This window comes from Planococcus sp. YIM B11945 (assembly GCF_050864155.1).
Lineage (GTDB): Bacteria > Bacillota > Bacilli > Bacillales_A > Planococcaceae > Planococcus.
The window spans coordinates 113,781-171,234 of the sequence record NZ_JBOZWR010000006.1 but is presented as its reverse complement, the minus strand read 5'-3'; the positions used below and the strand labels follow the sequence as shown (position 1 = coordinate 171,234).

The 57,454-nt window shown below is 46.1% G+C and carries 56 protein-coding genes, 1 pseudogene and 1 other annotated feature (2 of these 58 only partly in view); of the genes and pseudogenes, 15 read left to right on the top strand and 42 right to left on the bottom strand.

Annotated features, from left to right (window positions below; all coding sequences use genetic code 11):
* On the top strand, positions 1-766 hold the 3' portion of the coding sequence (locus ACRRQV_RS13365; RefSeq protein ID WP_432531670.1) for an FtsW/RodA/SpoVE family cell cycle protein. It extends 422 nt beyond the left edge of the window; only the last 766 of its 1,188 coding nucleotides appear in the window; the start codon falls outside the window, past its left edge; the stop codon is at positions 764-766.
* A gap of 76 nt (positions 767-842) precedes the next feature.
* Here ACRRQV_RS13365 and tnpB read toward each other — a convergent pair.
* A pseudogene (tnpB, locus tag ACRRQV_RS13360) lies at positions 843-1,993 on the bottom strand (IS200/IS605 family element RNA-guided endonuclease TnpB).
* Positions 1,994-2,167: 174 nt separating this feature from the next.
* Positions 2,168-2,308, bottom strand: coding sequence for an Lmo0850 family protein (locus ACRRQV_RS13355; RefSeq protein ID WP_432531668.1), 141 nt, complete (start codon positions 2,306-2,308; stop codon positions 2,168-2,170).
* Between the two features lie 686 nt (positions 2,309-2,994).
* Here ACRRQV_RS13355 and ACRRQV_RS13350 point away from each other — a divergent pair.
* Positions 2,995-4,179, top strand: a complete 1,185-nt coding sequence (locus tag ACRRQV_RS13350) for an MFS transporter (protein WP_432531726.1) — start codon at positions 2,995-2,997, stop codon at positions 4,177-4,179.
* 14 nt (positions 4,180-4,193) lie between these two features.
* On the opposite strand, the gene ACRRQV_RS13345 is transcribed toward ACRRQV_RS13350, so the two are convergent.
* Together ACRRQV_RS13345 and ACRRQV_RS13340 are read right to left on the bottom strand one after the other, a co-directional pair.
* Complete coding sequence (locus ACRRQV_RS13345; protein WP_432531666.1) at positions 4,194-5,051, bottom strand: SDR family oxidoreductase; 858 nt, start codon at positions 5,049-5,051, stop codon at positions 4,194-4,196.
* Between the two features lie 124 nt (positions 5,052-5,175).
* Complete coding sequence (locus ACRRQV_RS13340; protein ID WP_432531664.1) at positions 5,176-6,471, bottom strand: MFS transporter; 1,296 nt, start codon at positions 6,469-6,471, stop codon at positions 5,176-5,178.
* A gap of 215 nt (positions 6,472-6,686) precedes the next feature.
* On the opposite strand from ACRRQV_RS13340, the gene ACRRQV_RS13335 reads away from it, so the two are divergent.
* Complete coding sequence (locus ACRRQV_RS13335; protein ID WP_432531662.1) at positions 6,687-7,904, top strand: helix-turn-helix domain-containing protein; 1,218 nt, start codon at positions 6,687-6,689, stop codon at positions 7,902-7,904.
* A 178-nt stretch (positions 7,905-8,082) separates the two neighbouring features.
* On the opposite strand, the gene ACRRQV_RS13330 is transcribed toward ACRRQV_RS13335, so the two are convergent.
* Both ACRRQV_RS13330 and ACRRQV_RS13325 read right to left on the bottom strand, forming a co-directional pair.
* A complete protein-coding gene (locus ACRRQV_RS13330; protein WP_432531660.1) occupies positions 8,083-9,612 on the bottom strand; it encodes an aminotransferase class V-fold PLP-dependent enzyme in 1,530 nt (509 codons plus the stop codon).
* 12 nt (positions 9,613-9,624) lie between these two features.
* Positions 9,625-10,743: an NAD(P)/FAD-dependent oxidoreductase gene (locus tag ACRRQV_RS13325; RefSeq protein ID WP_432531658.1), complete on the bottom strand. Its 1,119-nt coding sequence runs from the start codon at positions 10,741-10,743 to the stop codon at positions 9,625-9,627.
* A 163-nt stretch (positions 10,744-10,906) separates the two neighbouring features.
* Here ACRRQV_RS13325 and ACRRQV_RS13320 point away from each other — a divergent pair, with 163 nt between their 5' ends.
* The 5 genes from ACRRQV_RS13320 (at position 10,907) to cls (ending at position 16,571) form a co-directional block, all read left to right on the top strand.
* A complete protein-coding gene (locus ACRRQV_RS13320) occupies positions 10,907-11,755 on the top strand; it encodes an MBL fold metallo-hydrolase (RefSeq protein WP_432531656.1) in 849 nt (282 codons plus the stop codon).
* A gap of 183 nt (positions 11,756-11,938) precedes the next feature.
* Positions 11,939-13,204 (top strand): glycosyltransferase, encoded by a 1,266-nt coding sequence (locus tag ACRRQV_RS13315; RefSeq protein ID WP_432531654.1) that lies wholly within the window; start codon positions 11,939-11,941, stop codon positions 13,202-13,204.
* Positions 13,146-13,871 carry an HAD-IIB family hydrolase gene (locus ACRRQV_RS13310; RefSeq protein WP_432531652.1) on the top strand — a complete coding sequence of 242 codons (726 nt, stop codon included), beginning with the start codon at positions 13,146-13,148 and terminating at the stop codon, positions 13,869-13,871. Before ACRRQV_RS13315 ends, ACRRQV_RS13310 begins: the two co-directional genes overlap by 59 nt.
* Positions 13,872-14,075: 204 nt before the next feature.
* Positions 14,076-14,909, top strand: coding sequence for a squalene/phytoene synthase family protein (locus ACRRQV_RS13305; RefSeq protein ID WP_432531650.1), 834 nt, complete (start codon positions 14,076-14,078; stop codon positions 14,907-14,909).
* Between the two features lie 207 nt (positions 14,910-15,116).
* Positions 15,117-16,571 carry a cardiolipin synthase gene (gene cls / locus ACRRQV_RS13300; RefSeq protein ID WP_432531648.1) on the top strand — a complete coding sequence of 485 codons (1,455 nt, stop codon included), beginning with the start codon at positions 15,117-15,119 and terminating at the stop codon, positions 16,569-16,571.
* A 33-nt stretch (positions 16,572-16,604) separates the two neighbouring features.
* Here the strand turns inward: cls and ACRRQV_RS13295 are convergent, their stop codons facing one another.
* The gene (locus ACRRQV_RS13295; protein ID WP_432531646.1) at positions 16,605-17,423 is read right to left on the bottom strand and encodes a M15 family metallopeptidase; all 819 of its coding nucleotides are present in this window, start codon (positions 17,421-17,423) and stop codon (positions 16,605-16,607) included.
* A 144-nt stretch (positions 17,424-17,567) separates the two neighbouring features.
* Here ACRRQV_RS13295 and ACRRQV_RS13290 point away from each other — a divergent pair, with 144 nt between their 5' ends.
* On the top strand, positions 17,568-18,719 hold the full coding sequence (locus tag ACRRQV_RS13290; RefSeq protein WP_432531644.1) for a 3-phenylpropionate MFS transporter: 1,152 nt from the start codon (positions 17,568-17,570) through the stop codon (positions 18,717-18,719).
* Between the two features lie 207 nt (positions 18,720-18,926).
* On the opposite strand, the gene ACRRQV_RS13285 is transcribed toward ACRRQV_RS13290, so the two are convergent.
* The 6 genes from ACRRQV_RS13285 to ACRRQV_RS13260 all read right to left on the bottom strand — a co-directional run bounded on the left by ACRRQV_RS13285 (position 18,927) and on the right by ACRRQV_RS13260 (position 23,103).
* On the bottom strand, positions 18,927-19,172 hold the full coding sequence (locus tag ACRRQV_RS13285) for a hypothetical protein (protein ID WP_432531642.1): 246 nt from the start codon (positions 19,170-19,172) through the stop codon (positions 18,927-18,929).
* A 52-nt stretch (positions 19,173-19,224) separates the two neighbouring features.
* A complete protein-coding gene (gene yidC / locus ACRRQV_RS13280; protein ID WP_432531724.1) occupies positions 19,225-20,007 on the bottom strand; it encodes a membrane protein insertase YidC in 783 nt (260 codons plus the stop codon).
* Between the two features lie 159 nt (positions 20,008-20,166).
* A complete protein-coding gene (locus tag ACRRQV_RS13275) occupies positions 20,167-20,952 on the bottom strand; it encodes an AraC family transcriptional regulator (protein ID WP_432531640.1) in 786 nt (261 codons plus the stop codon).
* A gap of 307 nt (positions 20,953-21,259) precedes the next feature.
* Positions 21,260-22,156 carry a diacylglycerol/lipid kinase family protein gene (locus ACRRQV_RS13270; protein ID WP_432531638.1) on the bottom strand — a complete coding sequence of 299 codons (897 nt, stop codon included), beginning with the start codon at positions 22,154-22,156 and terminating at the stop codon, positions 21,260-21,262.
* 183 nt (positions 22,157-22,339) lie between these two features.
* Positions 22,340-22,594: a hypothetical protein gene (locus tag ACRRQV_RS13265; protein ID WP_432531636.1), complete on the bottom strand. Its 255-nt coding sequence runs from the start codon at positions 22,592-22,594 to the stop codon at positions 22,340-22,342.
* Between the two features lie 56 nt (positions 22,595-22,650).
* Positions 22,651-23,103, bottom strand: a complete 453-nt coding sequence (locus ACRRQV_RS13260) for a GNAT family N-acetyltransferase (RefSeq protein WP_432531634.1) — start codon at positions 23,101-23,103, stop codon at positions 22,651-22,653.
* 96 nt (positions 23,104-23,199) lie between these two features.
* Here ACRRQV_RS13260 and ACRRQV_RS13255 point away from each other — a divergent pair, with 96 nt between their 5' ends.
* Positions 23,200-23,691 carry a GNAT family N-acetyltransferase gene (locus ACRRQV_RS13255; protein ID WP_432531632.1) on the top strand — a complete coding sequence of 164 codons (492 nt, stop codon included), beginning with the start codon at positions 23,200-23,202 and terminating at the stop codon, positions 23,689-23,691.
* 30 nt (positions 23,692-23,721) lie between these two features.
* Here ACRRQV_RS13255 and ACRRQV_RS13250 read toward each other — a convergent pair whose 3' ends face one another.
* The 6 genes from ACRRQV_RS13250 to mntR all read right to left on the bottom strand — a co-directional run bounded on the left by ACRRQV_RS13250 (position 23,722) and on the right by mntR (position 28,316).
* Positions 23,722-24,330, bottom strand: coding sequence for a DUF4064 domain-containing protein (locus ACRRQV_RS13250; RefSeq protein WP_432531630.1), 609 nt, complete (start codon positions 24,328-24,330; stop codon positions 23,722-23,724).
* 335 nt (positions 24,331-24,665) lie between these two features.
* The gene (locus ACRRQV_RS13245; RefSeq protein WP_432531628.1) at positions 24,666-24,947 is read right to left on the bottom strand and encodes a GNAT family N-acetyltransferase; all 282 of its coding nucleotides are present in this window, start codon (positions 24,945-24,947) and stop codon (positions 24,666-24,668) included.
* Between the two features lie 21 nt (positions 24,948-24,968).
* A complete protein-coding gene (locus ACRRQV_RS13240; RefSeq protein WP_432531626.1) occupies positions 24,969-25,937 on the bottom strand; it encodes a ring-cleaving dioxygenase in 969 nt (322 codons plus the stop codon).
* A 132-nt stretch (positions 25,938-26,069) separates the two neighbouring features.
* The gene (locus tag ACRRQV_RS13235; RefSeq protein ID WP_432531624.1) at positions 26,070-26,957 is read right to left on the bottom strand and encodes a DUF1002 domain-containing protein; all 888 of its coding nucleotides are present in this window, start codon (positions 26,955-26,957) and stop codon (positions 26,070-26,072) included.
* 53 nt (positions 26,958-27,010) lie between these two features.
* Positions 27,011-27,871: a CvfB family protein gene (locus tag ACRRQV_RS13230; protein ID WP_432531622.1), complete on the bottom strand. Its 861-nt coding sequence runs from the start codon at positions 27,869-27,871 to the stop codon at positions 27,011-27,013.
* Positions 27,872-27,893: 22 nt separating this feature from the next.
* Positions 27,894-28,316, bottom strand: coding sequence for a transcriptional regulator MntR (mntR, locus tag ACRRQV_RS13225; RefSeq protein WP_432531620.1), 423 nt, complete (start codon positions 28,314-28,316; stop codon positions 27,894-27,896).
* Positions 28,317-28,589: 273 nt separating this feature from the next.
* Here mntR and ACRRQV_RS13220 point away from each other — a divergent pair, with 273 nt between their 5' ends.
* A complete protein-coding gene (locus ACRRQV_RS13220; RefSeq protein WP_432531618.1) occupies positions 28,590-28,745 on the top strand; it encodes a lmo0937 family membrane protein in 156 nt (51 codons plus the stop codon).
* 45 nt (positions 28,746-28,790) lie between these two features.
* Here the strand turns inward: ACRRQV_RS13220 and ACRRQV_RS13215 are convergent, their stop codons facing one another.
* From ACRRQV_RS13215 to ACRRQV_RS13205, 3 genes are read right to left on the bottom strand one after another with little or no spacing between them, the layout of a single operon-like run.
* Entirely contained in the window at positions 28,791-29,909 is a 1,119-nt protein-coding gene (locus tag ACRRQV_RS13215; RefSeq protein ID WP_432531616.1) for a GNAT family N-acetyltransferase, read from the bottom strand.
* Positions 29,910-29,931: 22 nt separating this feature from the next.
* Positions 29,932-32,001, bottom strand: a complete 2,070-nt coding sequence (locus tag ACRRQV_RS13210; RefSeq protein WP_432531614.1) for a heavy metal translocating P-type ATPase — start codon at positions 31,999-32,001, stop codon at positions 29,932-29,934.
* Positions 31,979-32,350 (bottom strand): ArsR/SmtB family transcription factor, encoded by a 372-nt coding sequence (locus ACRRQV_RS13205; protein ID WP_432531612.1) that lies wholly within the window; start codon positions 32,348-32,350, stop codon positions 31,979-31,981. The genes ACRRQV_RS13210 and ACRRQV_RS13205 overlap by 23 nt, the downstream gene beginning before the upstream one ends.
* 203 nt (positions 32,351-32,553) lie before the next feature.
* Here ACRRQV_RS13205 and ACRRQV_RS13200 point away from each other — a divergent pair, with 203 nt between their 5' ends.
* Both ACRRQV_RS13200 and ACRRQV_RS13195 read left to right on the top strand, forming a co-directional pair.
* Positions 32,554-34,026 (top strand): SulP family inorganic anion transporter, encoded by a 1,473-nt coding sequence (locus ACRRQV_RS13200; protein WP_432531610.1) that lies wholly within the window; start codon positions 32,554-32,556, stop codon positions 34,024-34,026.
* A 12-nt stretch (positions 34,027-34,038) separates the two neighbouring features.
* The gene (locus tag ACRRQV_RS13195; RefSeq protein WP_432531608.1) at positions 34,039-34,458 is read left to right on the top strand and encodes a universal stress protein; all 420 of its coding nucleotides are present in this window, start codon (positions 34,039-34,041) and stop codon (positions 34,456-34,458) included.
* A gap of 302 nt (positions 34,459-34,760) precedes the next feature.
* Here the strand turns inward: ACRRQV_RS13195 and ACRRQV_RS13190 are convergent, their stop codons facing one another.
* The 5 genes from ACRRQV_RS13190 to murB form a co-directional block, all read right to left on the bottom strand.
* Positions 34,761-35,093 carry a fluoride efflux transporter FluC gene (locus ACRRQV_RS13190; protein WP_432531606.1) on the bottom strand — a complete coding sequence of 111 codons (333 nt, stop codon included), beginning with the start codon at positions 35,091-35,093 and terminating at the stop codon, positions 34,761-34,763.
* A complete protein-coding gene (locus ACRRQV_RS13185; RefSeq protein WP_432531604.1) occupies positions 35,090-35,443 on the bottom strand; it encodes a fluoride efflux transporter FluC in 354 nt (117 codons plus the stop codon). Before ACRRQV_RS13185 ends, ACRRQV_RS13190 begins: the two co-directional genes overlap by 4 nt.
* Before the next feature lie 35 nt (positions 35,444-35,478).
* Positions 35,479-37,782: a penicillin acylase family protein gene (locus tag ACRRQV_RS13180; protein ID WP_432531722.1), complete on the bottom strand. Its 2,304-nt coding sequence runs from the start codon at positions 37,780-37,782 to the stop codon at positions 35,479-35,481.
* A gap of 156 nt (positions 37,783-37,938) precedes the next feature.
* The gene (locus tag ACRRQV_RS13175; RefSeq protein WP_432531602.1) at positions 37,939-39,414 is read right to left on the bottom strand and encodes a potassium/proton antiporter; all 1,476 of its coding nucleotides are present in this window, start codon (positions 39,412-39,414) and stop codon (positions 37,939-37,941) included.
* A gap of 150 nt (positions 39,415-39,564) precedes the next feature.
* Positions 39,565-40,482: a UDP-N-acetylmuramate dehydrogenase gene (murB, locus tag ACRRQV_RS13170; protein WP_432531600.1), complete on the bottom strand. Its 918-nt coding sequence runs from the start codon at positions 40,480-40,482 to the stop codon at positions 39,565-39,567.
* 206 nt (positions 40,483-40,688) lie between these two features.
* Here murB and ACRRQV_RS13165 point away from each other — a divergent pair, with 206 nt between their 5' ends.
* A complete protein-coding gene (locus tag ACRRQV_RS13165) occupies positions 40,689-41,210 on the top strand; it encodes a YceI family protein (RefSeq protein WP_432531598.1) in 522 nt (173 codons plus the stop codon).
* 84 nt (positions 41,211-41,294) lie between these two features.
* On the opposite strand, the gene ACRRQV_RS13160 is transcribed toward ACRRQV_RS13165, so the two are convergent.
* The 4 genes from ACRRQV_RS13160 to ACRRQV_RS13145 form a co-directional block, all read right to left on the bottom strand.
* Complete coding sequence (locus tag ACRRQV_RS13160) at positions 41,295-42,839, bottom strand: FAD-dependent oxidoreductase (protein WP_432531596.1); 1,545 nt, start codon at positions 42,837-42,839, stop codon at positions 41,295-41,297.
* 444 nt (positions 42,840-43,283) lie between these two features.
* Positions 43,284-43,913: an FMN-dependent NADH-azoreductase gene (locus tag ACRRQV_RS13155; protein WP_432531594.1), complete on the bottom strand. Its 630-nt coding sequence runs from the start codon at positions 43,911-43,913 to the stop codon at positions 43,284-43,286.
* Positions 43,914-44,013: 100 nt separating this feature from the next.
* Positions 44,014-44,718: a DsbA family oxidoreductase gene (locus ACRRQV_RS13150; protein WP_432531592.1), complete on the bottom strand. Its 705-nt coding sequence runs from the start codon at positions 44,716-44,718 to the stop codon at positions 44,014-44,016.
* A gap of 424 nt (positions 44,719-45,142) precedes the next feature.
* Entirely contained in the window at positions 45,143-46,069 is a 927-nt protein-coding gene (locus ACRRQV_RS13145; protein WP_432531590.1) for a manganese-dependent inorganic pyrophosphatase, read from the bottom strand.
* Positions 46,070-46,282: 213 nt separating this feature from the next.
* Between ACRRQV_RS13145 and ACRRQV_RS13140 the strand changes: the two genes are divergently transcribed.
* Positions 46,283-47,086, top strand: a complete 804-nt coding sequence (locus tag ACRRQV_RS13140; protein WP_432531588.1) for a GNAT family N-acetyltransferase — start codon at positions 46,283-46,285, stop codon at positions 47,084-47,086.
* A 28-nt stretch (positions 47,087-47,114) separates the two neighbouring features.
* On the opposite strand, the gene arsC is transcribed toward ACRRQV_RS13140, so the two are convergent.
* The 11 genes from arsC to ACRRQV_RS13085 form a co-directional block, all read right to left on the bottom strand.
* Positions 47,115-47,531, bottom strand: coding sequence for an arsenate reductase (thioredoxin) (arsC, locus tag ACRRQV_RS13135; protein ID WP_432531586.1), 417 nt, complete (start codon positions 47,529-47,531; stop codon positions 47,115-47,117).
* An 18-nt stretch (positions 47,532-47,549) separates the two neighbouring features.
* Positions 47,550-48,845: an arsenic transporter gene (locus tag ACRRQV_RS13130; protein ID WP_432531584.1), complete on the bottom strand. Its 1,296-nt coding sequence runs from the start codon at positions 48,843-48,845 to the stop codon at positions 47,550-47,552.
* A gap of 15 nt (positions 48,846-48,860) precedes the next feature.
* Positions 48,861-49,190, bottom strand: a complete 330-nt coding sequence (locus tag ACRRQV_RS13125) for an ArsR/SmtB family transcription factor (protein WP_432531582.1) — start codon at positions 49,188-49,190, stop codon at positions 48,861-48,863.
* A gap of 188 nt (positions 49,191-49,378) precedes the next feature.
* Positions 49,379-49,900: a type 1 glutamine amidotransferase domain-containing protein gene (locus ACRRQV_RS13120; protein ID WP_432531580.1), complete on the bottom strand. Its 522-nt coding sequence runs from the start codon at positions 49,898-49,900 to the stop codon at positions 49,379-49,381.
* Positions 49,901-49,980: 80 nt separating this feature from the next.
* Positions 49,981-50,571, bottom strand: a complete 591-nt coding sequence (locus ACRRQV_RS13115) for a DNA-3-methyladenine glycosylase (RefSeq protein ID WP_432531578.1) — start codon at positions 50,569-50,571, stop codon at positions 49,981-49,983.
* A gap of 20 nt (positions 50,572-50,591) precedes the next feature.
* On the bottom strand, positions 50,592-51,362 hold the full coding sequence (gene trpA, locus ACRRQV_RS13110; RefSeq protein ID WP_432531576.1) for a tryptophan synthase subunit alpha: 771 nt from the start codon (positions 51,360-51,362) through the stop codon (positions 50,592-50,594).
* Positions 51,359-53,155: a tryptophan synthase subunit beta gene (gene trpB / locus ACRRQV_RS13105; RefSeq protein WP_432531574.1), complete on the bottom strand. Its 1,797-nt coding sequence runs from the start codon at positions 53,153-53,155 to the stop codon at positions 51,359-51,361. Before trpB ends, trpA begins: the two co-directional genes overlap by 4 nt.
* Entirely contained in the window at positions 53,152-53,925 is a 774-nt protein-coding gene (gene trpC / locus ACRRQV_RS13100) for an indole-3-glycerol phosphate synthase TrpC (RefSeq protein ID WP_432531572.1), read from the bottom strand. Before trpC ends, trpB begins: the two co-directional genes overlap by 4 nt.
* Complete coding sequence (trpD, locus tag ACRRQV_RS13095) at positions 53,922-54,914, bottom strand: anthranilate phosphoribosyltransferase (protein WP_432531570.1); 993 nt, start codon at positions 54,912-54,914, stop codon at positions 53,922-53,924. The genes trpC and trpD overlap by 4 nt, the downstream gene beginning before the upstream one ends.
* A 62-nt stretch (positions 54,915-54,976) precedes the next feature.
* Positions 54,977-55,205: a binding site (T-box leader), on the bottom strand.
* A gap of 368 nt (positions 55,206-55,573) precedes the next feature.
* On the bottom strand, positions 55,574-57,223 hold the full coding sequence (locus ACRRQV_RS13090) for a long-chain fatty acid--CoA ligase (RefSeq protein WP_432531568.1): 1,650 nt from the start codon (positions 57,221-57,223) through the stop codon (positions 55,574-55,576).
* Positions 57,220-57,454, bottom strand: partial view of a CaiB/BaiF CoA transferase family protein gene (locus ACRRQV_RS13085; protein ID WP_432531566.1) — the final stretch only. The gene runs 749 nt beyond the window's last position; only the last 235 of its 984 coding nucleotides appear in the window; its start codon lies off the right edge, out of view; its stop codon occupies positions 57,220-57,222. The genes ACRRQV_RS13090 and ACRRQV_RS13085 overlap by 4 nt, the downstream gene beginning before the upstream one ends.

Genomic DNA, 57,454 nt, shown 5'->3' with positions numbered 1-57,454 from the left:
AGTCAAAACCTTGAAGACGGATTTTTATTTATTAGGAAAAATTGCTGTGCTATTGCTCATCCCGCTTGCCTTTATCATCCAGCAGCCCGATTTAGGGACAGCACTGGTGTTTATGGCCATTACGCTTGCATTGATTGTGGTATCGGGGATTTCCTGGAAAATCATTTTGCCAAGCTTTGGCGGTGTAGCGGCCGTTGGCGGTCTCCTGCTTTGGATGGCTCTCAACATGCAAGAATTCCTGACAGACAAGTTAGGCCTTCAACCTTACGCGTTCGCCCGGATTTATACGTGGCTTGACCCTTACTCGTATGCAGACAACGAAGCGTACAACTTAATCGCTGCGATGAATGCCATCGGTTCAGGTGAAGTGTTTGGGAAAGGCTATCAAGGAAGGCAAGTGTATGTTCCGGAGAACCACACCGACTTTATCTTTACAGTCATCTCAGAGGATTTCGGTTTTGTAGGATCAAGTATCGTAGTTATTTTGTTCTTTATGCTTATTTACCATTTGACGAAAATCACCTTGCAATTAAAAGATACTTTTAGCACGTATGTATGCGCCGGCATCATTGCTATGATTACGTTTCACGTATTCCAAAACATCGGCATGACCATCCAGCTTTTGCCGATTACCGGAATCCCGCTTCCCTTCATCAGTTACGGAGGAAGTTCGTTGATCGGCAATATGCTCGCTCTTGGAATTGTCTTCAGCATGAAGTTCCATCACAAAACGTATATGTTCGGCAACCACAAAGAAGATGATTGAACTACCCCCACTTACTCGCTAACACTACTTGAAGTGGGGGATTCCTAAGTTATCCATCCTAACGGACGAAAATTTATTAGGCTAACCCCGTAGTCCCTACGTTAGAAGCCGAATAGCTTCATTTTTGAGATTGATTCCTGCGTTAATGTCTCGGTCATGATGACTGCCACATGACGGACAATCCCATTCACGCAAAGCGAGATTCTTAACGTCTTTATGTTTGTGTCCACAATTCGAACATAGTTGACTGGATGCGAATGTTTTGCTAACGACAACGACTTTCTTCCCGTACCACTCGGATTTGTATTCCAGCATGGTTCTGAATTGTGACCATGATACCTCACTAATCGCTTTCGCTAATTTGTGATTCTTCAACATATTCGAGACCTGCAAATCCTCAATGCCGATAATGTCGTGGTTTTTGACAATCTCAGTCGAGATTTTATGCAAGTAGTCGGTTCGAGAATTGACGATTCTTTCGTGGATTCTGGCAACCTTAATTCGTTGTTTCTGATAGTTTTTCGCATCGACCAATAAACAATTACGGCTCTTTGCCAGTTCTCTTCGTCTGGACAGCTTCTTTTGTTCTTTTGCCAGCTTCTTTTCCATCTTTCGGAAATACTTAGGGTTACTGAATACAGTACCATCGGATAGAATAGCGAAATCTTTCAACCCCACATCGATTCCGACAGAATATCCCGTTTTAAGCTTTGATTGAACTTCTGTTTCCACTAGAATCGAGACAAAATAGTTCCCACTTGTCTTTCGTGAAATCGTGGCATTAAGAATCCGTCCTTCTGCTTCACAGCTTTTGGCATATTGGACAAGCCCAAGTTTTGGCAATTTGATTTTATTGTCAACTACTGCGATATTACTGTTGGTGCATTTTGTTGTATACGATTGCAGATTATTTTTCTTTGATTTGAAACGCGGGGCTTTGTTCTGCTTTTTGAAAAATCTCTTGAATGAGTCGTCTAAGTTTTTCAGTGAAGATTGAAGTGAAATACTATCCACTTCTTTGAGCCAGTCAATTTCTTTTTTCAATTGCGTTAATTGGGATGAGCAAGTATTATATGTCAGCCCCTTACCAGTCACTTTATACACTTCATTCCATTTATCCAAAAAGTGATTAAAAACGAAACGACTACACCCGATGGTTTTAGCAATGAGAATTTCTTGTTCTTTCGTTGGATAGATGCGAAACTTGTAGGCTTTGTTTCTCAGCATTGATTCTCACCTCCTGCTTCCATTAAACAGTCGGACGATAAGGACGGCTAAAGCCATCCCAATCCGAAGCCGATTCATTCCCCACTTATTTATGGGCTACACCCTACACAAAATTGAAGTGGGGTCTTCTCGGCTAAAATGATAAAAAACTCCGACGCCAGACGTCGGAGTTTTTTATGCTTGTGATTGCGTTTGCGGTGATTGCGGCAAAGCAAGCGCTCTCAATAATTCTACGCGCGATTTTGTGATTTTTGCTTGGATTCCCAGTTTCGATAGGTTTGAAACGATTTTGCGAACTTCTACGTCTTTCGCCATCCATATCACCTCTTTATATTTATCTATACTTTTATTAACGAATTTAGCCGTTGTTGGTTTCGTTCGTAACATATAAATATTTGACTTTTCTGTGTCTACGTATATAATACCATCTTTTCGGAGCTTTAAACTTTTCAATTTGATGACAATGTAAATTTTTTTTGAACTTTCTTCTTTGTTTTTATTTCGCATTAGCAAAACTGCAAATGAGGAAGTCAGTTCAAAAACTTCTTATTCAAGACATTTCTGAAGAAAAAGTTCTCATCTATGTAACTTGAACTAAAGAAGGTGCTTTTTTAGAAGCCGCTTCGGTCGCTTTGGGAAGAGCAAAGAATTTTGTCTCTGTATTGCACCTGCATCGCTGCGCTTCTTCGGTGCAGAAAAAACCGCCGCTGCGCTAGCTTCGAGACAGAAAAGGGCCTTGCTCCTGCAGCGCCATGCGCTTCGGCGCGAAGATACGGACCAAATTCCATTTGGTCCGTATCTTCGCAGCTGTTTTGCGGAATATCGAAAAGTCGAATACTTAGTTCAACTTATATAGAATCTTCCGCATATAACTCCGCGAATGTGGTGATCGATCGATCCAAGTTAAGGCCTCAACAGAACTTTAGGAGAAGCCGTTGTTGTTCATTGGAAACAGGAGTAATATGGACAAGAGTCTTTTTAAGAAAGCAGGATACATAATGATGAAAAAAACGATTTTACTTTTAATGTCCGTCCAGTTTTTTGTGTACTTGGGCTTTGGCATTATCATACCTGTTCTGCCAGAAGTTATCGTGCAGCAAGGCTATGCGGACATCCACGTCGGCGGCTTGATCACGATTTATGCACTCGCTTCATTTTTCACTGCTCCTTTATGGGGTGCTTTATCTGACCGGACAGGCCGGAAGAAATTGATCTTGATTGGATTAGCCGGATTTGCTTTAAGCTTTTTCCTGTCTTCCTTATTCTTGGATCAGTTGGTCTTGCTCTATGCAGCGCGCATCATCGGCGGCTTCTTTTCTGGAGCCCTTTACACTGCGGTAACCGGATTTGTGGCAGATATCACGACGGATGACGAACGCAACAAGTACATGGGGCTTCTCGGCATGTCGATCGGGCTTGGGTTTATTTTCGGGCCAGCGCTCGGCGGTTTGCTCGGCAGCATTTCGTTATCGCTGCCTTTCATGGCCTCTGCTGGTTTGGTCTTGCTGCTTATGGCGTATGCCGCAATTTTCTTGAAAGAACCAAAGCGCCGCGGCATGGCCACCAAACGTGCATGGGTCCCTGAAGGCGGTCGAATGCTTTGGCAATACCGCATCCGTTATTTGTTCGTATTTTCGTTCATGGTGACGTTTTTATTAGCTGGCTTGGAATCGACGTTCCAGTTGTTTCAAATCGACCAAATCGAAATCACTCCACTACAGCTCGGGTATCTCTTTATCGCGAGCGGTTTGGTTGATGCAGCGATTCAAGGCGGCGTCGTTCGCAGGATCAAAGACGGACAGGAAACAAAATGGATCATTGGCGCTCAGGTAGTCACAGCGGTTGGTTTATGCATCTTGCCCTTCACCTCCAATTTATTTTTTGCAGGTGTGGCGCTTAGCGTATTCACTGCCGGAAATGCATTGGCCCGCACTTCGCTCGTGTCGCTGACATCGAAAGAATCTGGCGGGAAATACGGCACCGCCGCCGGCATGACGTATTCAATGGATAATATGGGCCGCATCATTGGACCGTTGTTTTTCACTTGGCTGTTGACGATGCAAGCCGGTTCGGTGTATTTCGTATCCGCCGCCTTAGCCATCGCTGCCATTCTTTTGATCCTGCTTTACCAAAGTTCTCCCAAAACGCTCCGCAGCAATAAAAAAGCAAGTGCCTCGTCGTTATGAGGCACTTGCTTTTTTTAGATTGGCGTTCCGCCGTTAATGTGAAGAATTTGGCCAGTTACATAAGAGGAATCATCTGACGCCAAGTAGACATAGCCCGGTGCCAGTTCATCCGGCTGCCCAGCGCGGCCGAGCGGCGTTTCCGATCCAAAGTCTTCTACACCTTCTGCTTCAAATGTAGCTGGAATGAGCGGTGTCCAAATCGGGCCGGGAGCGATAGCGTTGACGCGGATGCCTTCTTTAGCAAGCGATCCGGATAGCGCCCGAGTGAAAGCGACGATGGCTCCTTTTGTAGAAGAATAGTCGATTAAAGACGGTTCTCCTTGGAATGCCGTAATAGAAGTGGAATTGACGATGGACGCACCTGGTTTTAAATAGTCGAGCGCAGCTTTTGTTAAATGAAACATACTGAAAATATTGGTGCGGAACGTCTTCTCCAGTTGCTCAGCAGTAATATCCTTTAACGAGTTTTGAGGATGCTGTTCAGCTGCGTTGTTGACCAAAACATCCAGCTTGCCGAATTCATCAATGACTTTCTGAATGGTTTCTTGGCAAAACGCTTCGTCGCCAATATCTCCTGCAATCAACAGGCAGCGGCGCCCTTGCTGTTCAACAAATTTTTTCGTTTCTTCCGCGTCTTCGTGTTCGTTCAAGTAAGCAATCGCAACATCTGCTCCTTCTTTCGCGAATGCTACGGCAACGGCACGGCCGATTCCGCTGTCGCCTCCTGTGATTAAGGCAGTTTTTCCAGGAAGGCGCTGGGCTTTTCCGGCAAGGTTCTTGCTGAAGTCCGGGCGCGGATCCATTTCCGTTTCATGCCCTGGCTGGCTTTCCTGTTCTTGTGCTGGAATGTGTTCCGGTTTGTCTTTTCCCATGTGCTTTCATCCTTTCGTGATTGGCATTGTCTCTGTCGATTTCCCTTTTCATTGCTGCCATAAACCTCCAAACTCTCATAATAAAACCCGGAACTCCTTTAAAGTGGAAATCCAGGTTTCGGGTTTATTTCTGTAATTCAGCTTGAGGCGGCACGGTTAGATCCAGTTCGGGATAAGCTTCTTTAATCACGGTTGGGCGCATCATATAGAGAGTCAACAAGACGAGGCATACTCCGCTTCCCCACACGACATATTGGCCTGGCATTTTGTCGTACAAAAGCCCAAATATCAAATAGCCGAGCGGCATCATCGCCATGGCCATCGATTCCAGTATGCCGAAAACGCGGCCCCGGTATTCTTCGTCGATGTCTTTTTGCATCATCACCCCGATTGGCGTGTTGACAAAAACATTGGAGACGCCAAAGGCAAACATCAGTAGGATCAATAACGCGACGTTGAAAATATAAGACAAATTGAATACCAATGGCAAAGCGACTGCTGCCAAAATCACTGACATCGCCAATATGGCTCTTTTTGAAAACAAAAGCGGAAATTTCACTTCTTTTCTCATCGAGAAGTAAACGGACGCGACCAGCATGCCCACTGCAACCATCGCTTCGATGACACCAAAATGAGTGGCTTCGATTTTCAATTGCTGAACCGCTATGAATGGCAGGCCAATCATCAAGGCTGAAAAAAAGAAATTCAAGCCAATGGCTGTCGTGACAATGACCATAATGACGCGGTTGGTTTTTAAATAAGCAAACCCTTCTTTCATTCCTTTGACAACTGATTTTTTTGCTTCGCCTGCCACGGCCTTTGTTGCGTTTGTAAACAATTTGAAATTCATCGTAGCTTCAAGCAGCACCGCCAGCGAATACGCTGCAATTTGGATAAGCAAGAAAACGTTCATCGAAACAAAGCCGAAAAGCATTCCGCCGATGACCGGCCCTCCGATAGAAGCGAGCGACATCGCGGACTGGTTAAAGCCCATCGCTTTTTGGATGCGGTCCGGATCGATCAAGTTTGCAATTGATGAAGAAAATGTCACGCTCGAGAGCATCGAACTGATGGAAATGAGCGCCGTGGTGGCATAGACGGCAACGAGCGACATGCCGTTCAATAAACTATAGACGAGCAACCCCGAAACTGCGAGGGCGCTTGCCAGCTGAGAAACTACGACGAGCATCTTTTTGGAATAATTGTCTGCTGCATATCCTGCAAAAGGCGCAAGCAGGCTGCGCGGCAAGATGCTGCAAATCAAGTTGACGGCAAAATTGGCGGCTGAACCTGTGATGGATAAAACGTAAAGACTGATGCCGAATGCATAGACGCTGCTGCCGAATGTGGAAATCAATTTGCTGATGGTGAAGGTATAAAGATGATACGTCGCTTTTTTCAGTTTCGCTGCCTCGCTCATGTTTCTTCTCCCCTTACAAAAGTTTAATTTAATTAAACAAAATATAACATGCGAAAACTAGTAATGCAATAAAAAGTTTAATATAATTAAACCTATATAAATGGAACTAAAGAAGGGGCTTTTTTATAAGCCGCTTCGGTCGCTTTGGGCTGGCCCTTATTTTAATAAAGAATAAATAAACCAAGTCTTAAATACATGAATAAGCAGGTGATCGAGTGGAAACTTTGGGCGAACGCATTAAGAAGTTACGGAAAGAAAAAGGTCTGACGTTGCAGGCGCTCGCAGGCGAAGCGTTGACGAAAGGCATGCTCAGTTTGATTGAAAACAATAAGGCGAATCCTTCAATGGAGAGCTTGGCTTATATTGCGGAACGTTTAGGTGTTGATCGGAACGAGTTGTTGGAGGAAGTGCCAACTACGGAGCTCCGCCATTTGCTGCAGGACGTCGAATTGCTTTACCGAAAGGAAATGGACGATTTTGAAGATGCCTTTGACGTGATTGTTCAAAAAATCGAGCCTTATGCAGAAAAACTGCCCTACCGTTATGAATCTGCCCGGCTGCTCGAACTATACAGCCGCTGTCTTTATTATGCGAATCAACCAGGCTGGGAAACTTCGTTGTCTCAAGCAGAGGAAATGTATGAAGGGCTTCATTTGATGAACAATAGCGCGGACGTCCATATGTTCCGGGCAATGTTGAAATTCAACGAACACCAATACGCAGATTCCTTAGTGATGCTGCAAGGCTCTCGGAAAGCATTCGAAGAACGGGATGTCGTATTGGATTCGCTGAAAAAATTGGATTTTGATTTTCTAGAAGCGCTCCTCTATTTGGCGATCGGCGAAGATGCCAAGGCTATTGGCATCATGAAAAAAGCGGTGGAGTATTCGAAAGAGCATCAGATTTTCTATAAAATCAATGATCTATACCGCGTTATGAGCTTTCATTCAATATTGAATAATGATGCGGAAAGTAAAGATTACTATGTAGGCAAATTGCGGTTGTTTGCGGAGTTTTCCGAAGATAAAAAAATAGACATGACGCTCGATTTGCTTGAAGCCCATTACCAAAATTCCTTCACGCATGATTACGGGGCGGCGTACGAAATTGTGGAACGTTTCTTAGCATCGAATTCCGAAGATGACGCTCCTCAATTTTATTTGGAAAAAGGAAAAGCCTTGTACGGAATGGGACGTTTAGAAGAAGCGCTGCCTTGGCTTGAACGCCACAAGATCTCCAAGTTCTTGCACCATCCGTTCGATTTATCGATGAACTACGAGAAAGACGCTTATCTGGCATTGATTCACGAACGTTTAGGAAATCATGATGCAGCGGTCCAGCATGCAGAAATGGCGAAATCAAACATTTTGCCGATGCCGGATTTGCCTTATAAAAAATTCATCCTGGATGTCTACGAGCAGATTGTCCAATAAAAAGGGGCTGTCTCAAAAGGGGCTGACGTCCATTTCAGCGGACGCTTTCCGCGGGCTTGCGCCGAAATCCCGCAGGAGTCGCCGCTTCCATTCCCGTCAGCTAGCTAAAAAACGGCAAAGAAAAGGATTACTTTTCTTTGCCGTTTTTTTAATTTTGTAGTTATGGGACAGGCCCTTTTTATGCATAATGGTAGGTGCTGTACAGTCGGTAGAATTTCATCAGCGAATCAAGATCTTCTTCAAAATCTGGCTGGATGCAGGAGATTTGGAACAAGCCCCGATCTTTCAAATAGCCGCTTTTCGCATGCAATTCAAAACCGGATAAATGGGCATCCTGCAAAAATCCGTCCATTCTGTCATCGGTTTTAAACGTCATAATGGTTGGAAAGCCTTCGGTTAACCTTGGCCATTCTTTTGTTTCCCGCTTTAAGGTTTCGAGTCGCTCTGCTAATAGTTCGTAGCGTTTCGGGTACACTTTTAACGCTTCGCTAAAGCTTTTCAATAAACCAAACGACAACGTAAATGGAATGGAATTTTGGTAAAGCCCTAAATCCATGTACGAAGGAAGCCGGTCATCGGACTTGATGCCGTGATGAGCAAACACGACGGCCACTCCGCTCATCGTCCCCACCGCTTTGCCGCTGACCGCTGTCGCGAGCCACACATCTTCTAAGGAAAACGGGATGGCTCCAAAACTGCTGACACAATCCACGCAAAGTTTGGCGCCGTATTTTTTGCAAATGGCCGCCACCCCTTCCAAATTATTTACCAGTCCGGTCGACGTTTCACCGTGGACCATCAGAACCCAGCCTGCCGCAGCTATTTCCGGTTCAAGCTCTTCCATTGAAAAAGCTGTTCCCCATTGTTCTTCCGCCACCACAAAATCGAGCTGCCATCTGTCAGCTTGCACTTTCAGCCGTCTTCCAAATTCACCGTTCACCAGGATGAGTCCTTTTGACTTTAATGCAGCTAGCTGAGCAATCATGGTTTCATTCGCTAAAGTCCCGCTTCCAAACAAAAAACACGGCTCGGCTTGCGCCATTTTCCGCAATTGCTTTTTCGTTTCATCCAGCACGGTTTCAAACAAAGCGGACCGATGTGAAACCGCTTCTTCTGCAAAAGGCGCTGCCAACTTTTTGGTCAACCGGACAGGTCCCGGAAAAAAGGGTCTGCGCTTTGTTTGCAGTCTAGCCGCTACGGATTTCCCGTATTGTGTGCGGGTGGTCACCATTGGAATAAAAACAGCATCCCCGGTTCCGACCGGTTCCGCAAACGGCTGAAAGCCCAATTGGCGGTACAGTTTTAATTGCCGGGTTGTGCCTGAGATAACAGCAGAGTCATAGCCTTCTTCGCAGCAAAAATCCGTCAGCGCACGGGCCAACAAGAAAAAGACGCGCCCATTCCGGTGCGCTTTCCGGACTGCGAGCAGCCGGATTTCACATACCTTGCCGATATCGGGCAGAAAGTTTTCGATTTCGCCAATTTTTATATCGAGCGAAAAAGGCCGCTCGGCACGAAGCGCAATCATGCCAGCAAGCTCGTTATCCGCCATGACGACAACGTACGTATTCTGTTTGTGAAAAGCGTCTACCCTCATGCCGCCTTCGTTTTTCTCATGCTGCGGAATTTCTTCCACAAAGGTTTCGTAATTCAATTTCGAAATTGCTTCAAACTCTGCTTCTGTCCGGGCGATTTTGCACCAATACAAGAAGAGCCCCCCTTATCTGTCCTGAAACACTTCCTCTATATTGTAAAGACTCAAATCCAGCTCAATAGGTTCCCCGAGCGCCAGGTTCGCAAGCTGCGCTCCGAGATAAGGCCCGGCAGTTAATCCTGAGGAACCGAGGCCGTTTGCTGCAAAGACATTTGCATGCCCCGGCACTTGCCCGATAAATGGCAAGGCACTCGGCGTGGATGGCCGGAATCCGGTAGCGGCTCCCGTCAGTTCTGCCACCGCCAACCCCGGAGCCGCCTCCAACGTTTTATCGAGAATGTGGTGGACCCCGCCGGCAGTCAAGGTGCTGTCAAATCCGGCATCGTTTTCATGAGTCGCTCCGGCCACTATTCGGCCATCTGCAAACGGCACGACGTACAAACCGTAAGGCACCATGGCAACCGGCCAATCCCCTGTTTCGTAGCCGTCTGCCTGTAAATACAGAATCTGCGCTTTTTGCGGTTCAATCGCCAGTTTCAACTTCAACGGTTCAAACAGTTCGGCTGCCCATGCGCCTCCTGCGGAAACAACGCCGTCAGCCAGCACTTCCGTTTCATCCGTTTTCACGCCGATGACGCTGCCTTCTTTCATGAGCAGCCGGGCATCGCCTTTAATGCGCTTAGCGCCTAATTTGACCGCTGCGCCAATTAACGCATCCCGTACGGACCGCCCGTCCACTCGTGCCGCTCCGCTGACGTAAAGAGATCCATAGCCATCAGAAGCAAATGGAAATAAGTTTTTCGTTTCTGCTGGCGACAATCTGCGGATTTCTCCCATTTCCGGCGCGTCTTCCCGCCGTTCATGCGCTTTTTCTTCCATTTTATCTAATTTGCTGTCTTCATGGATGCTGACAATGCCGACTTGCTTGTAGCCGGTTTCTTGTTCGCCTTGTTCTTCCAGTTCGCGGATCAGCTGCGGGTAATACGCCGCACCATTTTTAGCGAGGCCATACCATGCTTTGTTTCGCCGCTGAGAGATCCATGGACAGACGATGCCCGCTGCTGCCCTCGTCGCTTGTCCGGCATCTTCCCTATCAACCAAGGTGACATCGGCTCCCGCTTTCGCTGCATGGTATGCCACAGACGCCCCTAAAATTCCTGCTCCGATAATTACGATTGACTTCATTCTCAACACCTATTCCTTGAAAAATACTTATCTCTCTATCTTACTGGAGATTTAGCCTATACTCAAACCGGCCAATCTCTTCAAATATCGCTTCAATTGATTCAGATTCGGTTTTTGGGGTAAAGCAATAATAGAAAACGCGAGGCACAAAGGAGGAAATAGCATGGAGAGAAGTTCGTCAACAGATAAAGTACTTCCCGTCACATCTATTAAAAATGGCTCAGGCCGTGAAGTGACGAAGGACATTTATTGCTACACCACTCAAATCGTCAATGTTTATTTTATTGGCAATCCGGCGGTCAGCACAGAATGGGTATTGGTGGATGCCGGGATGCCCGAGTCGGGAAGAAAAATTTTGGCGGAGGCCGAAGACCGATTTGGCCCGGACCATAAGTTAAAAGCCATCATTCTAACCCATAGCCATTTTGACCATATTGGCGGCATCATTGACATACTTGAAAAATTCCCGGTTCCTGTCTATGCGCACCCTTTGGAATTTTCATATTTAAAAGGAATCACCGATTATCCGGAACCCGATTCCACGGTAGAAGGCGGACTGGTTGCCAAAATGTCCGCTGCTTTTCCAAAGGAATCAATCGACATCTCAAAGCATCTGCATGAGTTGCCGAAAGACGGCAGCGTTCCACAAATGCCAGGTTGGAAGTGGCTTCATACCCCTGGGCATTCAGCAGGGCATATTTCATTGTTCCGCGAAGAAGGCCGGATCGTCCTTGCCGGGGATGCTTTTGTTACAGTGAAACAAGATTCGTTTTACAAAGTGCTTGTCCAGAAAAAAGAAGTGTGCGGCCCACCGGTGTATTTGACGACCGATTGGCGCGCTGCCTGGGAATCCGTAAGTAAAATCGTCGACTTGCAGCCTCACATTGCCGCGACGGGACACGGAAAACCGATAAGAGGGCCAAAATTGGCTGCAGGCCTTGTCAAATTAGTGGACCGCTTTCCTGAGATAGCCATTCCTGACCATGGAAGATTCGTCGAAAACCGCTCGTAATATAGAAACGAAAACCCTTGGACTCTTCTTATCTGAGGGTTTTCTTATGCAATAAATTCAAAAATCACCCATAAAAAGGAAATATTTAGAGGTAAAGTTTGAACCAGAAATGCAAGGGGTAAATATAATTTTAGTCCGGTTTTATTTAAACTACGGATGCAATCTGAATGGAGATGAGCTGAAATGAGAAAAAGAGTGCTATTTGTTTCGGATCATGGCGATCCATTAGCAAAACTAGGCGGCAAACAAGCCGGCGGACAAAATAATTACGTCAAACAATTGGCACTGGCCTTGGAAAAAAGAGGTTGGCAAATAGATGTCGTCACACATTGGTGCGACGAAACAGCTCCCCGAGTGGAAACGTTCGGAAAATCTTGCCGAGTGTACCGCATCAAAGCAGGCTATAAAGGATTTGTTTCAAAAAATGAAATGTACAGCATGCTTCCTGCTTTTTACGAAGAATTAAAGCAAACTCTCCCTCTCGCTTCATACGACTTGGTGCACACGCATTATTGGCTGTCTGGGCTGATCGGGAAAAAATTGAAAGAAGAATTTGGTTTGCCGGTTATCTATACTTCACATTCACTTGGATGGGCGAAGGAAAAAGCAACAGGCATTCGGGATGAACGCCGCATGAAAGCCGAAGAAATCATTTTAAAAACGGCGGATCAAGTATTGGCAACAACCAAAAGCGAAAAACAACTCATTCAACAACACGTAGACTCTCCTTCTCCTATCAAAGTCATCCCCATTGGAGTTGACCAGGCATTCAAAGTGCAAGGCAACCGCAAACATTTAAGAAAAAGATTAGGTTATGCCCACCCGTTATTTGTTTTTGCTGGCAGATTGGAAGAAACAAAAGGCATTTACACATTATTGAAGGCGTTTCAGCTTCTTGTAGCAAAAGGCGATTCTTCTTACAACCCGCGTTTAGTCATTGCCGGCGGAGATGCAGAAGCTATTGATTCTGTAGCACGTCTGCCCCTTGATGAAAAACTATGCTATGCTTTAGAAGGAATTGAAGACAAAGTGGAATTTCTCGGGCCGAAATCCCAAGAAGAACTGGCCACGTTATTCAATGCCGCTACAGCGACTGTGGTCCCGAGTTTTTATGAATCGTTCGGAATGGTTGCAGCAGAAGCCCAAGCTTGCGGTAGCCCCGTGATCGCTTCGGATGTCGGCGGATTGAAGAATGTGGTTCGAGATGGCATCACAGGATTATTGGTTGAAACAAAAAATGAAATTGATTTGGCGATCGCAATGGAAGTATTGGCAGCTAATAACTTGCTTGCCGAGCGCTTAAGCCGCCAAGCGATTGATGTTGCTAACCAAGAGTTCCAGTGGTCATCTATTTCAGCAAAAATAGACGCTATGTATGGAGTGATGATGGATGAACGGAGTAACGCATTTATTAGCAACCGACTTGGACAAAACATTCGTCGGGGATAGAGAAGCCTTAACTGAATTGCTGGCATTTTTCGAAGAACAACCCTATCACGTGAATTTGGTCTACAATACTGGACGCCATTTTGGATCGCTGCAAGGATTAAGAGAAACCGAAAACTTGCCTGCTCCTGACATTGCCATTACCGATGTGGGCACGGAAATCCGGATTCGCAAGGGTGAAGAATTCGAGCTTGATGCTGAATGGGATGCCCGTATGACTGAAAATTGGCGCCCCGAAGAAATCGAACGCATTGCTTCCCAGTTTCCTGGATTGACAAAACAACCCGTTACCGGAAAAAATCGCAGTTCATATTATGTAACGGATGATGAAACGGCAGCTGAGTTTGGTAAACAAGTAAGCGATGCAGGTATTCCGCATAAATTCATTTACAGCGGCAGCAAATACGTGGATATTTTGCCGTTAAACGGCGGCAAGGGCCAAGCGCTGCAATACGTTGTGGAAAAATACCAGCTGCGCGATGCAAAACTGCTTGTTTCGGGCGATTCCGGCAATGACACGGACATGCTGACTCAAGGCTTCCCGTCTGTCATCGTTGGAAATGCGCATCCTGAGTTGCTTGCAATTCCGGAAGACCCGACGATTTACCGGGCTTCTCGCGGTTTTGCAGGCGGCATCTTGGAAGCGTGGAAACATTTTCATTCAAAATAAACAAAGCAACCTCTCTGCAGCCGAAAACATGCGGCCCGCAGAGGGGTTTTTTCTGCGCTGCCTGTTTTTCCTTTAGGGTAATCATTTGTTTTTTTATGTATTTCGTTTATATTTAGTAGAAAGGCATTTTCTTGATTTGGAACTTGCTTCCTGATCATCCTATATATAATTTGGTAGTTTGCCTATGAACAGGAGGAAATTGAGATGAGTAAAGTCGCGAATTTGCATAAAGAGTCCATGGTCATGTTAAAAGAAACAAGCCGGACTTTTTTCATCCCAATCAGTTTTTTGGAACCGACATTAAAAAAGACTGTCGCGTCCGCTTATTTGTGTATGCGGGCTATTGATGAAATTGAAGACCATCCCGAACTGGAAGACAAAGCGAAAACGCATTTATTGAAATCAATCAGCCACATGCTTCATACTTCGTTTGATCCGAATGCCTATAAATTATTGATTCAGCCATACGCGCATCTTTTGCCTCCTGTCAGCCAGCGCCTTGATGATTGGATTTCTTTATGCCCAACTGAAATTGTGGATAAAGTAAAAAATTCAACAGCCATTATGGCGGAGGGCATGGCCAAATGGGTGGAAAAAGACTGGAACATTCAAACAAAAGAAGATCTAGATGATTACACCTACTACGTTGCCGGTCTAGTCGGCACAATGCTGTCGGATTTATGGAAATGGCACGATAACACGGAAACCGATCCTGAACTTGCGATTGCATTTGGCCGCGGCCTGCAGGCTGTGAACATGCTGCGCAATTTTGATGAAGATTTAGAGCGCGGCGTCAGCTTTGTTCCGGCAGGATGGAGCCGTGAAGACATGTTCCATTACGCGAACGACAACCTTTCAAAAGCACAGTTATATGTGAAATCCATAAAAAACAAACGCATTTTGATGTTTTGCAAAGTCCCGCTGGCATTAGCGCACAGCACATTAAAAGCGCTGAAATCCGGCAAAGAAAAAATGACCCGCAATGAAGTGGAAAGCATTGTCGATCAGCTCAAGCAAGAAGAAAACTTGCAAGATTAAATGCAGACACGCCCTTTTTCGGGGCGTGTTTTTATGTATGCAATAAAACCCGCTGCAGTTTGAGTTTTCGACTTTCAGGAAAAACAGAAAGTAGATTGCACAACCTTTTAGGAGAAGTGGCTTATTCATTTTGACAATATTCTTCTTCCTTTCGTGCAATTAGTCTATAATTGAAGCAGGACAAATTTCAAGATAAGGAGAATACAAATGACGTTATCCATTATCGGGATACTCACGGCAGTTGTTTTAGTCTTGAATATCTTTTTAGCTACAGCACTCGTCTTTTTGGAACGCCGTGATGCTTCATCCACTTGGGCTTGGATAATGGTCTTGTTTTTCATTCCGATCTTCGGCTTCTTTTTCTATTTGCTCCTCGGCAGACGCCTTCGGGAAAAAACGCTTTTCAAGTGGGAGGGCCGAAAAAAAGTCGGAATTGAAAATTTGATTGCTCATCAAATGAATGCCCTGCATGACAACGAGTTTCATTTTCGTGATGAAAATGTCCACGCCTATAAAGACTTGGTTTATTTGCATTTAAGAAACAACGGGGCCGTATTAACACAAGACAATGCCGTTCAAATCTTCAATGACGGACGCGAGAAATTCGATTCGTTGATCAAAGACATTGAAAAAGCAAAAGACCATATTCACATTCAATATTATATCTTTCGCTTGGACCAGCTTGGTACCCGCATCATGGATGCCTTGACCCTTAAAGCGAAAGAAGGCGTAAAGGTGCGCTTGTTGTACGATGACATGGGCTCCCGCCGCCTCAGCAAACGGAAGTTCAAGGAGTTTATTGAAGCTGGCGGCGAAGTGGAAACGTTCTTCCCTTCCATCTGGCCCATCATCAATCCACGCCTCAATTACCGGAACCACCGAAAAATCGTGGTGATCGATGGACGAGTCGGCTATATTGGGGGATTCAACGTGGGAGACGAGTACATCGGCCTCAGCAGAAAATTCGGCTACTGGCGCGATACCCATTTGCGGATAGAAGGAAGCGCTTTGCATCCGTTGCAAACACGCTTTATCCTCGATTGGAACCAAGCTTCTGCCAAGCACGATATCGAATATGAGGAAAGCCTATTCCCCGTCATTCCGGAAAAAGGGGAAACGACGATGCAAATCGTTTCCAGCGGCCCGGACGAAGAATGGGAACAAATCAAAGACGGCTATTTGAAATTGATTAATTTGGCGGAAGACTATATTTACATTCAAACGCCTTATTTCATTCCAGATGCCAGTTTTTACGACGCAATCCGCATTGCTGCCTTGTCGGGCATTGACGTCCGCATTATGATTCCGAACAAACCTGATCATCCGTTCGTTTACTGGGCGACATATTCCTATGCTGGCCAAATGCTGCGGGCAGGCGCGCGGGTATTCATTTACAACAATGGCTTTTTACATACCAAAATGATTATCAGCGACGGCAAAGCCTCAACGGTCGGCACGGCCAATATCGATGTGCGCAGCTTCAAGCTGAATTTCGAAGTCAACGCCTTTATGTACGATGAAAAAGTGTCCAAAGAACTCTCCGAACTGTTCCACCAAGACATGGAGCTTTCGACCGAACTGACACTTGGGAAATATTACGAACGGACGCGCATGATCAAAACAAAAGAGTCGATTGCCCGTCTGCTGTCTCCAATTTTATAAAAATAAAAAAGCGGCCGCTAAAGGGCCGCTTTTTCATATGCCTAAATATTCTTCCAATGTAATGCTTTTCGCATAAACATCTGCTGCTACTTTTTTGCCGACATAGCGATAATGCCATGATTCATGCATATAGCCGGTGATGTTTTCTTTCCCTTTTGGATAGCGAAGGATAAATCCGTAGTTATGTGCATTTTTCGCTAACCATTTTCCGCCCGTGGTATCGCCAAATGATGCGGATGCCCAATGCTCTTCCATGGCAGATTCTCCAATATCAAAAGCAAGACCTGTTTGGTGTTCAGAGTAGCCGGGACGGGCGCTGTAACGGTCCGCTTCTGCTTGTCCATCTTTTGCAACATAGCCGTCATAAAGCTCTTTTTGGCGGTCAAAGCCGCGGAAGGTGCTAAAAGCGATCAAGTCGATATCTTGTTTCAGCGCATCCGCTCTCATGGATTCAAACGCAGCACGTGCTTCTTTTGACTCACCTGGTTCATAATCCGATGGAAGCGGGTGCTGTTTGTTGGCCACTAAAACCCCGTCGACGATGGTTGGTTCTTTAGGAAGCTTAACCTTCTCATCGTAGATGCGTGCATCTTTTGCATCTTCAGCTGCCGGTTTTTCTTCAGTTGCTTTTTCATCAGCCGGTTGTTCTTCCAGCTCTTCAGCTTTATCTTGTTTCGGCTCTTCTGTTGGGGCGGTTTCGGTTTGCTGCACGCCGCTTTCCGTCGTGGTTTTCGTAATGTTCCCCACATTCCAATCGTTCATATACAACCAAACGGCGCCTGCAGCTATTACTAAAATCGGCAAAAGGATTAACGACCATTTTTTATAAGGTTTCTTTTTTTTATGATTCATTGAATGGCGAGATTGCATAGTTCTCCTTCTTTCTGTTAACTTCTTACCCATTCTACCATTATTTCAGTAAAATTTCTCCAAAAAACGTCAAACATTCGCTATACTTTATACGAGACTTATTGAATAGATTCGAGGTAAAACAACTTGTACAATCAAAAATGGCTTTCCCTTAACTTTTTCGCTTTTTTCTTTACGTGGGGCGTGTTTCTCCCCTACTGGACCGGCTGGCTGACCAATGAAAAAGGCCTCAGCGTTGCCGCTGCCAGCTTAATTATGGGAGCCGGCATGATTGCGCGCTCGCTGTCGACGCTGGTGTTTTTCCCGCTTATGACGCGCAAGCTCCCCTTGTCCCGCACCATGCAACTGCTCGCGATTGCATCAGTCGCCCTCTTGGCATTATACATACCCGCAAATTCATATGCCATTCTTTTTATCATCACCGTTTCATTCAGTTTTATTTACCCAAACATGATGCCGGCGATGGAAAGCAGCGCCACTGTGTTAATGCAAAAAGAACGGGTTCATTATGGAAAAAGCCGGGCATACGGTTCCATCGGCTATACCATTGCATTATTGATGGTTGGAACGGCGACAGAGTTTTGGCAGGACAATGCGATTTTTTGGGTGATGTTTGCGGGCTTAGGATTTATGGCGATCACCCAGTCCATCGCTTCTCCGCCTTCTTTAAACGCCAAACCGCAATCTAAAAAAGGAGAAGCAAACGGAGCAGTTCGGCACTTATTGAAATCTCAGGGATTTTTAACGGTTTTATTGGTATCTCTTTTGCTTCAAGGAACACATGCCGCCTATTATAATTATGGATTTATTTATTTGCAGGATTTAGGAGTTTCCAGCTTTTCCATCGGCTTAATTTTAAACGTTGCGATTTTGTTGGAAATCCTCTTTTTTGCCAAAGCTGATACGTGGTTTGAAAAGTGGCCGGTGTCATCCATGTTTTTGTTGGCGGGGATTGGCTCTACGCTTCGCTGGATTTTGATTTTCCTATTCCCTTCCGTATGGGTGTTTATCTTTTCCCAATTGTTGCACGCCTTGTCATTCGGGGTAGCGCATTTTGCATTTATCCGTTATATTTTCAAACAATTGGATCCGCTTCACATTCCATCTGCCCAAGGCATGTATGCAGCACTGGCCATGAGTTTAAGCGTTGCCTTGCTGACGATTCTTGGCGGATTCCTATATGAAATTTCTCCGGGGCTGGCATTCCTCGGCATGACGGTTTTCTCCGTGCCTGCAGTTCTATTGGTTATGCTGACGAAAAAAAGATTTTCTTATTGATGGTTTTAAAATTCCACCCCCATAAACCCGTTGGCTTTTGCGAATAATTTGGCATCAACATCGCAAGGAGCTGGAAATGATGAAGCCAATATCCAAAAACGACGTCCTGGCTCTTCTGGGCCGTTTGGATAATTTATTAAAACAACGAGAAACAGAAAAATACGAATACGAAAAAACAGTGCAGACCTCTTGAGGCTGCACTGTTTTTTATATGACGACCGTGGCTAATACGACAAAGAACAAAACCGCGAAAATAATCGCCATTCCAAGCATCCACTTGGCTTCCCGTTCCATCCCTTGCGCTTTCATTTGCCGATAACGGAAACTGTTTGTCAAAACGAACAGCAGCGTCATTAACAACACGGCAATATTCAAATTTCCTTGGATAATAAAAACAAGCGACGCAATGCTTAGGACGGCAATCGCTATCCCTTGGGCCAGTTTACGGTTCATTTTTTAATCTCCTAAAAAAGAAAGCCGGCAATGGTTGCCGGCTCTCAACAGTTTATTTTTTTCCTTCAACTGATTCTAACGCTTTTTCTGGATGTTCTGAATAGAACTTGCGTCCGATAAACGTTTGGATAATCAGCAAAATCCCTCCGACTGCCCAGTAAACTGGCAAAGCCGCCATCGATGTAAACGACACGAACATAATCATGATCGGCGAGATGTAGATGAATAATTTCATCTGTTTCTGCTGTTGTTCCGGCATTGTCCATAAAGAGACGCGTGCTTGGAAGAAGTATACCGCACCCGCAATCAATGTCATGATAATATCCGGTGATCCAAGATTGAACCAGAGAAATTCGTGTGATTTGATTTCTTCAGGAGCATGCAGAATAGCAAAATAAAGGCCCATGATGATCGGCATTTGAATAACAACTGGCAAACAGCCCATATTGAGCGGATTGACCTCATGTTTTTTGTATAAGCCCATCATTTCCTGCTGGATTTTCATTTGCTCTTCTTTGTCTTTTGAAGCTTTTAAACGTTTTTGAATATCTTCCATCTCTGGACGCATTTTATCCATTTTCACTTTCATGCCTTGCTGGCGTTTGTAAGTACGCAGCATGAATGGCATTAAGATCAATCGAATAATGACTGTAATTGCGACAATCGCTAAACCGTAGTTGCCGTTAAACATTCCACCTAGGTATTCCAACGAGAAAGCGAAAGGCCGGACAAACGTATTGTAGAATATGCCTTCCTGGTTTTCTATACTGGAACAGCCGCTAAGCAAAACCACTGAAGCTGCCAATATAAGCAGCAATGTTAATTTCTTTTTCACTTTAGTCACCTTCACCTTTTTCAACTATTAAGAAGTATACCGATAAGCGGCGCAAAATTCAAATTGTGGATTTGCGATAAATCGGTTTTCGCTAATGTGTGACAAAATTACGGCTTTCTTTTTTCGTCAACCACGCAAAAAAAGGAGAATTGCTTCTCCTTATTTTGCGTTTGGCAAGGTGTAGCGGAAATACGGAATGTGTTGGCTATCCCGGAACTGTTTAGGTGTAACAGTCGTATATTTTTTGAAAATGCGCGTAAAGTAGCTTTGGTTGCAGAAATGGAATTGCTTCGAAATATCAGAAATGACTTTATCTGAATGGCGCAAATAATATTGCGACTCTTCGACCCGCCGCACATTCAAATACTCGACAAGCGTAATTCCAGCATGTTCTCTGAAGATGCGGGACAGGTGGCTTGTGGAAATATGAAAATGTTTTGCAATATCTTCCACAGATAAATCACGCTCAACTTCATCATTAATAAACATCACTACTTTGTTGACCGTTTGATGGCCAAAAGAAGGCTGTTTTCTTTCAGAAATAATCGATACGAAAAACTCGATCAATTCATCGGCAACATACAAAAATTCGGAATCGTTCATCCGGTTATCTACCAATTCAACACAAGCAGAATTAAACGCAAAGGCTTTTTTCGGCGGTACACGCATTTCATACAATTTGCGTGCCATCAATGAAGACAACACGATGTAGTAGTTTCGAACCGCGCGAAGCGTTTCCTTGCCTGCCCGCACAGCAATTAAATCAATCAAAATTCGTAACGTCTGTTTGGCTCGTTCTTTTTCGAGATGATGGATCTCATGGATCAACTGAGTTTCAATTTCAAAAAAGTTTTCCAATCCTTCATAATAATTAAGATTTTCGTTCTCAGTCATGAAAATTTTGGAAATCGTTTCTTGAATTGTTGGTGCAGCGATAATATTCATCTTTTCCCCGTCTTTCTTTTTACAAGTATTTGCAACCGCTCTCTCAACTATATACTGAAATGACAAATAAGAACATAGCCCTGTGACCAACTTTTTATATTTTTTTGTGTAATTTGGTTTAGGACTAATTCTCCGGTCGACTAACTATAAGGAAATATATTCCCAAAATATATACTATATATAACGAAATACTCTTAAATAGGTTTCATTTCGGGCTAGATAACTGGCAATATTTTTCAATAAAATGAATAGCAGCCATTTGCATTAAATGGCTGCTAAGGTCCTAGTTATTAACTTTTTGATCTTCTCATTCTTGTAATTCAGGCGGGATAAGGGCGCGAATATGTCGCGGCATTACTTCGATTTCAAATGGAGTCAAACATCCTTCGTCCCCATCAATATTGCAGGAAAGAGGATTGCTCGTATTTATTTTTACACGGGTGGTATGAATTACTTCGACTGCTGGATCTTTTTCTAGTCTTCCGATCAATAGCGCTCCAGCGATTCGAATAAAGGCAGGAAGTGCAGCATTTTTTACAATGTAAAGATGCAGCAAGCCATCGTCCGTCAGCGCTTCAGGAGCCAGCTTTTCAAAACCGCCTACAGAATTGGTCAAGGCAACCAAGACCAATTTCGCGTCGCCTTCCCAAGAACCGTGATCGTGTTCAATCTGAAAATACGTTTCCGCATCTGAAGTGACGGCTTTCAGCCCTTCGATAAAATAAGCGAATGCCCCTAATCTGGTTTTTTGTTCAGCGGAAACTTCGTACGTCGACTCGGCTATCTGCCCGATGGCCAGTATGTTCATAAAGTATTGCTTGCCAACTTTAGCAATGTCGACTTTCTTTTCCGTTCCGGTCATTAACGCTTCAATGGCTTCTCCGGGATCCAGAGAAATACCAAGTGCCCGTGCGAAATCGTTAACTGTTCCAAGCGGAATCAAGGAAAATAAAGGCTGATGAGACTGCTCGGCCAATCCTGTTACCGCTTCGTTAATGGTCCCGTCTCCACCCATTGCCACTACAAATTCGTATTTTTTCTCACAGGCTTCTCTTGCAAAATGAGTAGCATCGCCTTTTTTCTCGGTTTCCCGCGTATCTACTGTATAGCCCATTTGCTCCAGTGTGAATTGCACATCCACCCGGTAATCGGCTGCCCGTTCTTTTCCCGACGATGGGTTTAATATAAACATCGCTTTTTTCATTTGGTTTCCTCCGCTGCTTTATTCTCTTTAGTTAGTCTTTACCCCGTAAAGCGCTGGGTTTAATCCCACTTAGAGGTTTAATAAGCTGGCAAGCCAATAAAATAAAAAAAGGACAGGTTTCCCCATCCTTTAAAAATAAGCTATCACGTACTTTAGTTTTCAACTTTTACAAACCAGAGTGTTTTACGCTTCTGTTTTATCTTCGTTGTAATATTGAACGCGCGGCTTAGCAGGCGTGCTTTCGGATGTTGCGGAGCTAGACCCTTTAGACGTTGCTTCTTCAAATTCCTCAAGATTTTGAGATTCCATAAAGTCGTTTACTTTGAGCTTCGCGTTGTTAAAAGCGATTGTTGCTTTTCTTCGATTCTCTGGATTTCTTAAATAAGCAAATGCTCCCGCAGCGATGCCCGCAAGTAACAATCCTCTTCGTTTTGCCATTTCTATCACTCCTATCGGATATTATGTTTTATTTACCCTAAATCCCATAGATTAACCTAGCTTTCCTTTGCTGTAAATTTCATATCTACATGAGGGATGCCGTCTTCGTCATACTCATCCGAAATAGGCTCAAAACCGCAGCTTTGATAAAAGTCCTTCAAATACACTTGGCCTTGCAATTGAATTTCTGTTGCTTGCCATTCGGATAAAATATAATCCATGCATCGTGCCATCAATTGTCTCGCCAGCCCTTTGCCTCTTGCTTCAGGATGGACGATGACTCGGCCGATTGATGGAATGCCGTATTTGACGCCAGCTGGCACAAGCCGTGCATACGCTAAGGTTTTGCCGTTTTCGGTGTAAGCCACGTGAATCGACTCCTGATCCAAATCATCAAGTTCTGGATAAGGGCATTCTTGTTCAACTACAAATACATTGACCCGTAATTTTAGAAATTCATATAATTTTCCAGCTGAAAGTTCATTAAATTGATAAGTATTCCAATTCAAAAATTTCCGCCTCCTTTTTCTTTCTATTATTCCACATCAGTGGCTATTCAGGGTATTTTTTGATATGATGACAGAAAGAATTTTAGAGGTGATTGCATGATTCGCACAGGCACAACAGAAGATATTTCTTCTGTTCAGGAAATTGCCTACATTAGCTGGAATGACACCTACGAAGGAATCATTCCCTTCCCCGTCCAAAAAAGCTTTTTAGATAAATCCTACTCATTTCCAATGATGGAAATGCGTTTAAAGAAAACAATCATGCTCCTGGCTGAACACGAAGGCCAACCCGTTGGTTTTGCGAATTTCACAAAAGTTGATGAAGACGGCGATGCCGAGTTGATTGCCATGTACTTAAAGCCTGAACATCAGCGCAATGGTTACGGCAAACAACTATTGGCTAGCGGTTTGACTTATTTATTGAATGGCTCGCAATTGTTTGTATATGTAGAAAGCGAAAATTTAAAAGGCCGCCACTTTTATGAAAGCAACGGTTTTGAATTTGTCGAAGAATTCGAGGATCTGTTTGAAGGGTACCCGCTTTTAATCGCTAAATATGTTTTCAATTTAAAAGAAGCCGCTTTGTAAAAAGCGGCTTCTTTCTTTTTTGCCCTTTTTTTATAAAGGACGGTATGGTGTATCTTCTTTGTCGTGGATCGCGTCTTCTGTCCGATCTTTTGCATCAGTTCCACGGTTTTCCGCGTGGTCTTTATGGTGGGAAACATCATCTGAGTTTCCGCCGCGCCCATCATTGTAACGATTACGGTCATTAGGATTGCTGTAATCGTCTCTGCCTGGTTTTGCTTTGCGCACAAAACACATAATGGCTGCGATATAGAATAAAATCGAAGTCAACGATAAAATTCCGGCAAAAAGTCCAGCGATGATGAAAAAAGCACCTGCCAGTTTGGCATTTTTGTCTTTTCGCAAATTCAATAGGGCAAGAATCGCAAAGATTGTACTAATAGCCAACAATACGACCAAGGTCCAACCAATTGGCCCAATACTTGTTGTAAGGGTATCGATTACCATTTGGGCGTCTTCCGGGCTGCCCAGACTTGGATCGTTTCTCATTTCTTCTTCAAATTGTTCAAACTGTGGCGTTCCTTGGATTTGCCCGAAACTTGTAATCATGTAGACAAGAAGAGCAATCGTCAATAGATTAAAAATGATTCCGATAATGCCCAGCGCTTTTTCGCCGCCCCTGCTTATTCTTCCTTGGTTCATTCAAATCACCTCTTTTAAAATTTTCGACTTTTTCTTTAACACTATTCGCTATCTTTACTTCATTTCCCTTAAAAAAGTGAATAAAACCTGTTTAAAAAAGAGCTTTCCGGGTATTTTATTATTATCAAACATTTGAAAGGGGTTCTAAATAATGGAAAAAAAGCTTATTTTTAATCAAGCAGATTTTATGTACGGTGTTGGTGGAGCTTCCATTTTAACAGCAATCGTTTTCTTTATGACAGCTATTTAATGCGGAGGTACGAATGAATAATTACATATTAAAAACTTAGAAAAAGCAATCCACTCGATAAAACAGCGGATTGCTTTTTTTGATTTTATACTTTTACATCATCGTAGTCTTTATAGCGCTCAAATGCGACCACCGCATACGAACAAACAGGCTCCATTTTAAACGTATGCTCACGGGCATAATCTGCCGCTTGATCCAATAGTTTTTTCGCCAAGCCTTGATTGCGCATCGATTCATCAACAAATGTATGTTCAATAACCATGACATTTGCTAATTCCGTCCATGTAATTTCAGCTTTGATCTTCCCGTTTTCTTCGAGCTGGTAAGCAAATTCGTCATGGCCGAGTTCTTTCAGTTTAAATTCCATTTCTGAATCCTCCTCATTAAATTATTCGTTAATGGCCAAGGGACGTAAAGAAGCTTCTATTTGAGCTCGCTTCGGCTCTAAAAATGGCGGCAAAGCCAAATTGTTGCCAAGCTCTTCCATTGGTTCATCCGTTGCAAAACCTGGTTCATCTGTTGAAAGTTCAAACAAGATGCCATTCGGTTCACGGAAGTAAATCGCTTTAAAGTAATAGCGGTCTACTTCACCCGACGTCACAAAACCGTGCGAACGCAAATAGCTGTTCCATTTACTGTATTCCTCATAGGTCTTAACACGAAACGCAACATGGTGGACACTGCCTCGCCCGGGGCGTTCCGGCGGCAAATCCGTGCGCTCTTCTAAGTGTACTTCGCCAGCAGGGCCGCCTTTTCCTGTCGAAAACACCAAAATATCGCCCATGCCGTCATTCGTCGACGAATAAGAGCCAATTTGTTCAAATCCGAGGATGTCTGTCAAAACTGCTGCGGTTTTCTCTGCTTTTCGTACCGTCAGCGTTACATGCCCAAGCCCCACAATCGCAAATTCTTCCGGCACTCCTGCTTTCGTCCACGGAATGCCGTGTGCGATGCCTGAGCCATCATCGACTACAAGCATCAAGCGCGATCCTTCAAAATCTTGAAACGTGACTGTCGAACGGTTAAAGCGCTGCTCGACTTCGCCGTGAGGCACATTGAATTCGTCAAAGCGCTGAATCCAGTAAGGCAACGCTTCTTCGCTTTTTACCCGAAACGCGGTGTTGCTGATGCTCGACACTCCGGGGTAGGTTCTGCCAGCCATCGGAATATCAAAATATGTCATATCGGTTCCCGGCGTCCCGACAGCGTCTGCATAAAACAAATGGTAAGAAGATGTATTGTCCTGGTTGACGCTTTTCTTCACTAAACGCATGCCGAGTATGCGCGTGAAAAAGTCATGGTTTTTGTCTGCATTTGCTGTAATAGCAGAAACGTGATGAATGCCTTCTAATTTCATTATGATGTCCTCCTTTAAATTATCTTGAATTCGAGATATTATCCTAATACTAGCATGTTCTTTTCTCCTCTGCAAGAAAGCGAACTTAAAATAAAAAGGCCCATCAGCTAGTTGCTGATGGGCCTTTCGTTTTTAGCTTACTAATCCACGGATGCCATCGATCAGTTTGTTGAAAAAGTTCTTTACGCCTTGCCAGAAGCCGTCATCGTTTACCACGGTGCCGATTTTGTCTTCAATCGTTTTGCTCAAGCCTTCTAGTTCGTTCGACCATTTTGAGAAATCGATATCCAATTTGCGGATCCGGTCCATCAAATCAGTCAATAGTTTTCGGTCTTCCGGGCTAAGCTCAATTTGCAGTTTCGATAATTGCTCTTCAACAATTTTCTCTACTTCTTCACGCGTTGCCGGATTTTGCTCGGCAATTTCTTTTTTGATTTCCGTAAGCAATTCACTTACTTTTGCATCGTCTACGCCGCTATCAGCGATTTCCGTAGCTACTGTCAATTCATCGTTGGCTACATCGGTCCGTTCCGGATCCAATTCTTCACCGTTGACTTCATATGCTTTGTAAATGCCGACAAGCGCTGAATGGCCAGTAACCGGTTTTGGCGCAGCCACTTCAACGGTCGCGTTTTCGATTCCTGCAGTCAGCATGGCGTTTGCATACATTTCCGTCGTTACTTCCGTAATGTTGTCCGGAGTGACGATTTGAATGACCAAGCCTTCGCCTTCGTTCTTGCGGGTGATTTTAGCGGAAGAATACATGCGCGAGCGAGCATCACTGTCTTTAATGTATTTGGCAAGGTCCTGCCCCGTCACTTCGATTTCTTCTACTTCTGTATCGCCTGTCACTTCTAAGCTTTTTGCAACGCTTTCCTTTTCAGCAGCGGACAAGTTGCCGCCGAAAACAGCGATTGGCAAGCCGAATTTTTCATTGATGCCCTCATTGGCTGAGCCGATGGCGGGTTGTACGACTGATACCGCTAAAACTAAAGCGATGGCAGATAATGTTTTTTTCATGGTTTATTGCCCCTTTCTCCAAATTAATACGAATTTTGTTGGAAAAGGTTGCATCACTTGGTGAATTTTGTCCAACCTTCTTCTTGTACGATTTTTCGGGCTTTATACAATGTGCCGAGCGCGCGTTTGAAGGAAGCCTTGCTCATGCCGAACATTTCCTGGATTTCGTCTGGCGTTGATTTGTCGGTAAACGGCATTTGGCCGCCCGACTCTTCCAAATAGGCCATGATTTTTTCTGCGTCGCTCGACAAGCGTTCTTGTTTCCGAGGAAGCAGCGATCCATTCAATGTCCGGTCTTCTTTGACGCCAATGACACGGACTGTTTTTTCTTCCCCAAGGCGCGGTTCTTCTTCCCGTTCCGATTCGTGGATGAAAATCCGGTACATTTCCGGTACCGAAAGCATAAATGATCCGACAGGCAACAAACGATAAGCCCGTGCTTTCAAGTCTTTGTTGAATACTTCTTCCGGCGCCGGAGCCGACAATTCAATGACGGTTTCTTCCGTTGCAAGGCGTCCGTACAAGTCGCCATAGCGGTCTGTGCGGAGCGTCATGAAAATATGGTCACCTGGCTGCGGCCATAATTCTTCAACTTGCGGAAGATCCGCTGGGAGTACATACACTTCACGTGTTGTGCCGATATCCACAATCGCACCTTCACGGCGTGAAATTTTCAAAACTTTTGCCCAACCGTATTCACTCGGCAAAATATGGGGAATCATCGGCGTTGCTGAAATGCCCCCTTGACGATTTCGGTACATAAATACTTCAATAACGTCGCCAATGACTTGCCCTTCTTCAATTTCAGACGCGTTCATCAACACGTCATCTCCCGATCCATCCGTTAAGACCCATTGAGAAGTCGACCGGTCTTTAATGCGCAATGTTGCTTTTAATCCTGGGTGCAATGCCATAAAATAAAACCTCCTGTATCATTTATGATTCGTTTTGTTCGTTTTTCAGCTTTTCCAGTTCTTTTATAAATTCCGGATGCTCTTCCAACACTTGAACAAGATCGGCAATCCGGTTTATTGAATTCCAGCTAAGATGGTGTTCAATTCCTTCCACATCGTTGTAGATGCGTTCTTCGTCAACGCCAATCAATCGAAGAAATTGTTCAAGCAGATCATGACGCTTCACGAGCCGCTTTCCTAATTTCTGGCCTTGCGGCGTCAACACAAGCCCACGATACCGCTCATAAATCAAATATCCGTCTTTATCCAGTTTCTGGACCATCTTCGTCACGGAAGAAGGCAAAACCGATAAAGCTTCCGCAATATCTGATACGCGCGCATACCCTTTTTGTTCAATTAGTGAATAGATGATTTCAATATGGTCTTCCATACTTGGAGTAGGCAAAATCGGTTCCTCCCTAACGTGGCTCTATTCAGTTTACTATACCGCACACTATCGAACAACCGCGCCCGGCCGCTCCAGAAATAGATTCATTTTTCTGCTATGTCCATAATTGCGCCCTTTTAACTAAACAATGAACTGTTCTTTTACGGGTTCTCCCTTTCTTCTTATAAAGCCGGAGAAGAAGCAATTCCCTATTGCCAAATTTATACAGGTTTTATTCTCATTACACGAGGGTATCTAATACTATCGAACCAGAAAGGATAGGTGAGGAACATGGGACGCATTCTTTGGATTATTTTAGTTATTATTCTAGCATTTTGGTTAATCGGATTTGTAATGGACATTGCAGGCGGATTAATCCATATTCTCCTTGTCATTGCAGTCATCATTTTCATCGTAAACTTAATCTCCGGCAGACGGGGGGTTTAGGCAAAGAAAAGAGGCAGCTGGGAATTTATCCCGGTTGCCTCTTTTTTATGGCTTTATCTTTGCATAAACGCACGTATCGCGAAGTTTTCTTCCCACTTTGGAAATCGCGTCGTTTCGCAGTATGCCTTCCAATTCGAAGTTGAGCCGCTCGGCGACCGCTCGGCTTCTCACGTTGTCCGGGTCGCAGCGGATTTCCACGCGATTAGCCTCCAGTTCTTCAAAAGCGAAACGCGCAATGCGGTCAACCGCTTCTGTTACATATCCTTTGCCCTCAAAACGATTGTCCACCCAGTAGCCTATTTCAAATTTACGGACGGCCCAATCGATTCGGTGAAGGCCGGAAGATCCGATAAATTCCCCTGTTTCTTTCGAGAAGAAATGCAGCCGCAAATCTTTCCGCAACTGGAAATCCGCAATGGCTTCAATCAGGTTGGCTTCCATTTCTTCCAAATCCGGTTTGTTTTGCGCAAACGGCATCCAAGGACGCAAGGCATCTAGGGAATGAAGAACTGCCTGATAACTCAGTTTGGCGTCTTCGCGTTTCGGTGCCCGGATCAACAACCGTTCCGATTCAAATTCATCCGGGAAATCAAGCAGCACCGGATTAAACGTCGGCTCTTTCGGCGTGTCGATAGCATCATCCCAATGCACCGGCGTCGTGACGCCCGCTTGCCAGTCTTCCCGTGTCAGCCCGTAAGTCACGGCATCGTAATAGCGATTTTCGATTGGCGAAAACCATGCTTGGCGCAAATGGGCTTCTTTGGCAAAGCCTGCCCGCTCGAACGCTTTGCGCATCGCGAAATTGTCATGTCGCGTATTGCCTTCCAGACGAATTTTCTTTTCGGGTAAAGAGAAGACGTGATCGGCAATCATTTTAAGCGCTTTTGGCCCGTAGCCTTTCCCGCGATACGGATCGGCAATCCGCAAATCGAAAAGCGGAATGTCATCCTGCAAATCGAAAATTTTCACGAGGCCGACTTGTTCGCCTTGCTCGTTTTCAATCCAAAACGTAGTGACTTGGTCGGATTGATAGCCGCCTTCTTCAATCGTTTTTTGAATCAATGCCCGGACCGGGTGTTCAATCCCATGAAACGGCCATGAATTTGTCGTCATAAAACGAATCAGTTGTTCTTGTTCTTCCATTGTCCATTCTGTCAGTTTCACAACTTTATCCCCCATGCACTTGCTACTTCTGAATTTTCACTAGCCGAAGCGCATTTAAAATAACGAGCAGCGTAGCACCCATATCCGCAAAAATCGCAATCCACAATGTCAGCCATCCTGGAATAATCAGAAGCAAAGCAATTATTTTTAATCCCAAGGCAAAAATGATATTTTCTTTTATTATACGCAAAGTTTTTCGGCTGAGTCGAATCGTATACGGAAGTTTTTCCAAATCATCGGCCATCAGCGCAATATCCGCAGTCTCTAATGCGGCATCGGTTCCGGCTCCGCCCATCGCAATGCCAATGGATGACGCGGCAAGCGCCGGTGCGTCGTTGATGCCATCTCCGACCATCGCAACGCGTCCATACGTCTGTTGAAGTTCTTTAATGGCCGACAATTTGTCTTCCGGCATCAATCCAGCGCGGACATCGGTCATCCCCACTTTCGAAGCAATGGCGTTCGCCGTTGCCGGATGGTCGCCTGTCAACATAATCGTATGTTGGATGCCCATGTCTTTTAGATTTTTTATGATTTCCGGGCTTTCGCTTCGGATGGCGTCCGCCACTGCGATGGCGCCGATCAGTTCCATTTCGGAAAAGACTGCAGTCACCGACTTGCCGCTTTCTTGAAGTGTACGATATGGCGCTGGAATGGCAAATCCTTGTTCTTCAGCCCAGTTCAAACTGCCGACCGAAACGCGGATGCCGTTGACCAACGCACTGGCCCCTTTGCCGGTAAGCGATTGAAAGTCTTCATATGGATAAGTTTCATGCGCGCCGACCATGATTGCACGCGCCAGCGGATGCTGCGACATCGCTTCTACAGAAGCTGCAATTTTCACCACTTCTTCTTCCGTGTACCCGGATTCTGCAAACACATCGGTCATTTCGGGATAGCCTTTCGTCAATGTGCCGGTTTTATCAAACGCAATCGCCTGAATGCGTCCGGTTTCTTCCAAATGGATGCCGCCTTTAATCAACACGCCTTGCCGGGCAGCATTGCCGATCGCTGTGACAATTGCCACTGGCGTGGACACGACGAGCGCACACGGACAGCCGACAACGAGTACGGCAAGCCCTTGGTACACCCACAACTCCCAATTTCCGGTAACTAGACTTGGCACAATCGCCACTAAAAACGCGATGGCGATAATCGCCGGTGTGTAATATTTGGCAAAGCGGTCGACAAATTTCTGCGACGGTGCTTTTTCGGCCTGGGCTTCTTCGACCAAATGAATGATTTTAGCAATCGTTGTATCTTCCACGCGCTTCGTAACATTCACCTCAAGGGCGCCTTCTTCGTTAAACGTTCCCGCAAATACGTCGTCGCCTGGCTGCTTCGTTGCCGGAATCGATTCACCGGTAATCGCCGCTTGGTTGACCGAAGACGTGCCGCGCAGCACCGTCCCGTCCATGGCGATTTTTTGGCCCGGTTTCACAATTAGCACATCATTGATCCGGATGTCTTCCGTATCGAGCTCGAGCAGTTCGCCACTGCGCTGAATCAACGCACGGGCTGGCGCCAGATCCATTAAACCACGGATCGATTGGCGGGCTTTGTTCATCGAAAAAGCTTCCAGCGCTTCGCTGACAGCGAATAAAAACACCACAACGGCTCCTTCGCGCCATTCGCCGATGATGACGGCACCGATGATTGCGATGGTCATCAAAGTTTTCATGTCAAACTGCAATTTTGTTAGATTTTTTATCCCGGTCCAGAACATGCCGTAGCCGCCGATGAAAATCGACAAACCGAACAAACCGATTGCGCGAGGGCTGGTTTCGCTCGTTTGAAGCGACACAATAATCCCAATCGCCAACAGCACAAACGAAATGGCTGTTTCGATCGTCTGGCGCCGTTTGTAAAAAGGCACATGCTCGACTTGTGCTTTTTCGGGGTAGACACGGATATGGTCAAAAGCCCCTGCTTTCTCCAACGCTTCGATGGATACGTTGCCATCGACAGTTAGTTTGGAAGCTCCGAAATTCAAATTGACTGAAGAGGTTTCCGGAAGTTCCCGGACATTTTTTTCAAATTTTGCCGCACAGCTGGTACAGGACAAATTTTCAAGACGGTATGTTTTTTGCATCCTCAGCACCTTCTTTCGCATGTTCGTGGGCAATGGTTACGAGCTGGTACACATGGGCATCCGACAAGGAGTAATAAACTTGTTTTCCTTTCCGCACTGATTTCGCCAATCCTCTATCCCGCAAGTAGCGCAGATGGTGCGAAGCGGTCGCAGTTGAAGAGCCAATGACGGCTGCAATGTCGCAGACGCACATTTCTTCTTCTATTGTTAAGGCATAGGCAATATTCAACCGCGTTTCATCCGCCAGCGCTTTAAACAAATTGGCGACTTCCGTCATATCGGCCATTCGCGCTTGGACGTGGTCGACCACTTCCGGATGGACTTTTGTGATTTCGCAAATCTCTTTCATAGACTCTACCCACTTTCATTCAAACGAACATTTGAGTGTTTTTTATTAGTATAAATCTTCCGACAATAATAGTCAAACGCTCATTTGATTGTATGGATATTTACATGCGGAATAAAAAATGCTAAAGTTTTTACTATTGCGATTCCCCCGGGACTTCTCTGAGAGTGAGGAGTCATAAAATTTAATAAAGGAAGTGGAAATTTTTGAACACCCTATCTTATAAAGAGCAGTGGTTCGGCAATATCCGTGCCGATATACTGGCAGGGATTGTTGTGGCGCTTGCTTTAATACCGGAAGCGATTGCTTTTTCCATCATTGCAGGCGTCGATCCCATGGTCGGTCTGTATGCCTCCTTCTCAATCGCCGTCATCATTTCGTTTGTCGGTGGCCGCCCTGCCATGATTTCCGCAGCTACCGGCGCTATGGCGCTCGCCATGGTGTCCTTAGTGCGCGACCACGGCTTAGATTATTTACTCGCTGCGACAATTTTAACTGGGATTCTTCAAGTGGTTTGGGGAATGCTGAACATTGCCCGGTTTATGAAATTCATTCCGCGCGCGGTCATGATCGGCTTTGTGAACTCACTGGCCATTTTGATTTTCTTGGCACAAGTGCCCTTCATTTTTGGAATTAACATGATTACGTATGTATTTGTCGGCGTAACGCTCGCCATCGTTTACATTTTGCCGCGCTTTTTCACGGCAATTCCGGCACCGCTTATCGCAATTCTCGTGCTGTCCGCGATTGTAATGTACACTGGAATCGATATGCAAAATGTCGGAAGCCTCAGTACGATTTCGCAAGCGCTGCCGACGTTCTTCCTGCCGAACGTTCCGTTCAATTTTGAAACCTTGCAGATCATTTTCCCAACCGCTTTGGCGCTGTCCATTATCGGCTTGTTGGAATCGCTTTTGACGGCGTCGATCCTTGATGATGCCACTGAAACCGATTCGGATAAAAACCAGGAAGCACGTGGACAAGGCATCGCCAACTTCGTCACCGGCTTTTTCGGCGGCATGGCAGGCTGTGCGATGATTGGCCAATCCGGCATCAACGTTCAGTCTGGCGGCCGTGGCCGCTTGTCCACGTTTACGGCCGGTGCCGTCTTGATGTTTTTGATTATCGTCCTCGGCAACTGGGTCGTGCAAATTCCGATGCCGGTTTTAGCCGGCATCATGGTCATGGTATGCATCGGCACATTCGACTGGGGGTCGTTCAAGTATTTGGCGACTGCTCCAAAAGCCGACGCCATTGTCATGCTGGTAACCGTGATTGTGGTTGTTTACACGCATGATTTATCCAAAGGCGTTCTCGCTGGCGTCGTATTGAGCGCAGTTTTGTTCGCAGCGAAAATCTCCAAAGTAGACGTGCGAAAAAAGGAAAATGAAAAGGATGCGTCGAATGTTTATACAGTACATGGCCAACTTTTCTTCGCCTCTACCCAAGATTTCGTGGCATTTTTCGATACGGTCGACTCAGCTGACCACATTGTTTTGGACTTTTCAGATGCCACGATTTGGGACGATTCAGGCGTCGGGGCCGTAGACCGCGTGATGAATAAATTGCAGGCGAAAGCACAAAAAGTGGACATTGTCGGGCTGAACGCGTCCAGCCAAAAGCTGGTCGACAAACTGGCGACTTATGGCAAGGGCACTAAAAGTTCCAGCCAACATTAAGGGGGATTTTGGATGTATCAAAAAATTCTTGTTGCAGCAGATGGTTCCGACCATTCGATACGGGCCGCTCGCGAAGCGGTGAAAATGGCAAAAGCAAATCCCGATTCACTTATCACCCTTCTTTATGTCATCGATTATGAAAAAGCACGCTCTGAAATTCTTCACGGACAAAGCAGCGACGAAGTCCATTTTGAACGGCGCAAGCACTTGCTGCCGTTGGAAGATATTTTCCGTTCGGAAGGCATCGCTTTTGAAACTAAAACATTGCACGGCACTCCGGGATCGACCATTGTCCAGCATGCCAACGAAACAGGCTACGACATCGTCTTTATCGGCAGCCGCGGCTTGAATGCTTTTCAGGAAATGGTGCTCGGCAGCGTCAGCCACAAAGTGGCAAAGCGCGTGCAGGCGCCGGTTATCATCGTTAAATAAGAAACGGCCAGGCGCGTGAACATGCCTGGCCGTTTTATTGTTGGAGGAAGACGCAATTTCATACTCTGCGCGGCAAAATACGCACGCTTGTGAAAACTTATGCACGTTCAGGCGAAAATGCGCACGCTTATAAAAACTTATGTATGCTCAGCGGAAAATACGCACGCTTACGAAATCTTATGCACGTTCAGCCGAAAATACGCACGCTTACGAAATCTTATGCACGCTCAGCCAAGAATACGCACATTCAACCATTTCACCAGCTAAAAACGGCCCGCAAGCAAAGTTGCGGGCCGTTTTCTTTATTGAACTATCCAATAAGCAATGCTGAACAAAGCAATGCCGCATGCTAAGTTGGCAGCGGCATACAGCACTGCGCTTCCAATCTTTCCTTCTTCCAAATCCTTTACCACATCAAGCGCCATCGTTGAAAACGTTGTAAAGGCGCCGAGAAAACCCGTCACCCAAAAAACGTTCAGCTGCCCGCTGCCGATAAAAGCCCCGAGCACAAAAGAACCCAAACTGTTGACAAGCCAAGTCGCAATTTTCGGTCGCCACGCTTTGCTTTCAGCTAAAAGATAAAAAAGATAGCGGGCAATCGCCCCAAGAAATCCGCCTGTTGCAACGGCAATCATACGGACTCACCTCTTCTTCCAACCCATAAGCCGCCAGCTGCTGCCGCAATGCAGCCAAGTGTCATCGACAAAGCAAACGCCATTCCGAGAAAGATGGATGCATCCAAATAATGAAACCAGTCATTCGAGAAAGCGGAGAATGTGGTAAAAGCCCCAAGCAATCCGGTAGATACCAATAGCCTCAACTCAGCCGGTTTTCGGTTCAGCCGCGCTGCTGCCACACCGATGAAAAAACTGCCGACGAGGTTGACGGCCCATAACCCGAAACCGCCCGGGACTAAAGCGTATACCCAGGCCCGCAATAGCGAGCCAATCATGCCGCCAACGCCCACTGCCAAAATCTGTTTCACCAAACCGCCTCTTATCCGTTTTTCTCCATTATAGCTTACTCAGGCAACAGGGTTAATTCGGATCCTTTGGCATTCCCGTCAATCGCCGTTTCGTGGTAGTTGCCTTCCGCCCAATCGTCCACTTGGTTGTGGAAATAATCCGATTTCATGTGCCCACTCTGACCCGGCCCGACAATGTGATACGCCGAAGACAAATCGCTCAAATCGGCGACAAACCGCCAGGAAGCCCCGTGGTCAACGTTTCCTTCTGAATCAGACGCTGCCGCTTGAACGGTAATATTCGATCCGCCAATCGGCACGGGATCCGGATTCAAAAACTGTTCAAAAATCGGCGATGCTCCTGCCAATGGATGCGGGAACGTCAACTGGTGGCGTTCGCCCCAGTTCCAATCGTTGAATTTGTCGCCAAACTCGTCTTCGAGTTCCGATACTGTCGCTTCCAGCGAATCGGCCAGCCATTTGCCCGTGCCGCCGTATTCGGTTACCCACGCCCCTTCATTGCCCGCAAACGCATCGCGCATCATTTCATCGGTGATATGATTTTTCCCAGGCAGCATGCCAAACACATCTTCCGGGAACTCGTCAGCCAGTAAAGTCACCGGCAATTTCTTCATCCATTGATGGAAAACAAGCGGCGCGGCTTCGTCTTTGCTGTCCACTTGGTCCCACTGCTCCATCATATCGAGCAAGTCGTCAAAGTCATGGGTTTCACTTCGGACAGCGGCGATCATATCGTCCAAAAACTCCGCTGCATACAAATTCTTCTGGTCCATCTGCAGCGCCATCATATCTTCAGGCGTCAACTCGTCCGATGCTTCCAGTACTTCCGCAATCCGCTCATAGCGATACGGCTGCGCCCAGAAATCGGTGATATGGTACGGATACGAATCGTCCACCACTTGGTTGTTCGCCGTGGCAATAAACCCTTCTTTCGGATTGACCAGTTTAGGCAGTTCATCAAACGGCACATAGCCTTTCCAGCCATAATCCGCGGAATCGCCTGGAACCGGCAGCTGGCCATCACCCGTTTTGCGGATTGGAATGCGTCCATTCGCTTTATAAGCAATCGTGCCATCGGTTGAGGCGAATACAAAGTTTTGCGCAGGCGATTGGAAATCCTCCATCGCCGTTTCAAACTCATTCCAATCTGATGCTTTATTGAAACTTAGCACCGCTTGCAGTTCGAGTGTCGGTTCCAAAGCTGTCCACTGCATCGAAAACAGCGCCCCTGGATCTTCTTCCTCGTACAACACATTCGAAATAATCGGGCCGTGGCGCGTCACGACCACTTCAAACTCTTCCGTCTTGCCGTCTTTTATTTTAATCGGTTCGTTTCGAACTTCCGCTTGTTCCCATTTCCCTTCATATAAAAACTGAGTCGGGTTCTCCGGATTCGGCGTTTCAATGTACAAATCCTGTACGTCCGGCCCGACGTTCGTGACGCCCCACGCAATTTTTTCGTTATGGCCTAAAATGATGCCCGGAATTCCTGCAAAAATAACGCCGCTGACATTTTGTTCAGGCGACTCCAAATGCATTTGGTACCAAATGGACGGCGTGCTGAGCCCCAAATGCGGATCGTCCGCCAATAGCGGCTTGCCGCTTACCGTTTTGTCTCCTGAGACCACCCAGTTGTTGCTGCCGTTGAATTCCGGCGGGATGACCGAACCGTCAAACTCGCCTGCCACTTTTACCGGCTGCTTTAAATTCGCTTCAATAATAGCGGGAGCATTTTCCGGATACGTGATGAACAATTCTTTCGCTTTGTCTTCAGGGAATTCATTTAATGCCCAGTGGCGGATGGCAAGCGTCGACCAGTTGCCGCCAAGGTCGTAGGCCATGAACTTGCCGATCGTCAATGAATCCGTCGGCGTCCACTCTTCCGGCTCATAGCCAAGCAGCGTAAATTCAAAGCTTAACGTCCCTTCTTCTTTTGCTTCTTGCATGTAAGCATTGACGCCTTCTGCGTACCACTCGAGCACTTGCTTTGCTTCTGCGTTATAACCGTTCCATGACTTTTCAGCCGCATCCCTCAAACTAAACGTCCGGAAAAACTTATCCGTGCCAACAGCGGCCGCGCCTACAACTTCCGCTAATCGGCCGCTTGCTTGGCGGCGGGACAAATCCATTTGGAACATCCGGTCCTGCGCTTGCACATAGCCTTGCGCCCGGTATAAATCTGCATCGGACTCCGCCTGAATATGCGGCACGCCCATATCGTCCCGCGTCACCACCACTTCGCTGTCGAGAATGCTGACGGCCTGTTCCCCTTCAATGACCGGTTTGGATTTGTCTATGTAAACGTTTACAAAAATGAGCGCACCTACCACCAAAACCATCAGTACTCCTAATATGCCCAAAATCCATTTTAGCTTTCTTCCTTTTTTCGTTTGCTTCGCCAACCCCTACTCCCCCTTTTTCTTTCTGTTTTTTCATTCGACTGTTCAAACAAAAAATCCTTTATTAGGAAAAAATAAAAAACCCGCAGCTGCGGGTCAATGTCGCCTGTCTTCTTCGCCTAACACCATTTTCACTTTGGCCACTTGCTTTTTCTCGGTCAACACATAGAGCACATCGCCAACCCGGAGCTTTGTTTTGCCGGTCGGCATGACGAGTTTTCCCGAACGGATGATGGCGCTGATGACGGTCTGCTTTGGCAAACCTATCGTTTGAACATATTGCCCCGCAAATGGCGATTTGTCCGACAGCTCGATTTCCAGCATTTCGGCATTTGCCCGGTCCATCGAAACCAATTCCAGCGAATGAATGCGTTTTGGCTGTTGGCGGCCATTGAGCGATAGCTTTTTCGCCATAAACGGAATGGTCGACCCTTGAAATAAAGCAGATGTCAGGACGATGAAAAATACGATATTAAAGAACAAAAAGCTATTTTCCACACCTGCCAGCAAAGGGAACGTGGCAAGAACAATTGGAACAGCTCCTCTTAGCCCTGCCCAGGACAAGAAAATTTTTTCTTTTATGGAATAATCGAAGAAACTGGTGGAAGCAAAAACCGCAAGCGGCCGCGCCACAAGCAATAACACCAACGACAGCACTAGCCCTTTCCAAATCAAGTCCCAGTCCGCCAATTCCCTTGGAAAAACAAGCAAGCCAAGCATGACGAACATCAAGATTTGCATGAGCCACGCGACCCCTTCATGGAAGCTGACAATGGAATAGCTGTGCGTCAATTCCCGCGTCCCAATAACAAGCGCCGCGAGATAAACAGCCAGCAGCCCGCTTCCGTGCAGCGTCGCCGCAAAGCTGTAAATAAAAATGGCAAAGCCTGCTGACAAAACCGCATACAAGCCGGAAGCGTCCAAATTGCTGTGATTGATCACCCATGCCGCAAAAAAACCGAGCCCTAAACCGATGATTGCCCCGAGGCCCATCTCTAAAACAAAACTGCCGACCATTTCCCCAACCGACAAATCCGGCGTTTCGAGCAAATGGATAAACGTAATCGTTAAAAACATCGCCATCGGATCATTGGTTCCAGACTCCGCTTCTAACGTAGAGGAAATTTTTGATTTGATGTTTTGGCCTGCCAGAACCGAAAACACCGCCGCAGCGTCAGTCGAACCGACAATAGAGCCAAGCAAAAGTGCTTCGACCCAATTAATATCGAGGATATAATAAGCTGCTTCTGCCACAACCAGTGTAGTGATGACAACTCCGACGGTTGCCAAGACGAGAGATCCGCCCAGAACAGGCTTCATATGCTTCCAGCTGGCTTGCAACCCCCCTTCGAATAAAATAAAAATCAAGGCAACAATTCCGACCAATTGAGCAATTTCTGCGTTGGAAAAATAGATGAGCCCGGTTATGTCACTTCCTAAAAACATACCGATAATCATGAAGAGGACAAGGGAGGGAACACCGGCACGCGAAGAAACTTTTGTCATTAGTACGCCGGCTAGGAGGAAAATGCCGCCAATCAAAATAATGCCGTTCGTCGAAAGCTCGATCATCCCTTCCCCTCCTTTTTCTGAATAGTTAATTATATCACATTTATTTTGCCGAATAGCAGTGTTGTACTAGGCTAAGAATATTTTGCTTTGTCCGATTCACCAAATTAAAAGCGGCATGCCCAGTACAGGCACGCCGCTTTCTAATTTCTATTAAACTAAATCTTCTCCAACAATTTTCACTTCAAGTTCCAAATCAATATTGAATTTTTCACGAACTGCTGATTTAACCATTTCAATCGTCTGGATATAATCATTCGCTGTTGCATTGTTTTTATTGACGATAAATCCAGCATGCTTTGTTGAAACTTCCGCTCCGCCAAAGCCTTTTCCCTGCAATCCGCTTTCTTGGATCAGCTTGCCGGCAAAATTGCCGGGCGGCCGTTTGAAGACACTTCCTGCAGAAGGAAACTCAAGCGGCTGCTTGGTTTCCCGTTGATAGGTCAGTTCACTCATTTTTGCATCGATAACGGTTTGTTTGCCAAATTCCAATGCGAATTCCGCAGACAGCACGTAATAGCCTTTTTTCGTGATAATGCTTTTCCGGTAGCCTAGCTCCAAATCTTCTTTTGACAAAATAAGTTTTTCGCCTTCGCGGGTTAGGACGGTCGCTTGCTTGATGACGTCTTTGATTTCCCCGCCGTAAGCGCCGGCGTTCATTGCCATCGCTCCGCCGATCGATCCTGGAATGCCGCAAGCGAATTCCAATCCCGTCAGACGGTGAGAAGCAGCTGTCTTCGACACTTCCTTGATGTTTGCTCCGCCTTGCGCATAAACCGTAGCGCCGTCGATGCGAATCACGTGCAAGCCTTTCAAGTTTAAAACGATTCCCCGGACTCCTCCGTCGCGGACAACCATATTGGAGCCGTTTCCGAGAAGCAAAAGCGGAATGTTGTTGTCGTATGCATATTTTACTGTATAAACAGTTTCATCTTCAGTTTTCGGTGTCACAAAAATATCAGCTGGCCCACCCATTCGCGTAAGCGTGTGAAGGTGTAGCGGTTCGTCAACTTTCACCTGTTCTTCAGGCAAAAAGCCACGCAAATCTGATAACCATCTCTCTTTCGTCATTCAAAGCAAATCCCTTCTAATTCTTTTCATTCTCTTCAGTATCATATGTTATGCACCATTTTACAAGCGAAAACGGCATCTTCCGTTCAAAAGTCCGATAAAAAAATAATATCTCGAATTCGAGAATTATTAATTAAAACCTATTGACACTAAGATTTCTTTTGGCTATAGTGATTATAGAACAATAATCTTAGGAGGCAATACACATGAAAAAATGGACAGTAGACGCAGCTCACTCAGAAGTAGGATTTTCAGTAAAACACATGATGATTTCAAAAGTAAAAGGCTCTTTCGCTGCTTTCGAAGCAACGGTTGAAGCAAACGAAGAAGATCTTCAAGGTGCTTTAATTGATTTCAAAATTGATGTAACTAGCATTAACACAAACAACGCAGACCGTGATGCCCACTTGCGCAGTGCCGACTTTTTTGATGCTGAGCAATTCCCATACATCACGTTCAAAGCGAATGAAATCGTGAAAAAAGGCGACGAGTATGAATTGACTGGCGATTTGACAATGAAAGGCGTTACTCGCCCAGCTACATTTGAAGTGGAATATGGCGGCAAAGGCACTAACCCATGGGGCGCAGAAGTTGTTGCATTTAGCGCTGAAGGAAAAGTAAACCGCAAAGACTTTGGCCTTACTTGGAACCAGTCTCTTGAAACAGGCGGCGTCCTTGTTGGCGAAGATATCAAGATTTCTCTTGAACTTGAAGCAAACCCTGCATAAGAGTTGAAAAGCTCGTCCACATTATTTTAAATAAAAAAGCCGTTAATTCGTTTTCGAATTAACGGCTTTTTTATTTGCATCTAATCAATCTCCAAGTTTCTTCAGCGGTTTGACAGCCGGTCCTTCCATTACTTCACCGGTATAAGAGAACCGTGAACCGTGGCAAGGGCAATCCCATGAGCGCTCTGCTGTATTCCATGCTACTTCGCAGCCCATATGCGTGCACGTTGTATCGACAAGGTGGATTTGGCCGTACTGGTCGCGATAGCCGCCTGCTTTTTTATCGCCGACTTTCACAAAGGCGCCTTCATCTTTACCTAAACTATCCACTGTTTTTATCGGCATTTTCAGTTTTCCTTTGACCAGCTCTTTCGCCACTCCCGCGTTGTCTTTTATGAAGCTCGCAATGTCCACGGCTTTCATTTTCGGGCGAGTCGGATCATAGAGGCTCGCGTAGCGATTGTCTTGGCCTAAGATTTGGTCGGACAACAGCTTTCCAGCCACAGCTCCGTGGGCCATTCCCCATTTGTGAAAACCGGTAGCGACCAAGATGTTGTCATAGCCTGCTGTACTGGTTCCGATATAAGGCACTTTGTCGAGCGTCGTCATGTCCTGTGCTGACCAGCGATACGGAATTTCCTCAATCCCGAAATGCTCTTCGCCAAACTTTTCGAGGTTGTGGTAATGCTGCATCGTTTCTTTGCTTTTCCCGGTCGGATGGCCTTCCCCCCCGATCAGCAGCAGCTTTTCGCCGTCATCGGTAGTGGCATAGCGCAAAGAACGCGATGGCATATCTGCACTGACGTACATATCATTAGGCACCGGCCCTTTTGTTTTGACGCCAATAACATAAGAACGCGTAATATTAAGCCGTGAGAAATACATGCCGTCCGCATCGTTGAACGGGTAATGCGTTGCAACGATTACTTTATTGCACGACAAATGCGACATATTTTCCGTCTGGATGACCGGATCGTTTTTCTTCAAGATCTTCGTAGCCCGCGTGTGCTCGTAAATGTCAACGCCCATGTCTTTCAGTTCTTTCACAAGGCCTGCCAGAAATTTTACGGGATGGAACTGGGCTTGGTTGCGCATCACGATGGCTTCTTCCACCGGATACGGAAGCTCGACTTGCTCTTTCGCCAATCCGCCATCGATGCCAAGCTGAGCATACGCTTCCGCTTCTTTTTCAATCAGCTTGGCGGCAATTTTGGTTGTTGTGTAAACAAAAGCATTTTGATGCGAAAAGTCGCAATCGATGTTCAATTCCGCTGCCGTTTGCTTGATCCAATCCAACCCATCCAAATTCGCTTCGTAATAAAGGCGAGCTTTTTCTTCACCCATGATTTTAATCAATGGATAGTAGAACAGCCCATGCTGTGCAGTAATTTTAGCCGTTGTATTTCCTGTCACGCCATCCAGCAATTTTCCGGCATCGATCAACGTGACTTTTCTGCCCGCTTTCGCCAGCAAATATGCGCTGATGATTCCAGCGATTCCGCCGCCGACCACAGCTATGTCCGTTGATTGGTTTTCCTGCAATTTCGGGAAACTTGGAATTCCTTTCACATCGCGCCAATAAGACTTTGGAAATTCCGGGACGCGGCTTGTGTTGGTTTCATTTGACATATCCTGCCTCCTAACAACCGTTTTAGTTACTAACTACCCTCTGCTCTTAATTTTAATCAATAGAAAAAGCCCAAAAGCGAAGTTGCGCTTTTGGGCTTTTATAAGTTGGACTAAAAAAAGTATATTTTTATAATCCGCTTCGGTCGCTTTGGGCATGGCTCTACGCGATTTACGTAGCGAGTAGTACTCCTGTCTCTGCATCGCTGCGCTAGCTTCGAAGCAAAGGAACTGCCTCAAACTTCCTTTGCGGCAATTCCTTGCCTAGCCCGTGGACGCGCCGAAGCTAAGAGATTTCTTACTACTAGAAGAGATACCCAGCATAATAGCCATATTACTGCTGGCAGGTTAGAAGATATGGAGCAAACCCGCAAGAAAGCGGAGTTGGCTTGCGGAATATCGACAAGTAGAATTACCAGTTTAACTTGTATAGCTCATTATTCGGGATTAGGCTTTGACTGATTGAAGTGAACGAGCCGCTTCTTTTACACGCTCCATGCCTGCTTCAATGATAGAAGGCGCTGCTTCTGGATCAAGTGCATGTCCTTCAATAATCACTTCATTGATGTCTTGGATGCCAAAGAAGTTCATAATGTTGCGGATATACGTCACGCTCATTTCCGCTGGCGCCATTTCTGGAGTGGAATAAATTCCGCCGCGGGCATTTAAAATGATAACTTTTTTCTCAGGAACTAAGCCAACCGGGCCTTCAGCTGTGTATTTAAACGTCACGCCTGCACGGTAAATATAATCAATGAACGTTTGAAGCGCCGCAGGAATTGTCATGTTCCATAACGGGAACGCAAATACAACTACGTCCGCATCCATAAATGCGTCCATCGCTTTAGCAGAAGCTGTTAAAATACGCTGCTCTAATTCACTCATCGGCTCGGCATGCACTGATTTCCCCATAGCATCAAAGAAATCTTGGCCAAAATATGGCATGTCTTCTTTAAAGACGTCAAAGGTTTTTACATTTGCATCTGTGCCGATTTCGTTCATAAATACCTCATACATTTTACTAGAAACGCCTTCAGCGGCGGGACGGTTGTTTGCTTTTACTACCAATACATTCATTATTTATAAAACTCCTTTTATTCTAATATTATTTATCTTTAATTCAAGATAATTTAATTTTAAAAGAAAACAGAGTGAAAGTCAATCACTCTGCTTTCGGTTATGCATCGCAAGAATCTCCGGTGCAATAGCTTGTTTTGCTGCCAAGCGGTTTTAAGGCCGGTCGAATGCCTTCTTCTTCCGCAATTTGGATGATGGCTTCCACAAATGTTTCTAGCGGCTGCGCACCTGAAAGTGCATATTTCCGGTTAACCACGAAAAAAGGAACTCCTTGAACACCAATCTGGCGTGCTTCTTCAATATCATTTTCCACTTCCGCTTTAAATCGATCGGTTGCCAAGACGGCTTGCGCTTCGTCGTGCGGCAATCCAATTTCTTCTGCAATAGCGAGCAGCACATCTTCGCTGCCGATATTTCTCGCTTCCACAAAATAGCCGTGAAGCAATTTTTCCGTAACTTCCGCTTCTTTGCCTAAACTCTCAGCCCATTTCGCTAAGCGATGAGCAGCAAAAGTATTGGCGTGCATCATATTGTCAAAATCATACTCGAGGCCCACTGTACGGGCATGGGCAGCTACGCCTTGCGTCATCTCTTTTGCCTGTTCAATCGACTGGCCCATTTTTTGCGCCAAGTGTTCATAGGCGGATATCTCCGTATCAGGTGCTGTATTCGGATCCAATTGAAAAGCTTTAAAGGAAATTTCCACTTTGCTTTCAAAACCGGATTTTTTTAATGCTTGTTCAAACGTACGCTTGCCTATGTAACAAAATGGGCACACATAATCTGACCATATTTCTATCTTCATTTTATCCACCTCTTGCATTTACTATAACAACTGAAAAGAGGCTCCTCAATTTTTTTGCTCGCAAGCTTATTTTTTTCGCAGAAAGTTACTATATAAGTTGAACTAAAAAAACTAGCTTTTACACACCGCTTCGGCCGCTTTGGGCAGGGCTCTACGCGATTTATGTAGCGAGTACTGCTTCTACATCGCTACGCTAGCTTCGAGACATGAAAGAGCGTTGCTCCTGCAGTGCTGCGCACGTCGTCGCAAAGTATTGGCCGAATGCTGTTCGGCCCATACTTGCCTGCGGAATATCGACAATTGGGAATCATTAGTTCAACTTATATAGGCGAATGCAATTTATTTTGAATGCAGCCGCCAAGGAACGTTTACTGGTTAAATGGAAATCGCTTTAGAACCAAAAAAACTGACTCCCAAAAGGGAATCAGCTAAGTGCTTCTGTAACGACAGGAACGATTTGTTTTTTGCGCGAAACAACGCCTGGCAGAAGAACGCGGTTATCGACAACGCTTGATTTGAAAGCCGCTTCGATGACGCCTGCTTGTTTGCCGAGGACGATGCCGACTGAATCGTTTGTCAAAATGTCCGTGACGACAAACATGAACAAGCTCAATTCTTTTTTGGCGATGACTTGCTCCATCAACACTTCCAACTCCTTCTGGCGGCTGATGACTTCATCTACACCGATTGCGTTGACTTGCGCCACTTCAAAACGGTGTTCACCTGCTTCAAATTCTTTCGAATCCAAAGACATCAAATCTTCCAAGGTTTTATTGCTTAAATCAGCTCCTGCTTTTAACATGGCAAGCCCATATTCAGCAGCATTGATGCCTGCAATTTTTGCCAGTTCCGTTGCTGCTTGGACGTCTTGCTCTGTGCATGTAGGGGATTTGAACAACAACGAATCGGAAATGATCGCCGACAACATCAAACCGGCGATGTTCGCTGGAATATCCACGCCGTTTTCTTTGAACAATTTCAATAAAATTGTTGTGGTGCAGCCAACCGGCTCTGCACGGAAATAAAGAGGATCGGTTGTTTCAAAGTTCGCGATCCGGTGATGGTCCACCACTTCGATCACTTGCACTTCCCCGATATCTTCTGCGCTTTGCTGACGCTCATTGTGGTCGACCAAAATAACTTGCGACACTTCCGACGAAACGCGTTCAACAAGGCGCGGCGCTTCAAATTTAAATTCGTTTAACGCGAAAATGGTTTCGTTGTTCAATTCACCCAGACGAATCGGTTCTGCATCCATTCCAATTTGGTTTTTTAAATACGCATACGAAATAGCTGAACAGATGGAATCTGTATCTGGATTTTTATGGCCTAGCACAAATACTTTTGACATGAATTTTGCCTCCTGGTCGTTATAGGTTTCCGTGATTATTCTACCATAAGTCGGCCGAATGGAAAAACGAGTAAAAAAGTTCTATAAAACGAAAAAGAAAGTAGGTAATTTATAGAATTTTTAATTATTAAGGAAAATATATGTACTTATCAATAGGACTAATGATATAATTCTTATAATAAAAATTTCATTTAAGCGGAAAGGGGATAAATAATGACCATTTTACTGGAAAAGAAATACATTCCACTAGCGAATTATTTTTCAACAGCTTCAAACCCCTCTATTAGATTGAGTTTTACTGAAATTGAAAAAATCATGGGACAACAATTGCCAAACGCCGCTTATTTGAATAAAAGCTGGTGGAAAAAAATAAAGCCGCCAGCCAAGCATTTCCACGCTTGGATCGATGCCGGATATCTCGTAAATGAAGTGGAACCGAATCAATTTGTTGTCTTTGAGCGAATTGACCTGGCAAATGGCAATGGCGCAAATGACACCGACCCCAATGAAGACATACTTTTAATCCGCACGGCTGAACATGGAGATGCGAGTTCACTCGTTACGTTGCAAAAAACAGTGGAAGCAGAGTCCGATTTTATGTTGTACGGCAAAGACGAACGCATTCAATCCACACAGAAAGTAAGAAAACAAATCATCGAATGGAAGAAAAGCGGCAACTCCACTATTTTTATCGCCATTTTGAACGGCGAACACGTCGGCTATTTAATGGTAATCGGAAATTCAGCAAAACGAGCAGCTCACCGCGCAGCTATCGTGCTGGGCATCCAAGAACATGCACGCGGCAAAGGCATTGCCACTTCCCTCCTTCAACGAGCGGAAGAATGGGCAACCGCCAAAGGCGTCAGCCGGCTGGAACTGACCGTCGTTACAGAAAACACTCCTGCTAAAAACTTATATGAAAAAGCGGGCTACGAATCAGAAGGCGTCCGGAAACGATCGTTGATGATTGATGGACAGCCATATGACGAACTTTATATGGCTAAATTTTTGAAATAAAAAAAGGCTTGCCAACGCAAGCCTTTTTTTATTTTCCTGATTGCGCAAACTCTTGGATGCGTTTTTCCATGGCGTCCCGCACACTTTGAAATACGCTCCACTTTTCTTCTTCCGTTCCTTCTGCACGCGCCGGATCAGGGAATCCCCAATGCCAGCGAGTGACATGCGGCGGAACCGCCGGGCAATTGTCGTTGGCATCGCCGCAAAGCGTGATGACAAAATCGGCTTTTTTCAATAACTCCATATCCAGAAGATCCGAAGTTTGATTGGAAATGTCAACGCCCGCTTCCTCCATCGCCTTGACGGCTTTCGGGTTCAGCCCATGCGCTTCGATTCCCGCTGAGTACACGTCATAATCATCGCTCAAATACTTTTTACCAAAGCCTTCCGCCATTTGGCTGCGGCATGAGTTTCCAGTGCATAGAAAGTACAATACTTTTTTCATTCGTTTCCCGCCTTTTCATTAATTTAAAATTAACAACCAGAAATACAATCCGGTCAATGTGATGAACAAAGTCGGAATCGTTAAGATGATGCCGATTTTAAAGTAATAGCCCCAACTGATTTTGACGCCTTTGGCGCTCAATACATGCAGCCACAGCAACGTAGCCAGCGAACCGATCGGCGTGATTTTCGGGCCGAGATCGGAGCCGATGACATTGGCATAAATCAACGCATCGCGTATGACTCCTGTCGTATTGGTGTCTTGTATAGCAAGCGCATCAATCATGACCGTCGGCATATTGTTCATAACCGATGATAAAACAGCAGCGATAAAGCCCATGCCAATGGTCGCCGCATAAAGGCCATGGCTCGCTGTCCAGTCAATGACATCAGCTAACACGGCCGTTAAGCCGACATTGCGCAAGCCGTAGACGACGATGTACATGCCGACCGAGAAAAAGACAATCGCCCAGGGCGCACCTTTAATGACCATGCGCGTATGGACGGCTTCGCTTTTTCTGGCAATGGCCAAAAACAAAATAGCAACCGCTCCTGCGATAAAGGATACCGGGATATCAAGCGGCCCGCTAAGGAAATAACCGACGAGCAAAAGGCCCAGAACGATCCACGACAAGCGGAACAATTTCAAGTCTTTGATTGCCGAACTTGGGCTTCTGACCGCACTGCTGTCAAAGCCTTTTGGAATGCTTTTCCGGAAGTACAAATACAGCACCAGCATGCTTGCCAGGATGCTGAACAAATTCGGCACGACCATATGCAAGGCGTATTCGGTAAAGCCGATATTGAAGACGTCCGCCGAGACGATATTAACGAGATTGCTGATGATAAACGGCAAAGACGCCGTATCGGCAATAAAACCGGAAGCCATGATAAACGGCAAAATCATGGCATCTTTAAAGTTCAGCGCGCGCACCATGCCAAGGACAATCGGTGTTAAAATGAGCGCCGCACCGTCATTGGCAAACAGCGCTGAAACAATAGCGCCGAGAAGCGTTATGAGGAAAAACATCCGCAAGCCGCTGCCTTTGGCAAAACGGGCCATATGCAAAGCTGCCCATTCAAAAAAGCCGATTTCATCTAATATCAAGGAAATGATGATGAGTGCTACAAACGTCAGCGTGGCATTCCAAACAATCCCCGCCACGTCGCCAACATCGCCAAAATCCACGACGCCGAACAATAACGCAACAATCGCGCCTCCAATGGCTGAATAGCCAATCGATAAGTTTCTTGGCTGGGCAATAACCAAGAAAAGAGTAATGACAAAAATAATTCCTGCTAACCAAGCTTCCACGCTAAAAACAACTCCCTATTCACAAACTACGCGTTTTCCTTCCGCTTCCAACATTTCAATGGTTCGTTCCGGATCTGGCAATAAGCTCAATAAATGCAGCAAGATCGGATATTGCGGATGCTGCTTATTCAATGACCAAATCGTCCAACGACCTCTTTTTTCTTCCAGGACAAGCTCCGCCTGTTTGAGTTTCCGCATATGCTGGCTAATGGCAGGCTGCGTCATCTCAAGCAATTCCGTAAACTCGCAAATGCAAAGCGCCTCTTTTGCTAAGTATTTCAAGATAAGCATTCGGTTATGGTCGCTAATCGCTTTTAAATATGTTTCCAGTTGAAGATACTCCACTTTTCCACCTTCTTTTATTAGGGCTTGATTAATTATATAAGCATCTACTTATCAATAGCAAGAGCCGAAATGCAGAATGCCGAAAAATAGAGCTTTTCGCGTTAAGTTAATAGGCATGTTGCCTTTACTTGCGCTGCCCAAAAAAACCTCCACCTGGCAGCATGCCCGGCGGAGGTTTCAAGAATTCATTAAGCTAATTGTTCAAGCAAACGCAATGCTTCGCGGTTGAATGCCGGAATATCGTCCGGCTGGCGGCTTGTGACCAATTGATCTTGGCACACTGCCACTTCTTCGTCCACAAATTTGGCGCCTGCATATTCCATATCCACTCGGATCGACTTAAACCCTGTCGCTTTGCGCCCTTCAAGCGCTTTTGCCGTAATCAATAATTGTGGTCCGTGGCAAATAGCGAAGACGGGTTTTTTTGCATCCATAAATGCTTTCGTAAACGCCACAAAGCGATCGTCCGCACGCAATTGGTCTGGTGAAAATCCACCCGGCAAGAACAATGCATCGTAATCTTCCGGATTCGCATCGTCGATGCCTTTATCGATCGACACCACCGCTTCACCTTGTTTGCCGGTCACTTCTTTGCCAGCTTCCTTCTCAATCGTAAAGACTTCATGGCCAGCATCGTTGAATGCTTTCGAAGGATCGGTGTATTCCACATCTTCAAACATATCCGTAATTAGCGTTGCAATTTTTGCCATTCTTCTTCCACTCCTTTGGTTAAATACTCTTCTCTACTATTCCACGAGTCGAATATCTTAAACATAGCGTTTCTCCCGCTTTAACGGAATTTGGAAACGAATGGATTGTCGCTTTCCCAAAAACGGTACGGGTAATCGACGGCTTCGAGCGAATTGCCGATGCCGACGCGCGGTCCGACTGCCACCGCGTGAACCGGATCGCCTTCTGCGATATAGAGCGGCCGTTCCGAAAAATGATGGCCGTAATAGTCCATCGTAATGCCCATCGCTTTCGTCAATTTCCCTGGGCCGCTTGTCCATTGCTTGATCGGCATATGCTTGCCGCGCAGTTCCGCCATCAAATCGATGCCTTCAACCGGTTCGACCGCACGGATCAAAATCGCCCGCGGCGTGTCGACCGGGCCGCTGACCACATTGATCAGTGTGTGCGTATGCATTTGGTATGTGTAAACAAGGCCGGGACGGCCAAACATGATTTCGGTTCTTTTGGTGCGGCGGTTGCCGAAACTATGAGCCGCTCGGTCCTCAGCTCCCATATACGCCTCTGTTTCCACAATGCGTCCGGCGACAATGCCTTCCGGAAGCTCGTGGACCAGGATTTGCCCCAGCAAGCTGCGGGACAATTCCAGTGTTGGCGCTTGAAAAAAATCGTTTTTGAGCGGTTTAAACATCTGCATCCCTCCTACCGGCATTATACCGAAGAAGGGGCAGTCACTGCATCGATCAAGGGCACAATATCTTCGATTTTATTGTCATGAAAAGCTTTGACGATTGCTGATCCAACAATAAATCCGTCCACATCGCTGCGCAGCATGTCGACATGTTCAGTTTTTGAAATGCCAAAACCAGCATAAACCGGAACCGGGCTTTGGGAGCGGACGCGTTTCATGAAATCCCGGACTTCGAGAGCCAATTCATCCCGTGCCCCGGTGATTCCGGTCACGGTTACCGCATAGACAAACCCTTCCGATTCCTGCAAAATGGCTTTCATCCGCTGTTCCGTTGTGGTCAACGTGACTAGCTGGATCAGCACAATTCCTTCTTTTCGGGCAAATCCTTGCACGAGCTGGCAGTGCTCATAAGGCAAATCAGGAATGATCATGCCAGAGACGCCTGCGTTTTTACACGCTTTGACAAAGCGTTCAATGCCGAATTGAATGACCGGATTTAAATACGTCATAATGAAAAGCGGCACGGTAACATCAAACGTCCAGCTGGCGATTTCATCCAAAACTTTTTCCAGCGTTACGCCTTCTTTCAGCGCCCGATTGCCGGCCGCTTCAATGATCGGCCCATCCGCCACAGGATCAGAAAACGGAATGCCGATTTCAATGGCGGTCACTCCCGCTTCCTGCAAGTATTTTACGCGTTCGCCCAAGCGTTCCAATCCGCCGTCGCCTGCCATGATATAAGCAACAAATGCTTTTCTTCCCGTCTCCTTTAATTCCGCCAGCCGCTTCATGATAACCCCTCCAATTTTTCTGCATACGTCGCCATATCTTTATCGCCTCGGCCCGAGACGCAAATGACGAGAATCTCATCCGGCTTCATGTTTTTGGCGCGTTTTTCAGCTTCGGCAATGGCATGGGCCGATTCGAGCGCCGGAATAATGCCTTCCAATCGAGAAAACGTCACTACTGCTTTTAATGCTTCTTCGTCCGTAATTGCTTTGTAGGTCACCCGTCCGATATCTGCCAAATACGCATGTTCCGGGCCAACTCCCGGATAATCAAGGCCTGCAGAAATGGAATGCGCTTCTTGCACTTGGCCCGCATCGTCTTGCAGTAATTTCATAAAGGCTCCGTGCAACACGCCTTCGGTTCCTTTAGTCATCGTCGCCGCATGTTTTTCAGTATCCGTTCCTTCGCCAGCAGCCTCCACGCCGATCAATTCCACCGATTCATCTTTCAAAAACGGATGGAACATACCGATGGCGTTGCTGCCGCCGCCGATGCAAGCCAAAATTGCATCCGGCAGCCGCCCTTCGTGCTCTAAAATCTGCCGTCTCGTTTCATTTCCAATGACGCTTTGAAAATCGCGGACCATCGTTGGAAACGGATGTGGCCCAAGAGCTGAACCGATCAAGTAATGGGTGTCTTCCACATTCGTCACCCAGTAGCGAAGCGCTTCATTGACTGCATCTTTCAATGTCGAACTGCCTTTCGTGACGCTTTCCACTTTCGCCCCCAGCAGCTTCATCCGGAACACATTGAGTTGTTGGCGCTTGATGTCTTCTTCCCCCATAAAAATGACGCATTCCAAATCAAACAGCGCGCAAATGGTCGCCGTCGCGACACCGTGCTGGCCAGCACCTGTTTCCGCAACGATTTTTCGTTTGCCCATGCGCATCGCAAGCAGTGCTTGGCCGATGGCGTTGTTGATTTTGTGGGCGCCGGTGTGGTTCAAGTCTTCTCGTTTCAAATAGATTTTTGGACCGCCCCATGCCTCGGTTAACCGTTTTGCAAATGTCAGCGGCTGTTCACGCCCAACATATTCTTTTAAATAATGGTGATATTCTTTGAAGAATGCCGGGTCTTGTTTCGCTTCTTCATATGCTTCTTCCAATTCTTTGACGGCTTTCATCAACGTCTCCGGCACGAATTGCCCGCCGTATTTGCCAAAAAAACCGTTTTGCTCCATCGTCTTCTGCATCGAATCACCCTTTGCTTGTTGAATAAATTCCTGTATTTTCGCCGTATCTTTTTTGCCATTGGTCTCGACTCCGCTGGACACATCCACCATATACGGCTGCAATTGCTCAATCGCCGCATGGACGTTTCCAGGAGTTAAGCCGCCAGCCACAATGAGCCGGTCCTGGTCAATTCCGCTCTGTTCAAGCAAATGCCAATCAAATACCTGCCCGCTGCCGCCGCGGTAGTTTGTGCCGGGTGCGTCGACCAAGACGAAATCCGCAACTGACCGTTTCAGCTTCTCGGCATCTTTTTTCTCGCGAATTGAAAAAGCTTGGATGACCGGCACGCCAATGGCTTTTACCAACTCATCCGGCTCATCGCCGTGCAGCTGCACCATCGTCAGCGGCACCGTTTTCACAGCCCGTTCAATTTCTTTCAAAGATGCATTGACAAAGACGCCGATTTTTTCGGTATCCGCCGGCAGTTCTTTCGCCAATTCGGCCGCTTGTGCGATAGTCACTTGCCGTTTGCTCGGGGCAAACACAAAACCGACTGCGTCAGCTTGTTTTGCCGCTTGAACATGTTCGGCTTCCATCAACCCGCATATTTTTACTTTAGTCATTGGAACACCGTCCCCTCTGTAGCTTCTTTGATCCATTTGCCTGGATTCGCTGAACGCATCAACGCTTCTCCGACCAACACACCAATTGCACCACAGCGGAAAACGAATTCCGCATCCGATTTCGAGTGCAAGCCACTCTCGCTGATTAACATCTTTTGATCGCCAAAAGGAAACCCTTTTGCCAGTTGTGCTGTCCGTTCCAATGAAACGTCGAATGTTTTTAAATCCCGGTTGTTGATTCCGATCAGTTCCGCATCCAACTCGAGCGCTATCGCAAGTTCCTGGGCATCATGGACTTCCACGAGCACTTCCAAACCAGCTTCCGAAGCATACTTGTATAACCGCTCCAACTCTTCTTTTTCAAGCGCTGCTACAATCAATAAAACAATCGTGGCTCCCGCGTTTTTAGCTCGGTCGATTTGAATTTCACTGATCATGAAATCCTTACACAAAACAGGTATCGACACCGCTTTTGCCACTAGCCGCAAGTCCTCAATCGACCCTTTAAAATAAGTTTCGTCCGTCAAGACTGAAATGGCCGCTGCGCCGGCCTGTTCGTATTTTATGGCCTGCGCGACCACATCAACGGTGGTCGCGATATCCCCTTTTGAAGGCGACGCCCGTTTGATTTCAGCAATGACGCCTTTTTTCTTGCGTAATTGCTCAGCTAACAAAGGTTTCTCAGGAAACGCTTGAGCTGTCGGCTGGATTTCCCGGTAAGCTTTGATTTCTTTCCGTTTCGTTGCAATGATTTTGTCGAGAATCGTCATACCAGCACCCCCGCCGCAATGCGATGAAGTTCAAAAACACGCGCTGTGTCTCCGGAAACGATTGATTTTCGGGCTTGGTCAACACCTTCTCCGATAGAAGAAACTCGTCCGCTGACGTATAGCGCCGCTCCCGCATTTAATGCCACCGTATCCAAATACACACTTTCTTGTCCGCTCAACACATCCATGAAAATCTCGGCGTTTCGTTTAGGATCGCCTCCACGAATCGCTTCAATTGGCGCCACGTCAAGACCCGCTTCATTCGGATGTATTGTTAGATGCTGTTTGCCTTGTTCATTAAAAACGATCATTTCATTCGTTCCTGCAAGGGACAATTCGTCCAATCCGCCTGCCCCGTGGATGAGCGCTCCTCGTATCCGTCCCAAGCGCATTAACGCATCCGCCATCGGTTCCATCATGTCGCTCCGGTATACTCCCGTCATTTGAATCGAGATTGGCAGCGGATTCGCAAGCGGTCCTACCAGATTGAAAATTGTTGGTGTGCCGATGCTTTTTCGGACAGCCCGCAACCCGCCCAGTGCCGGATGGATGGCCGGCGCAAACAAAAACGCAATTCCCGTTTGTTCAATAATCTCGGGAATCGCCGCCACATTTACTGCCGTGGAAATTCCAAGTTCCTCTAAGACATCGGCACTTCCCGTTTTGCTCGATACGCTGCGATTGCCATGCTTGGCAACGGACATGCCACAACCAGCTAAGACAAACGCCGTCATGGTGCTGATGTTGAAGCTGTACGAACGGTCGCCTCCGGTTCCGCAGACATCAATCAATTCACCTGAAATCCCCGGAAGTTTTATCGCTTTTTTCCGCATCGCTTTGACCAGGCCTACCAATTCGTCCGCCGTTTCCCCTTTTTCGTGCAGCCCGATTAAAAATTCTTTCATGCTTTCTTCGTTCATCTGGCCGCTTAATAAATTTAGTGATTGCTCGAACATGTGCTGCTCGCTTAAATTCTCTGCTCTTCTCATCTCAATCTCTCCTCAGCTTGTTTTTGAATACAAAAATCCCCACAACCAGACGGATATCCGGTTGCGGGGACGGGTTAAAACCGCGGTACCACCACGCATTAATGCTTTTGCACTCACTTAAACAGGCTCTTCGCCTTTCCCTTTAACGCAGGGCATACGTCTCCCTTACTCGCTTCCGCTTTCAGGTTCGCTCTCATAAGTCCATTCGCGCAAAGAATCCAATCAGCTTCCACCAGCCGCTGACTCTCTAAATGAATTTCTCTGCCTACTCGTCTCAATCCTCGATTTTACGCTCTTCTATTCTGTGCTCTTCTGGGCTCTTCTCTCAAATAGACTTGTTTCTCGTACAACAAGTTGTCATTCATATTAAATTCTTTTGTTTATTCTGTCAAGTTGCTTTTTATCGAAAATACAAGTTTTATTTTCATATAAGTTGAGTTTAATTATTAATAGGCAGTTGATATTCCGCAAAACAGTTGCGAAGCTATTGGTCAAAGGAAGTTTGTTTGGCCATTAGCTTTGCGACGAGCAGCGCTCTTTCATATCTCGAAGCTAGAGCGCTGCAGAGACAATCGTCTTTGCCCTTCCCAGAGCGTCCGAAGCGACGTGTAAAAAGGATAATTCTTTAGTTCAACTTTGTACAGATGAAATATCTATATTTAAATCGAACTGAGATCTTTTTGGTCCGGCTCCCCCGTTTCGTAATAGCCGTCCAGCTGTTTGCGGAGCGCCGCTTTCAGAAATTTGCCGACGGACGTTTTTGGGACCTCTTTCAAGAAGACGACGTCATCCGGCACCCACCATTTGGCGAATTGGTTTTCCAAATACGACAGCAATTCCTGTTTCATTTCTTCGCCTTCACTATGCCCTTCTTTCAATACCACACACGCAAGTGGGCGTTCCAGCCATTTTTCGTGAGGGATCGCGACAACGGCAGCCTCGAATACCGCTTCATGGGTCATTAAAGCATTTTCCAAATCGACAGACGAAATCCATTCGCCGCCACTCTTGATCAAGTCTTTCGTCCGGTCGGTCAGTTTGATGTAGCCGTCGGGTTCGATAACCGCAATATCCCCGGTATAAAGCCAGCCGTCTCGGAACGCGTCATCGGTGCGTTCGTCTTTGTAGTATTCATCGGCAATCCACGGGCCGCGGACGTTCAGTTCACCCATTGTTTTGCCGTCCCATGGCGCTTCGCCTTGTTCATTGACGATGCGCACTTCAAGTCCCGGCATTGGCAATCCGGCTTTGGAACGCTTGTCAACGCGTTCTTCGAGCGTTAGGTTTTCCATGGCGGATGTCGTCACCGCTAGACTTACGAGCGGCGTTGTTTCCGTCATGCCGTAGCCGGTCACAAACGGCACGTTGTATTTTTCTTCGAACGCGCGGATCAAGCCCTTCGGCGACGCGGAGCCGCCGCAAATGATCATCCGCAGCGTTTCGATATTGCGCGGATTCGCTTCCAGTTCTTTTAACACGCCAAGCCAAATAGTCGGCACACCGGCGGTCAACGTCACTTTCTCCTGTTCAATCAAATCCAGCAGCAAGCCCGGAGCCATCCCCGGCCCTGGCAGCACTTGCGTCGTTCCGAACAACACGCAGGCAAACGGAAGCCCCCATGCATTGGCATGGAACATCGGCACGATGGACAATGCGACGTCGCGTTCAGACAAGCCCATCGCATCGTTCATGCCGAGCGCAAAGCTGTGAAGCACCAAGCCCCGATGCGAATACACGACGCCTTTCGGATTGCCGGTCGTCGCAGAGGTATAGCACATTCCGGCCGGTGTGTTTTCATCCAAATCTTCCGGGAACACAAAATCGCCGCTTTCTTCTGCAAGCAGTTGTTCGTAGGAATAGACGTTTTCAAGCGAAGTTTCCGGCAACTCGGTGCCGTCTTTCATGATGACAAAGTGTTTGACTGTTTTTAAATGAGGAGCTATTTTTTCAATCAGCGGGAACAAATCATGGTCAACGAGCAAAATCTCATCTTCCGCATGATTGATGACGTAAATGATGTGTTCAGGAGACAAGCGGATGTTGATCATGTGCAAAATGGCGCCGGCACTTGGAACGCCAAAATACAATTCCAAATGGCGGTGGTGGTTCCACGCAAAACTGCCTACTTTCACGCCTCTGTCCATGCCCAGTTTCGTCAAGGCAGCGGCAAGCTTGCGGGTCCGGTTAGCAAACTCCCGGTACGGAATGCGGTGGATCGTTTCTCCTGTTCGGGAAATGATCAATTTTTCGGGGAAATAGCGTTCAGCTCGTTTTACAAAAGACGATAACAATAACGGTGCTTGCATCATGTCACATCCAACTCCCTTTTATCCTTATTTTTTTGAATAAAAAACGGGTGTTCATTTCGTTCGTGAGCTGTCAAAACCGGCGCCAAGCAGCAATCGAGCTGCAGCGACAATTGATACCACTCACTCCATGTTTTTGTTTTGAAAAAAGCAGAAACTTCGGCATGTTCGCTGCTTCCTGTTGGTTTCATCCCCCACTCTTGCCAATCCGGTTTTTCGGCATATAAACAAAAA

What these genes read in the sequence shown, in the direction of transcription:
- ACRRQV_RS13195 (WP_432531608.1), top strand. Translation starts at nt 34,039, where the DNA reads ATGTATCAAAAAATTCTTGTTGCAGCAGATGGTTCCGACCATTCGATA.
- ACRRQV_RS13235 (WP_432531624.1), bottom strand. Translation starts at nt 26,957, where the DNA reads ATGAAAAAAACATTATCTGCCATCGCTTTAGTTTTAGCGGTATCAGTC.
- ACRRQV_RS13255 (WP_432531632.1), top strand. Translation starts at nt 23,200, where the DNA reads ATGATTCGCACAGGCACAACAGAAGATATTTCTTCTGTTCAGGAAATT.
- ACRRQV_RS13285 (WP_432531642.1), bottom strand. Translation starts at nt 19,172, where the DNA reads ATGAACCGTAAACTGGCCCAAGGGATAGCGATTGCCGTCCTAAGCATT.
- ACRRQV_RS13355 (WP_432531668.1), bottom strand. Translation starts at nt 2,308, where the DNA reads ATGGCGAAAGACGTAGAAGTTCGCAAAATCGTTTCAAACCTATCGAAA.
- ACRRQV_RS13115 (WP_432531578.1), bottom strand. Translation starts at nt 50,571, where the DNA reads ATGTTTAAACCGCTCAAAAACGATTTTTTTCAAGCGCCAACACTGGAA.
- ACRRQV_RS13175 (WP_432531602.1), bottom strand. Translation starts at nt 39,414, where the DNA reads ATGATCGAGCTTTCGACGAACGGCATTATTTTGATTGGCGGCATTTTC.
- trpD (WP_432531570.1), bottom strand. Translation starts at nt 54,914, where the DNA reads ATGAGAAGAGCAGAGAATTTAAGCGAGCAGCACATGTTCGAGCAATCA.
- ACRRQV_RS13250 (WP_432531630.1), bottom strand. Translation starts at nt 24,330, where the DNA reads ATGAACCAAGGAAGAATAAGCAGGGGCGGCGAAAAAGCGCTGGGCATT.
- ACRRQV_RS13305 (WP_432531650.1), top strand. Translation starts at nt 14,076, where the DNA reads ATGAGTAAAGTCGCGAATTTGCATAAAGAGTCCATGGTCATGTTAAAA.
- cls (WP_432531648.1), top strand. Translation starts at nt 15,117, where the DNA reads ATGACGTTATCCATTATCGGGATACTCACGGCAGTTGTTTTAGTCTTG.
- murB (WP_432531600.1), bottom strand. Translation starts at nt 40,482, where the DNA reads ATGACGAAAGAGAGATGGTTATCAGATTTGCGTGGCTTTTTGCCTGAA.
- ACRRQV_RS13230 (WP_432531622.1), bottom strand. Translation starts at nt 27,871, where the DNA reads ATGGCATTGCACCCAGGATTAAAAGCAACATTGCGCATTAAAGACCGG.
- ACRRQV_RS13220 (WP_432531618.1), top strand. Translation starts at nt 28,590, where the DNA reads ATGGGACGCATTCTTTGGATTATTTTAGTTATTATTCTAGCATTTTGG.
- ACRRQV_RS13265 (WP_432531636.1), bottom strand. Translation starts at nt 22,594, where the DNA reads ATGGCAAAACGAAGAGGATTGTTACTTGCGGGCATCGCTGCGGGAGCA.
- ACRRQV_RS13315 (WP_432531654.1), top strand. Translation starts at nt 11,939, where the DNA reads ATGAGAAAAAGAGTGCTATTTGTTTCGGATCATGGCGATCCATTAGCA.
- ACRRQV_RS13155 (WP_432531594.1), bottom strand. Translation starts at nt 43,913, where the DNA reads ATGAATGTATTGGTAGTAAAAGCAAACAACCGTCCCGCCGCTGAAGGC.
- ACRRQV_RS13345 (WP_432531666.1), bottom strand. Translation starts at nt 5,051, where the DNA reads ATGGGAAAAGACAAACCGGAACACATTCCAGCACAAGAACAGGAAAGC.
- trpB (WP_432531574.1), bottom strand. Translation starts at nt 53,155, where the DNA reads ATGACTAAAGTAAAAATATGCGGGTTGATGGAAGCCGAACATGTTCAA.
- ACRRQV_RS13350 (WP_432531726.1), top strand. Translation starts at nt 2,995, where the DNA reads ATGAAAAAAACGATTTTACTTTTAATGTCCGTCCAGTTTTTTGTGTAC.
- ACRRQV_RS13240 (WP_432531626.1), bottom strand. Translation starts at nt 25,937, where the DNA reads ATGAAATTAGAAGGCATTCATCACGTTTCTGCTATTACAGCAAATGCA.
- ACRRQV_RS13205 (WP_432531612.1), bottom strand. Translation starts at nt 32,350, where the DNA reads ATGAAAGAGATTTGCGAAATCACAAAAGTCCATCCGGAAGTGGTCGAC.
- ACRRQV_RS13210 (WP_432531614.1), bottom strand. Translation starts at nt 32,001, where the DNA reads ATGCAAAAAACATACCGTCTTGAAAATTTGTCCTGTACCAGCTGTGCG.
- ACRRQV_RS13120 (WP_432531580.1), bottom strand. Translation starts at nt 49,900, where the DNA reads ATGGCAAAAATTGCAACGCTAATTACGGATATGTTTGAAGATGTGGAA.
- ACRRQV_RS13310 (WP_432531652.1), top strand. Translation starts at nt 13,146, where the DNA reads ATGAACGGAGTAACGCATTTATTAGCAACCGACTTGGACAAAACATTC.
- trpA (WP_432531576.1), bottom strand. Translation starts at nt 51,362, where the DNA reads ATGAAGCGGCTGGCGGAATTAAAGGAGACGGGAAGAAAAGCATTTGTT.
- ACRRQV_RS13245 (WP_432531628.1), bottom strand. Translation starts at nt 24,947, where the DNA reads ATGGAATTTAAACTGAAAGAACTCGGCCATGACGAATTTGCTTACCAG.
- ACRRQV_RS13275 (WP_432531640.1), bottom strand. Translation starts at nt 20,952, where the DNA reads ATGAATATTATCGCTGCACCAACAATTCAAGAAACGATTTCCAAAATT.
- ACRRQV_RS13145 (WP_432531590.1), bottom strand. Translation starts at nt 46,069, where the DNA reads ATGTCAAAAGTATTTGTGCTAGGCCATAAAAATCCAGATACAGATTCC.
- ACRRQV_RS13180 (WP_432531722.1), bottom strand. Translation starts at nt 37,782, where the DNA reads ATGGTTTTGGTGGTAGGTGCGCTCATTTTTGTAAACGTTTACATAGAC.
- ACRRQV_RS13320 (WP_432531656.1), top strand. Translation starts at nt 10,907, where the DNA reads ATGGAGAGAAGTTCGTCAACAGATAAAGTACTTCCCGTCACATCTATT.
- trpC (WP_432531572.1), bottom strand. Translation starts at nt 53,925, where the DNA reads ATGACGATTCTCGACAAAATCATTGCAACGAAACGGAAAGAAATCAAA.
- ACRRQV_RS13090 (WP_432531568.1), bottom strand. Translation starts at nt 57,223, where the DNA reads ATGATGCAAGCACCGTTATTGTTATCGTCTTTTGTAAAACGAGCTGAA.
- ACRRQV_RS13150 (WP_432531592.1), bottom strand. Translation starts at nt 44,718, where the DNA reads ATGAAGATAGAAATATGGTCAGATTATGTGTGCCCATTTTGTTACATA.
- arsC (WP_432531586.1), bottom strand. Translation starts at nt 47,531, where the DNA reads ATGAAAAAAGTATTGTACTTTCTATGCACTGGAAACTCATGCCGCAGC.
- ACRRQV_RS13295 (WP_432531646.1), bottom strand. Translation starts at nt 17,423, where the DNA reads ATGAATCATAAAAAAAAGAAACCTTATAAAAAATGGTCGTTAATCCTT.
- ACRRQV_RS13270 (WP_432531638.1), bottom strand. Translation starts at nt 22,156, where the DNA reads ATGAAAAAAGCGATGTTTATATTAAACCCATCGTCGGGAAAAGAACGG.
- ACRRQV_RS13325 (WP_432531658.1), bottom strand. Translation starts at nt 10,743, where the DNA reads ATGAAGTCAATCGTAATTATCGGAGCAGGAATTTTAGGGGCGTCTGTG.
- ACRRQV_RS13190 (WP_432531606.1), bottom strand. Translation starts at nt 35,093, where the DNA reads ATGATTGCCGTTGCAACAGGCGGATTTCTTGGGGCGATTGCCCGCTAT.
- ACRRQV_RS13140 (WP_432531588.1), top strand. Translation starts at nt 46,283, where the DNA reads ATGACCATTTTACTGGAAAAGAAATACATTCCACTAGCGAATTATTTT.
- ACRRQV_RS13160 (WP_432531596.1), bottom strand. Translation starts at nt 42,839, where the DNA reads ATGTCAAATGAAACCAACACAAGCCGCGTCCCGGAATTTCCAAAGTCT.
- ACRRQV_RS13165 (WP_432531598.1), top strand. Translation starts at nt 40,689, where the DNA reads ATGAAAAAATGGACAGTAGACGCAGCTCACTCAGAAGTAGGATTTTCA.
- ACRRQV_RS13340 (WP_432531664.1), bottom strand. Translation starts at nt 6,471, where the DNA reads ATGAGCGAGGCAGCGAAACTGAAAAAAGCGACGTATCATCTTTATACC.